The sequence below is a fragment of the Streptomyces sp. R302 genome (assembly GCF_012927245.1).
Classification (GTDB): Bacteria; Actinomycetota; Actinomycetes; order Streptomycetales; family Streptomycetaceae; genus Streptomyces.
Genome location: NZ_JABBGE010000005.1, coordinates 391,728 through 449,398 on the forward strand (window position 1 = coordinate 391,728; position 57,671 = coordinate 449,398).

Genomic DNA, 57,671 nt, shown 5'->3' on the forward strand with positions numbered 1-57,671 from the left:
CGAGGTCGCCCCACTGCTGGACCTGACCGGGGCGCACCCAGAACCAGGAGCCGGGGCCGAGCGCGTACGCGGTGAAGTCGACCGTGCGCCGCAGGGATCCGCCGGTGAGGGTGATCAGGTGGTGGAAGTCCGGCCTCTGCGGGACCGCGAGCCGCTCCGCGGGCACCCGGCCGCGCAGGTCGGCCGGATCGAGCACCCCGACGCCGGCCGCGATCCCGGCCGGCGCGACGAACGAGACCCCTGGGATGCCGCCGAGCCGATCTTCGGCATCGTGTCGGTCGGAAACCGGCAAGCACGGCGGCAGCGGGGCACCGCGCCCGAAGCAACGAGAATGGTCATGAGCAACGCCAAGAACACCGTCCTCACCGAGACCGGCGAACTGTCCGGGAAGAAGGACCCGAGCGCCGTGGACCGCTGGGTCGCCGCCGGCTACCGCCGGCACAGCGCCCTGGCCGCCGACGGCCCCGAGGCCCTGCGCCGACTGGTCGCCGGCCTGCCGGAGGGCTTCCGCTGCGAGGGTGCCCGGGTGCTCGCCGACGGCGACCTGGTGGCTCTGCACGGCACGTACCACGGCTTCGGCCCCGACCCGCTGGTCGGCTTCGACATCTTCCGCGTCGACGCCGACGGCAGGCTCGCCGAGCACGGGGACGCCCTGACCCCGCTGGTCGAGAACACCGCCTCCGGCCGCTCCCGGACCGACGGCCCCACCGAGCCCTCCGACCGGGACAGGACCGAGGCCAACCGCGCCCTGGTCCTGGAATTCGCCGAGAAGGTCCTCAAGGGCGCCGACTGCTCCGTCCTGACCGACTACGTCTCGACCGAGACCTACCACCAGCACAACCCGGACGCCGCCGACGGCCTGGACGGCTTCGGCGCCGCCGCCGCGCGGTGGGCCGGGCAGGGAAAGCACCTCGTCTGCCGGACCGTCGAGCACGGGGACGTCATCGCCCCCGTGCGGCGCAGTCCCTCGGCCGTTCGCGCGTCCGAGGGCGTCCGGCGCGTCCGCCGGACCTACGGTGGCCCCATGAGCGACCCGGAGAAGAACAAGGCCACGGCCAAGGCGTTCTACGACCTGATGTTCAACGAGTGCCGCCCCGCCGAGGCCATCGACCAGTACGCGGGGGACACCTACATCCAGCACAACCCGCACGTCGGCGACGGCAAGCAGGCGTTCATCGACTACTTCGAGCGCATGGCCGCCGAGTACCCGGGCAAGCGCGTCGAGTACAAGCGCGCCTTCGCCGAGGGCGACCACGTCGTCCTGCACTGCCGGCAGACCTGGCCGGGCGACGAGGAGTACGCCGGCATCGACATCTTCCGCTTCGACGCCGACGGCAGGATCGTCGAGCACTGGGACGTCCTTCAGGTCGTCCCGCCCACCTCCGAGAACGACAACACGATGTTCTGAACGGGGATACGGAACCGACCCGCTCGACACGGAGGGGACCGGCCCGGCGATCCGCCCGCACGCCCGCGCCATCGGCGTTTCGGCCACGCCGGGTCTCCGCCCCGACCCGTGCCCCGCACGGATCGATGTACAGGGAACGAACTCCCTTTCGCCTGCCCACGGGGTTCGAACGCCGTCCGAATCGGATGTGCACGACCCGGGATGTCACCTCGTTGAGCTGTCCGACACCCCGACCCGCAGGCATGGAGGACGTGTTGCACCCCCATCTCGCCGCTTCTCCCCTTCTCCCCGACCCACCCTCCCGCACCGCCGCCCCACCCCGCACGCCGACGCTCGGCCCGCCTCGGCCCCCCGGACCCGCCGGCGGGGACGGCGCGGACATCACCGAGGGGATGGAGGAGGCCTACTGGTCCGTCCACGACGGAGCCGCGGCGACGGCGACCGTCCGGCAGATCCTCGGCGGGCTGCCGCGGACCACCCGCCGGATCGGTCTCCTCGCCTGGCGGGCGGACCCGCGTGCCACCCTCGCCGCGGTCGCCTGCCAGCTCGCCTCCGCCGCCATGACCGCCTTCGGGCTCCTCGCCTCCGTGGGCGTGCTGCAGGAGGTGTTCGCGGACGGGCCGACACCCGAGCGCGTCCGGGCCGCCGGCCTCCAGGTCCTCGTCGTCGCCGGTCTGCTCGCCCTGAGGGCCCTCCTGGAGGCCGGCGTCGGGATGGCGCAGGCGCGGGTGACCCCGAAGATCCGGACCGCGCTGGAGAAGGAGTTCCTCCGGCTGACGGCACACGTACGCCTTGAGGCGGTGGAGGACGCCGACTGGCACGACGAGGTGTTCCGGGCGTACGACCGCGGCCTGTTCTACGCCCGCGAGCTCATCGGGCAGGTCGTCGCGCTCGCCTCGGCCGCGCTCGCCCTGGCCGGCACCATCGGCGTCCTCGGACTCCTGCATCCGGCCCTGCTGCCGCTGATGCTGCTGTCCGTGCTGCCCGTCGGCGTCGCGGCGATCCGCAGCGCACGGGCCCGGTACCACTCCTTCAAGCGGTGGAACGCCCTGCAGCGCCGCGTCCGCGTCTTCACCTGGCTCCTGCTCGACCAGGACGCCGCAGCCGAGGTGCGCTCCGACACCGTGCAGCCGGCCCTCCTCGACGAGCACGACCGGCTCATCACCCGCATCGCCGAGGAGGACACGCGCCTCCGGGCCCAGGCGGCCTGGCTGCACCTGACGGGCCGCGGCGTCGGCGGACTGGGCACCGCCGTCACATACGGCGCGCTCACCGCCATGCTGATCGCCGGCTGGCTCCCCCTCGCCGCCGGCGCGAGCGCGGTCCTGGCCGTGCAGAGCGGCCAGGCCGCGCTGACCCGCCTCGTCGAGGTGGCCCACCTGGTGTACGAACACGCCCTGTGGGTCACGGACCTCGAAGCCGTACTCGAACGCTGCCGCGGCCTGCAGATGCGCGGCGGCACCCTGAAGGCTCCCGGGCGCGTGGCGGCGATCGAGCTGGACGACGTGTCGTTCACGTACGCGGGGAAGCCCGAACCCGCCCTCTCCGGAGTGTCGATGACGCTCAAGGCGGGCGAGACCGTCGCCTTCGTCGGCTCCAACGGCGGCGGCAAGACCACGGCCTCCAAGCTCCTGGCCGGACTCCACGAGCCGCAGAGCGGCACGATCCGCTGGGACGGCGTCGACGTCCGGGACATGGACGCCCGGTCGCTCCAGCAGCAGGTCGCCTTCGTCCTCCAGGAGCCCGTACGGTTCCCCTTCAGCGCCCTCGCCAACATCACCGCCTCGACCGGCAGCCTCACCGAGGCCGACCCGGACCGCGCCCTGGCCGCCGCACGCGCCTCCGGCGCCGACCAGGTCATCGCCCGCCTGCCCGAACAGTGGAACACGCTGCTCTCCAAGCGGTTCCGCGGCGGCCAGGACCTCTCCGGCGGCCAGTGGGCCAAGATGGCCGTGGCCCGGGGCCTCTACAACGACGCCCCGCTGCTCCTCCTCGACGAACCGACCGCGAGCATGGACCCGCCGTCCGAACACGCCGTGTACGAGGCGGTCCTCCGCGGCCGCCTGCGCGAGGACCAGATCACCGTCCTCATCTCCCACCGCCTCGCCAGCGTCGTCGAATGCGACCGGATCTACGTCTTCGACGCCGGAAAGATCGTGGAGGAGGGCACCCACGGCGAACTCATGGCACACGACGGCCTCTACGCCCACATGTTCACCCTCCAGGCCGCCGCGTACCAGGCCTGCACGCCGCCCGACACCGACGGAGGACCCCGCCAGGTGCCGACGACATGAAGGAGAGGAGCCGGCCGGCCTCGGCAGCCGAGGCCGGCCGGCTCGGGGCACGCCCTCCGTCGCCGCTCGCGAAACACCGCTGCGTGTCCGGTGATCACGGAGCTAGGGTGCTGGCATGGACACCGTAACCCTGCGTGACGTCACCCTTCACTACGACGACTTCGGTCCGTCGACCGGAGTGCCGGTCCTCCTGATCCACGGCCACCCCTTCGACCACACCATGTGGACACCCCAGGTCACGGCGCTCACCGAGGCCGGCTACCGGGTCGTCACCCCCGACCTGCGCGGATACGGCCGCAGCGGCGTCACCCCCGGGCAGGTGCTCCTCTCCGACTTCGCCGACGACCTCGCCGCTCTCCTCGACCATCTCGGCATCGGGCGGGCGGTGGTCGGCGGCGTCTCCATGGGCGGTCAGATCGCCATGGAGTTCCACCACGGCCACCCGCGACGGGTGCGCGCGCTCGTCCTGTCCGACACCTCGGCACCCGCCGAGACCGACGAGGGCAGGGACGTCCGCAACCGCCTCGCCGACAGGCTCCTCGCCGAGGGGATGGCCGGCTACGCGGACGAGGTGATCGACAAGATGCTCGCCGCGTACAACGTGACCGCGATGCCGGAGGTCGCCGACCGGGTCCTGGCGATGATGCGCGCCACCGACCCCCGAGGCGCCGCCGCGGCGCTGCGCGGACGGGCCGAACGCCGCGACTACCGTGACACGCTGCCCGCCGTCCGGGAGCCGGTGCTGATCATCGTCGGAGCGGACGACGTCTACACCCCCGTCGAGGCCGCCGAGACGATCCACCGCCTCGTCCCCCACGCCGCCCTGACGGTCGTCGACGGCGCCGGCCACCTCCCGGGCGCCGAGCAGCCCGACCGCTTCAACAGGGCGCTGCTGGACTTCCTCGACACGCAGGTGAAGGCCCAGGACTGAACCACGCGCGCACCGGCGTCCGGGATCCCTACCCGATCGGGCGACTGTGCTCCGGCCCACCAGAGGCCAAGATCAACTGGTGAGTTCCTCCCTGACGCGCCGCGCGTGCGCCGTAGCCCTGCTTCTGACCTCGACCCTGGCCCCCGCCGTGGCCGCCGCCCAACCGGACGATCCCGGACAGGGGTCGGGGCGTGCCGTACAGGCCCGCCTGCTCGGCGAGAAGACCGTTCCCCACAAGCTCGCCTTCAAGGACACCACGGTCGGCGGCCTGTCCGGTATCGACCGCAACCCCTGCACCGGCGAGTACGTGTTCATCAGCGACGACCGTTCGTACCTCCAGCCCGCCCGCTTCTACACGGCGAAGCTGGACGTGGACGCCGGCGGCGTGCACGCCGTCGACTTCACCGACACCCACCCCTTCCGTCAGCCGGACGGCTCGTTCTACCCGTCCCCGGCCCTGGGCGACGGCAAGGCCGTCGACCCGGAGGAGATCAGGGTCGACCCGCGCGGCTGCGACTACTGGTGGGCACAGGAGGGCGACCGGCCCGGGACCGCCGGCCCGCCGGTCATCCAGCCGTCCATCCAGTACGCCTCCGCCACCGGCGACTACGTCGGACAGCTGCGGCTGCCGGCCGACTACGAGATCACGACGGACGAGCGCGGACCGCGCCGGAACCAGGCGATCGAGGCCATCACCTTCGGCTCCAAGGGCAAGGTCGTGACCAGCGCGATCGAGGGCCCGCTCCTCCAGGACGGCCCGGCGCCGGACCTGGACAACGGCGCGCTGGTCCGCGTCACGCGGCAGAACCGCGCGGGGCGGGTCCTCGGGCAGTTCGCCTACCCGCTGGAGAAGATCTTCGCCGAGAGCGACCCGAACAGCCCCTGGGCCCCCGACACCGGCGTCCCGTCCATCCTCGCCTTCCCGGACCAGCCCCACCGCTACCTCGTGCTCGAACGCACCTGGGTCGCCGGCGCCGGCTACAAGATCCGCGTCTTCGACGCCACCACGCGCGGCGCCACCGACGTCCGGAAGATGGACTCCCTGGCCGGGCAGGCCGTGACGCCGATGCGCAAGCGGCTCGTCGTGGACTTCGACACCCTGGGCCTGACCGCCGTCGACAACACCGAGGGCATGACGTGGGGCCCGGAGCTGCCCTCCGGCGAGCGCCTGCTGATCCTCGTCAGCGACGACAACTTCGCCGACGACGCCATCACCCAGGTCGTCGCCCTCGGCCTCCGCTGACGGACACGAGGCACCCTCCTCCACCCGCGCGCTCGGGTTCATGGGGCGTCGGAGGGTGCCGCTCGGCCGGTGCGCTCGGCCTTCTCGTACTGGTCCAGGAGCATGTGGTACGTGGTGGAGGGGAGCGCCTCGGAACCACTGCGGTCCAGGGCGTCCCGGAACGCCCGGGTGGCCTCGGTGAGGTAGTGGTCGGGGCCCAGGACGCGCTCGCAGTCGTCGAGGAGCAGCTCGCGGCACTCCTCGACCGCCCCCGCCGGGTCGCCCGCCTCCGCCCGGCACTCCAGCAGCCGGGCGCGCACGTCGAGCGTGCGCGGATGGTCGGCGCCCAGGGCGCGCACATGGTCCGCCAGCAGCTCTCGATAGACCGGGATCATCGTGTCCGGCTCCGCGTCGTCGGCGCGGTGGCCGGCGTGGGCCGTGCGCAGCCGGAGGGTGTCCGGGTGGTCCGGGCCCAGCACCCGGCCGTGCACGGCGATCAGGTCCTCGTACGCCATGAGGGCCGCGGCCGTGTCACCGGTCGCGCGCAGCTTCTCGGCGAGCAGCTCACGGGTGCGCAAGGACTCCGGATGGTGCGGGCCCAGGACCCGGGCCATGTCGTCCCGCAGTTCGCGGAGGTCGGCGACCGCCCGGGCGTGGTCGCCCGCCTCGCCGCGCCAGTCGGCGAGTTGCGCGCGGGTCGTCAGCGTCAGCGGGTGCTCGGGGCCCAGGGCCCGTCGGCAGTCGGCGAGCAGCGTGACGAACGCCGCGGCGGTCCGGCCCGGGGCGCCGATCACGCCCTCGATGCTGAGGAGACCGCTGCGGAGGAAGAGCACCTGGGGGTGGTCGGAGCCCCAGAGGGGACTCAGGGCGGCGATCATCTCCTCGAAGCCCCGGGCCGCGGTGACGGGATCGCTCTCCGCCAGACCGTGCTGCCACAGCAGGAGCACGCCGCGGTGACCGATGACGAAGGGATGGTCGGGCCCGAACGTCCGCTCCAGCAAGCGGGCGGACTCGTCGATGCCGACCGGCGCCGCGTTCGCGTCCCCTGCCTTGTCGCGGAGCAGTCCCAGGGAGAAGCGGGCATGGGCGACGTCGATGTGGTGCGCGCCCAGGACCCGCACGGCGTCGTCGATCATGTCCGCCAGCTCGGCGGCGGCCCCGGGCGCGTCTCCGGCGGCGGCGCGCCAGTCCGCCAGCTCGTGCCGCACCACCAGGGTGCGGTGGTCGTCGCGCCCGAACGCCGCCACGTGCTCGTCGAGCAGCTCCCCGAGCCGGTCGCGGGCCCCGGCGGGATCGCCCGCCTCACCCCGCAGCCGCGCGAGCATCCTGCGGATGTCCAGGGTCATGTCGTCCAGGGGCCCGAGGTGCGTCCGGCAGTCGCCGAGCAGCTCCTCGTAGAGGGCGGCGGAGCGCCGCGCGTCCCCCGTGTCGTCGTGCAGCGAGGCGATGTGGGCACGGATCGCGAGGGTGCGGTGGTGGTGCGGGCCGTGGACGCGCCGGTGGTCGAGGAGCAGTTGCTCGTAGTCGGCCAGCGCCCCGGTCGGGTCGCCCCCGATGGCCCGGGTCTTGGCGAGGTCGTCGCGGGCGCGGAAGGTGAAGTAGTCGTCCGGGCCGACGAGGCGGGCGCAGTCCGCGGCGAGCTCCGTGTACGCCGCCACGGCCTCGGCGGGGCTCGCGGTGAACTTCAGGAAGACGAGGGCGTTGCCGCGGCAGGCGAGGGTACGGGGGGAGTCGGCGCCGTACTTGTACGTGGAGGTGGCCGCGAGCTGCCGGTAGTGGTCGTCCGATGCCTGGTACAGCCCCGCGCGGCCGAGGCTCTGGCCCAGCCGGAGCAGTACCTCGTGCACATCGGTGTCCGACCACAGCAGCTCCTCGTCATGGGACCGCAGGGCTTCGGTGTTGGCGCGGAGCCGCTGGCCGGTGGCGAAGTCGGGCTCCGTCTCCGGCCACGCGTCGAGCAGGGCGTCGGCCGCCACGTGGACGGTCTCGGCGAGCAGGTCAGGCGGCAACTGCTCCCGCACGCTGCGCTGCACGAGGCCGTGGACCCGGACCGGCTGGCCCGGTGCGTAGGTGACGAGGCTGAGCCGGTGCAGGGCACGCAGCGCGCCGACGGCGTCCTCCGCTGTCGCAGGAGCGTCGTGGGCGTGGCGCTGGGCGCGGTGCCGGGCGAGGTGGGCGAGGACGGGCCGGCTGGTCAGGACGTCGGCGGGGATGCCGTGGGGGTCGAGCGTCGCGGCGAGCCGGAGCATGGGGCGGGCAAGACCGGCGGGGCGCAGCCGGTCGGCGTGCTCGACGGACAGGGACCAGGTGGCCGTCACGGTGACGGCCTGGTCGTCGGGCAGGGCACCGGGTTCGGGAAGCAGGTCGGCCAGTCTCCTGAGCCGGTCGGCCAGCAGACGGCGGTAGCGGGCGCAGGTGACGTCGGTGTCGATGAGGTACGCGGCGGCCTGGGCCAGGGCGAGCGGCAGGTGGTCCAGGTCGGCGGCGAGGCCGGCGATGTCCTCGGCGGGCTCGTGGCGGTCGTGCGCGGCGAGTACGGCGGTGAGATAGACGGCCGCGTCCTCGGGCGTGAACAGGCCCACGGTCACCAGCCGTCGGCCCGCCCCGGTCAGGGCGGCGTCGCGGCGACGCGTGGTGACCAGGACACGGCCGTGCGGGCTGGCGGGCGGCCACCAGCCTCGTACATCGGCCGGATCCTCGACGTTGTCCAGCACGACCAGCCACCGGCACGGCCTCTGGCCGGCCTTCGGCTCCAACCAGGCCAGGAACGCCCGCGCGCACTGCTCGGGGTCGCCGGGATCGGCGGCGAGCACCTCCGCACCGGCCTGCGCGTAGCCGGCGGTGATCGCCGAACGGCTGCGCGCGCCGATCCACACCAGGACGTCGACCCCGCCGCCGTCCCAGGCGGTACGCGCGTAGTCGGCGGCCAGCTGCGTCTTGCCCACCCCGCCGGTCCCGGTCAGCACCTGGCTGAGGACCGCGGTGCCCCCGCTGTCGACCGCCGCCCGCAACTCGTCGACCTCGGCCCGGTGTTGGAACGAGAGGGCACGGGGCGGGATCACGCCGACCTGGTGCGGCCAGGCGGCCGGTGCGCGGGGCGCGGCGTAGTGGTGGACCTGCCCGGCGTAGCCGACGGCGCTGCTGCCCCGGTCGGCGAAGACGCCGCCGGAGGGGTGGGCCGGCACGGCCGGGACGGAGCCGGGTGCGCTCAGTCCTGGTGCGAACCCGGCTGGGGAGGGTTTCCCAGCGTCACATTCCCCATGATCACGGCGGCAGCGGACGAACCGTCGGCCTGGACGACGAGATTCCCGCCCACGGCCACCCCGCCCTCCCCGGCCGACGCGTCACCGTGGTGTGCAGCCCGCAGGGTCATCAGGTCACGCAGGTCACGCAGGTCACGCAGCTCATCCGCGACCCCGTCCCGCTCGCCGTCCTCCAGCGCTTCGAGCAGAGCCTGGATCCGCCCCTGCCACGCCGCCTCCTGAAGGATCCGCACCCGCTCGACGTCGCTCGGCCGCGCCGCCTCCAGCTCGCCCGCGGTCCGGTCGAGGCGCTCCAGTTCAGCGTGCTCCCGCTCCGGATTCCCCCGCCCGAACCACCGCGCCACCCGCTGGCGCACGCCCGTCCACGCGTCCGTTCCCGCGGCCTGCACGACCGCGGTGCCTCCGGCCGCGGCCAACGCCGTCATCGTCTCCGCCAGCATCCTCGTCCTCCCGAGACAGACCAGCCCGCACCGGGGCCCCCGGCGCCCCGCCATGCCTTCAGCACCTCACTCCACCAGATACGCGCTGCCGCTGTCCCCGGTTCCCCCAAGAGCCGTCCCGCGCCCCCTGGTTGCCGCAGAGGGGGGCGGGGGAAGGCGTGAATGTCGTGGAGGGGATGGGGAGAGGGTTTTGAGAAACCTTGTTGAATAACGCCTCGTCATGGCCTGGGCTTGATTTGCTCCTGCCAATCCGCACAAGGTTCTCTCGAACGTTTGACGCCCCACACGTCAACACGAGGAGAGATCTCTCTACATGGCAACTCACAAGCGATCCCGCGGCCTTCGCAACGCGGCCATAGCCACAGGTGTGGCGGGCTCCGCCGCCGCGGCGCTGTTCGCCGCCAACCTCGCCGGCGCGTCCGCCCCCGCCGAGGGAACCGTGCACGGACTCGGCGCGGCGGGCGCCGTCGACGGCAGCTTCGTCGTGATCCTCGACGCATCCGCGAACAAGGAAGAGCTGGCGAAGAAGTACGGCGGCACGCTCGACCGCGCCTACGGCTCGAAGGTCAACGGCTTCTCCGCCTCCGGTCTGACGGTCCAGGAGGCGAAGCGGCTCGCGGCCGACCCCGCCGTCGGAACGGTCGTCCAGAACAAGCGCTTCACCATCAACGAGACCCAGGAGAAGCCCCCGTCCTGGGGCCTCGACCGGATCGACCAGGCCGACACCGCCGGCGACGAGAAGTACACGTACCCCGACGGCGGCGGGGAGGGCGTGACGGCGTACGTGATCGACACCGGCGTCCGGGTCTCGCACCAGGACTTCGGGGGCCGGGCGACCCACGGTTTCGACGCCGTCGACAACGACGACTCGGCCGACGACGGCAACGGCCACGGCACCCACGTCGCCGGAACCATCGCGGGCGCCTCCCACGGCGTCGCCAAGAAGGCCAAGATCGTGGCCGTCCGCGTCCTGGACGACAACGGCTCCGGCACCACCGCGCAGGTCGTCGCCGGCATCGACTGGGTGACGAAGAACCACACCGGACCCTCCGTCGCCAACATGAGCCTCGGCGGCGGCGCCGACGAAGCGCTCGACGCGGCCGTCCAGCGCGCCATCGCCGCCGGCATCACCTTCGCCGTCGCCGCCGGCAACGAGTCCTCCGACGCCGGCCAGGGCTCGCCCTCCAGGGTCCCCGAAGCCCTCACCGTCGCGTCCAGCACCAAGGGCGACGAGCAGTCGGAATTCTCGAACTTCGGCGCGGTGGTGGACATCTACGCCCCCGGATCCGAGATCACCTCGGCGTGGAACGGCAGCGACACCGAGGTCAAGACGATCTCCGGCACGTCCATGGCCGCACCCCACGTCGCCGGCGCCGCGGCCCTGTACCTGGCCGCCCATCCGACGGCGACCCCCGCCGACACGGCCACCGCCCTCACCGGGGCGGCCACGGACGGAGCCATCAAGAACCCCTCCGCCGGCACCACCAACAAGCTCCTGAAGATCGCCCCCTGATCCACCCCGCTCCCGCCGCGTGACGAACGGCCCCCTTCTCCCGAAGGGGGCCGTTCCGCCGTCTCCCGAAGGAGCGCGGGCCCTTTGTCCCGTGAGAGGAAGAAGTCGTGACCGATTCCTGCTCACCGCAGCGCGCTCCGGCCGGTCGGCGCGGCTCGCCGCGCGGCTGGAGAATGCCGGGGAGCTGACCGCCGCGGACGTCTCGGCCGCCGCGGCGGCGGGGGACACCGTGGCCCTGGAGCTGATCCGCGAGGGCGGACAGCGCCTCGGCCAGGTCATCGCCGGGCTCGTCAGCTTCTTCAACCCGGGACTCGTCGTCATCGGCGGCGTCACCGGACTCGGCCCCACCCTGCTGGCCAGCGTCCGTACCCAGGTCTCCCGCCAGTCGCTGCCGCTCGCGACCCGCAACCTCCCCATCGTTCTCGACGAGTTGGGACCCACCGCCGGCGTGATCGGCGCGGCCCGCCTCATCAGCGACCACGTCTTCTCTCCGGCCTGACCGAACTGCCCGGCCCGACCGGGCCGGGCCCCGTATCACCGCACCACCGCAACGGTCCCGTGGCTGTCAGCCACGCCCGCTCACCCCACCCGCGTCGGCACGTCCGGCACGGCGCTCAGGACGGCACCGCCAGACGCGGCTCCCGCCCGTTCCTCGGGCCAGTCCCAGCCGAGACCCCCGCGGAACCCGGCACGGAACGCGTCGCCCACAGCCGGTGCGCTCACGCAGCGGGGCGGACTCGTATGCGTTGGTGAACAGCAGATGCGCGCGATCCACCAACCGACGCGCCTGGGCGCGGTCCAGACGGGCGAGCTGCTGCGAGGGATCGGCCGCCAACCGAATACCGGCGCGCCGAGCGGCGTCGGTGTGCCGCAGCATGGCCTCCGGGGGCCTCGGCCCCGACGAGCACCAGGTCGGAACCACCACGGCGCTCCGGCGCGACGGCGAGGTCGATCTTCCCCGCCGCCGGCCACGACGTCGACGTCCGGAGACCGCCGGATCGACCAGCCCGCGACGAGGCACAGTACCCACGTGAACGGACGACGGACGGACGCCCCCCCGCGACGGCGCCAAGCCGATACACCCTGACCGGCGCCGACGGGCAGCCCTACCTCAGCGACGCCCCCGGTCGGTACGGCGGGTGGCTACCGCCGCCGACGGATCTACGGGCGGCTGGACTGCCCCTCCGCCCTCCGGCACATCGCCCGCGGACACCATGTGCGCCACCGCGTCTTCTTCGCGGACGAGACCACCGCCACAGCCGCCGGATACCGGCCGTGCGCCGTCTGCCTCCCCACCCGTCACCGGGCGTGGCGCGCCGAGGAGCCGGCATGAACGAACCGTCTCCCCGTCTCCTGGCCCGCTCACCGCCCGCACACCGCCCCCGAACTGGCCCAGCTGCTGGCGCTGCTGGAGGGCGAGGGTCATCGCGGCGGCAGCGTAGCGCTGGGCCACAGCCGGTATCCCGCCTTGTTGCAGGCCGCCGTGGTCGACTGGCCGGAGGGTGCCGCGTCCTGGCTACGCCAGGCCCATCGGCTGCCCCGCCCCGGACCCGACGCCTGGGTGGTGGCCGCGGCCCGGGTCGGCTGGGCCCGGATGAGCCGCCGCCTCCACCACAGCACCGACGGGATCCGCACCGCACCTTCGGCTTCGCGTCCGTGGGCGACGCGCGCGTGCCGGCCGCAGTGGGCCCCGGCGTGCTGGACGGGATGTGCGGGACGACGGCGGACGGCAGGGTGTGGACGGTCCGCCGGGGCTGCATCGTCGGATCCGCCGACGAGTGACGACCACCGGGAGCGGGACAGTCCAGTGGCGGGCGGTGGGCGAAACGGGCCTCTGGCGTACGGCATGTGACGTGCCGTCGTCGCATCGAAGCGAGAGGCTCCCGCCGCACGGAGGCGCCGGCCGGAGGCGCGCGGGATACTGGAGGGACTCGCCCGGTTCCCTGGGGACGACGAGGCGGCTGGAGTGGAAAGTTGAGCGGGAAACAGATGGGGGCTGCGGGCCTTCGGCTGGCGCGCCAAGGGGTCGGCGCGACGGCGAGTGTCGTCGCGTACGTCGGGATCCGCGTGCTCATCCGGGCCGCCGCACTCCTGCCGGTCCGCCGGATTCCGGCGGCGGAACGAGCGGTTGCGCGGCCCCACCGAGTCGGTACAGTTGTGATCGTCTGGTTTGTCAAGGTGTACCAGGAGTCCTTCCTCCGCGACCGTCTGAAGCGGGACGGAAGAACCTGCGTCTATCTCCCCACCTGTACGGACTACGCACAGCGGGCGGTCCACACCTACGGTCTCCTCCGTGGTCTGCTGATCACGGGCGACCGATTCCGACGCTGCTCCGAGGGAGGCGGGGGCAGTTACGTCGATTTCCCCTAGGGGGGTTCCCCGAGGAGGCAATCGTGGCCGGCACATCCGAGAACGGCTTCGGTCCCCGAGAGTTCGGCGAGCGCGTGGAGCGCGCCGCGGCGGACGCGGATGTCAGGACACTCACGGGTTTCGCGCTCGGGCGCGGCACGGACGAGGGCCGCTGGCGGCTCTACCTCAACGCGGAGCTCACCCATTTCGTGGAGTGCGACGCGGCGGACGTCGTGCACGCGGAGGAGACGCGGCCCGGCCACACGATCGCGTGGGTCCGCCGCGACGCCCGGATCACCGAGTCCACCTCGCGCACCCTCCCCGTGGAGTTCCTGCAGGGCGAGGTCCGCACCGGCTTCCTGCGCGGGCTGGCGGGGCTGACCGGTGTCAGGGCCCTGGCCGCGGAGGGCTGCCCCTGCTCCGGCTGCGCACACTGCACCCAGTCGTGCTCGTCGCTGCCTGGCGGCGATTCCGTGGGACTGTCCTGCGGGTGCTGACATGGCCCTCGTCGCCGCGCCGCCGGCGGTCGCCCGGCCGAGCCGTGCCCCCACCGGCGGACGGGACCCGCTGGACGCGCGGGGGGCCGTCGGTCTGCTGCGTGAACTCGGCCTTCTGACAGCCGCCCACGTCGTCGGCGGACTCGTCGTGACCGACGTGTCGCGCCGCAACCGCAACCACCGCGTGACCACCACCGACGGCCCCTCGTTCCTCGTCAAGCAGGCGGGCGACCCGGACACGGTACGGACCCTCGGCAACGAGGCCCGTACCTACGACGCCCTCGCCCTGCGCGGATCCGCCGAACTGCGGGCCGCGCTCCCGCCGACCGTGCGCCACCTGCCGGAGCGGGCCGTCCTCGTGCTCGGCATCGACTCCGAGGCGATCACCCTGGCGGCGTACCACCGCCGGACGCGCCGGTTCCCGCCGGGCGTGGCGGAGGCGCTCGGCCGCCGGCTCGCGGCGCTGCACGCCCTGCGCGACGACGAGGCGCGGGAATCGCTCCCGGTGACCACCGGACTGCCGCTGGTGTTCTCGTTCGACCGCCCCGACGTCACCGTCTACTACGGAGCGAGCTCCGCCACCCTGCGGCTCCTCACCGCCGTGCACGCCACGGGCGACTTCGCCGACCTCCTCGGCCGGTTGCGCGCGGAGTGGCGGCCGGGCTGCGTCGTCCACGGAGACCTGCGCCTCGACAACGTCATCGTGCGTCCCTCGGTGCCGGCCCGGGCCGGGAAGGGCCTGCGTCTGGCCGACTGGGAGATGGCGATGTGGGGCGACCCGGCGTGGGACGTCGCCACGGTGCTGTCCGAGTACCTGTCCCTGTGGCTCGACCACGCGCCGGTGAGCGCGGAGACGCCTCCCGAACGGTTCCTCGATCACGGCCCGTTCCCCCTCCCGCGCTGGCAGCCGGCCGTCCAGCGGTTCTGGACGGCCTACGCCACCGCCGCCGGCGACCGGGCCGAGGCACGCGCCGTGTGGGCACGCGCGGTGCCGTTCGCGGCCGCACGGCTCGTGCAGACGGCGTACGAGAGCGCCCAGTTCCTCGCGGAACTGCCGGGGCAGGTGGTGCTCAAGCTGCAGCTCGCCCACAACCTCCTCAGGGATCCGGCCGGCGGAGGCCGCTCGTTGCTCGGGATCGCGCCGTGACCGCCCGGGAGCACATCGCCTCCGCCGTCGCCGCCACCACCTTCGTGGGCGACCACGGCTTCGCCTGGTTCGGGAAGCGGCCGCCCCGGCTGCCCGCGACGCTCACCCGGTCGCTGGACGCCCAGGTACGCCGGGACTACCTCGCCCAGGCGCTCGCCGAGCACCTCTACGGCTATTTCTACGTCAAGGGCCACGCCTCCCCGATGCACTGGGAGGCCCCCACCGCGGCCGCCGGCGGTTCCGGGCCGTTCGTCGCGGCGCTGCGCGCCCGCAACACGGGCGCCGGAGGCTGGGAGAACGGATGGCGGATCACCGCCGGGCCGCAGCCCGCCGATCCGGAGCCGGCCGGTCTCCATCCCGCCGATCCGCAGCCCGCCGATCCCCATCCCGCCGATCCGCAGCCCGCCGGTCCGCCGTCGCCGGATCCACGGCCCGAGACACGGCTGGAACGGGAAGGCGTGCGGATCAGCGTCCTGGACGGGCGGCTCCTGCGGCGGGGCGGGCCGGGCTCGGCGGAGCTGCGCATGCCCGGCGAACTGCTCCACCGATCCCCCGGCCACTACCTCGCGCTGTCCGACGCACCGGTTCCCGCCGGCGCGGCCGTCGTCCGCGTCTACTGGAACTGCACGGCGCGCGGCGCGCTCGACCTCATGGGCGAGCTGACCCGCAGTCTCAACGGCGAGGGCATCCCGTACCAGCTCAAGGTCCTGGACGACCCCGCCGCGTACGACCGCTGCGACGCCGCGGTCCTCTACCTCACGGCCGACACGGTCGCCGCCGCCCGCCCCCACCTGGCACGGGCCCACCGGCTGCTCACCGACGCCCGGCTGGTCCGGAGCGCCTGGATCCCCGTGTTCACCAAGGAACTCGGACCCGGCGTGGGCCTCGCCGAGGACACCGACCACGGGCGCTCGTTCGGCATGCACCGCTGCCGCCTGCTCGCCGAGGGACTCGTCGCGGCCTCGGCGGCGACAAGCGGCACACGTCGCGCACGTCGCACACCTCGTACACGTCGCGCGGAGCTCGTCGGCGACTACCTCCGGGAGCACGGGGTCTCGCTCGACACGCCGTACCTCCGGCCCGGTTCGGCCGACGGATACCGGGCGTTCGGCCGTACCCCCGCATCGCCCTCCCCACGGCCCGCGCCGGTCACGGAACCGACCGGGAGCGAGCTGGGCGACGAGGCACGGAGGCTCTGCGAGCGGCTCGTCGCGGACGCCTTCCACGACGGCGACGCCTGCACCTGGCTCGGCTCGCTCGTCCCGGACGGCACCGATCGCGTGCTCGCCTCCCTCGGGCCCACCCTGTACGACGGCCTCGCGGGCGTCGCCCTCGTCCTCGCCCAGCTCGACGGCCCCGGCTGCGCCGACACCGCGCGTGCCGCGCTGCGGCAGGCGGAACGCCGTCGCGGCGACCTCGCGCCGGACCGCCGCCCCGGACTCTTCGACGGCTGGACGGGGCTGGCCCTCGCCCAGGCGTACGCCGCCCGCCGGCTCGACGACCCGGCCCTGCGCGCCGCCGCCCGGGCCACCGGGCGCGAGGCCCTGGCGCCGCCGTGCACCGAGCACGACCTCATCAGCGGCGCCGCCGGAGCCGTCCTGGGCGCGCTGGCGCTCGTGGAACTCACCGGAGACCGCTCCCTGCTCGACGAGGCGGTGAGGCTCGGGGACCTGCTCGTCGAGCACGCCACGCCCGCCGGCGGCGGACTGGCCTGGAGCACCATCAACCGCAAGGGCGAGTTCCACCTCACCGGACTGTCGCACGGCACCGCGGGCATCGCGCTCGCCCTGGCCGAACTCGCCGCGGCGACGGGCGAGCCCCGCTTCCTGGCCACCGCCGAAGCCGGCTTCGGCCACGAGCGGGCGTGGTTCGACCCCGGCGTGGGCAACTGGCCGGACCTCCGCGAGACCCGGGCCACCCGGGGCGCGGCCCGAGGCGCGCTGGCCTACTCCACGTACTGGTGCCACGGAGCGCCCGGCATCGCGGTGTCCCGCGCGCGGGCCTGGCAGCTGACCGGCGACCCGGTCTACCGCGACGAGGCCCTCAGGGCCCTGGCGACGACCCGTTCGTTCGTGCGGGACACACACCCCGCGGGTGACCACTCGCTCTGTCACGGGCTGCTCGGCAACGCGATCGTGCTGACCTTCGCCGGCCGGGCCGTCGGAGACCGGGAGAGCGCGGGCGTGGCGCGGGACGCGGTGGCACGGGCCCTGGCCGCCCACGCCGGCGGCCCCTGGCCGCTCGGCACCCCCGCCGAGAGCCCGGGACTGATGCTCGGGAGCTCCGGAATCGCTCACGCGCTGCTGTGGCTGCGCGACCCCGCCGAGCCCATGGTCCTGCTGCCTGGGCTCATCTGAGACACCGGAGGGACCATGCCCGGAATCGCCACCCACCTCACCGTGCTGAACCAGACGGTCGCCCGGCTCACGGCGTCGGGCGACGCGGAGCTGACGGCGGTCGCGGACGCGCTCCGCGCACAACCGGCGTACGCGCACCTCGGCGCGATCGGACCGGCGCTGGCGGACTTCATGCCCAACGGGCGCGTCGAGGGCGACGTCACCGACGACCCGAACCCGTACGCCTACGTCTGGAAGCAGATCTTCGCCCTGCTCGGCGGCGACGAGTCCCGCTTCCCGGGCAGCGGCGTGGGGCTGCACGCCGTCCTCGTCCGCATGCGACGCATCCTCGACGAACTCACCACGGTGGCCGACGCGGAGGACTGCGACCGGCTGAAGGACATCCGGGACGGCAACGTGCCGGGCGTCGGTCTGAGCGACATCGAGACGACCGCCAACGACTTCGCGAAGATCATCGGCGCCCTCGATCCGGCCACGAGCCCGATCATCGGAGAGATCGCCGCCACCATCACCGACCGGCTGAAGCCGGTCGTCGACACGGCCGCGCCGACCGATCCGGTGCCACCACCCGAGGAGTGGCACGCGCGCGACTTCCTGCACTGGCGCGGCACCGGCGCGTTCGTCGACGCGCTCCTGGCCGAGGCCGCGGCCACCGGCGACGACCGGCTGCGGGCCTACGCCTACGGCTATCTGATCGGCTACGCGGCGAACGTCTGCGGCAGCCCGTTCGTCAACTCCTGCGTCGGCGGCCCGCACCGCACCCAGTGGTGGCGGCGCCGGTTCACCGACAACTTCATCGACGCCTGGGTGCACGGCCACTACGCGCAGGGCCCGCGGCCGGCCCCGGTGGACGCCCCGACACCGCCCTACCCGCAATGGCCCTCGCTGTGCTCGGCGAACCTCCAGAAGCTCATCGAACTCCAGCCGATGGACCCGGCCGCCCTCCTCGTCGACATCAAGCGGAACCGCGACCTGCCCGCCGGGGTGATACCCGACGACTTCGCCCAGTCGTGGTTCAAGGCCCTGACCACCGCCCACCCGGGGCCGCTGCCCGCCGGACTCGCCGCCGAGGAGCTCAACGGCGCCTACCAGATGACGTGGCTGATGCTCTGGGTCCAGACCAGCGGCGAGATCATCGGCTGCAACTTCGGCGCCCCCGTCGAACCCCCCGAAGGCTGCGGCGCCGCTCTGGGCGAGCTCGACCCCTTCGTACCGGCACCCGGCGGCGGCCCGAGCCTGCCGCCCGCCTTCGACACCGACCTGGAGGACACCACGGCGGTGGTGTGCGGCATCCTCCTCGCGATCCTCGGCGGACTGCTGCTCCTCGGCGGCTCCCTCGTGGCCGGCGCAGCGGCCGTCGCCGGGGCCGCCGCGCTGCTCGACTGCTCCAACGTCGTCGAGTGGCAGAAGCTGCGCTGCCAGTTGTTCTGGTACCGGATGTACCTCTACAACGGGCTCAAGGGCATGAACGAACTGCTCGCGCTCGCGGCCTTCGGCTACCCCTACGCCGAGATGCTGGCCGAGGACGAGATCGTCTCCGCGACGCTCTCGGGGCTGCCGTTCGAGTCCGGACGCAACCTGGTCAAGTCGCGCGTCACCGACAGGGAGTTCCCCTCCAAGCCGTGGGACGGCAACATCCTGACCTTCAACCAGCGTCCGACGGCGGCCAACCCCGGCTTCGAGAAGCCCAGGAGCACGGCCTACCGGGCCACCGCCTATCCGTCGCACTTCATCGACGACGACGTCGACAACCCGCTGTCCAACGGCGGCATCGGCACCGCCGGTGCCTTCCCCGTACGCCTCGGCCCCGACGGGCAGCCCCTGCCGTTCGGCAATGCCGTCGCCAACGCGGTGGACCTGCTGTCCCGCATCAGCGAACCGCGTCCGGGCTGGAACCTGGACGGCGACCGCGGACTCGCCCACCTGACATGGGAGTTCGACGGCGGCTACGACCCCGACGCGGTCACGATCCGGCCGGCCCCGTGAGCACGGCGCGCCAGGAGGCAACCATGAGCACCCACCGTCGGCGTCCCCCGCTCGATCCCGGCATCGGGCTGGAAGGCGTACAGGAGGCCGGGACCGAACAGCACGAGAAACTGCGCGAGGCATGGGCCCGGCTGGCGAAGGAGGGCCGGACCTGGACGCCGTTCCTGGTGGTGCCGTACAAGCCGGTCGTGCCGGTGCTGCCCGGACAGACCCCCGACCTCGGCCGGATCCGTCCCGTCCCGGCCGGGGAGGCATTCTGGGCCTCGCCGTACATCGTCGTCGAGAACAGCGGCGGCATCGGCCTGACCGCGCGCGCCGGGGAGGACAACTTCGTGCACGCACGGGTGTTCAACTTCGGCAGGGCCACCTCCGCCCCCACCCAGGTCGACTTCTACTGGGCCGACCCCTCGCTCGGCGTGAGCGCCGGCACGTGCCGTCACATCGGCACCGAGTGGGCCGAGATCCGCCACGGCGCCTCGCTCGACGTCCGCTGCCGCACCCCCTGGATCCCGGAGTTCCTCAACGGCGGTCACGAGTGCCTCGTGGTCAACACCTCCAACCCCACGGCGACGGCGTCCCCCGGCTCGGTCTTCGGCCCCTTCGACCCGATCCAGGTCCCCTTCGGACCCCGGCTCGACCGGCACGTCGGCCAGCGCAACCTGACCGTCGAACCGGCCCAGGGCGGCTCCACGGCGATGACGCTGACCCTGACCAACCCGCTGCCCTTCTCGGCGCGGATGCTCGTCACGCTCCGGGCCGACATGTTCGAGATCGATGCGGAACACCTCGCGAAGACCGGCGAGACCGAGGTGCTGACGGGGCTCGCCGCGCTCGCGGGGGACCCGGACGCCCCGAAGGAGGGGCCCGTACGCCGGGTCGGCCGGCCGCCCGCCGTCAAGGTCTCCGTCGGCGAGGTCGTGGGGACGGTCCCCACCGACGCCACCCGCGACTACGCCGCCGCACTGGTCCAGCACGTCGGAAGGGGAGCGGACCCGGCGGCCGGAGAGGTCGTCGCCACCGCCCGGATGCGGGCCGGCGAGCAGCGCGGCGTCGAGATCGTGGCCGACGCCGTCGAGCCGAAGGCGGGGTGGTTCACCGTCGTCACGCTCGGGCAGCTGTGGGAGGACCTGCCGCTCGGCGGCTACACCCTCGTCGGGGTCGTCGCATGACGGCCGCCGCACTGCCCGCCACCGCGGGCGACGACCTCACCCGCGCCCTCGACGCGGCCAACCGCGTCGTCCTCGCCGCCGCGGACACCGCCCTGCCCGGAGTGGACGCCATCCTGCGGCACCTGCCGTCCCAGGCCGGCAAGGGCGTACGACCCCGCCTGGCACTGCTCGCCTCGGCCGCCTCGGCCCCCGGCGCGCCCCCGCCCGTCGAGGTCGCCGCGGGCGTCGAGCTCATGCACCTCGGCACCCTGCACCACGACGACGTCGTCGACGAGGCACCCGTACGCCGGGGACAGCCCACGGTCGCCGCCCTGTGGGGCAACCGCGCGGCCGTCTTCGCGGGCACCTTCCTCCTGTCGAGGGGGACGGAGCTGGTCGCGGGCGCCGGCGAGGCGGCCGCGCGGGCCGCCGCACGGTGCACGGCCGACCTGTGGCGCGGGCAGACCCGCGAACTCGTCTCCGCGTTCCGCGTCGACCGCACGGAGGACGACTACCTCGACGTGATCGCCCTCAAGACCGGCGCGCTGTTCGGACTCGCGGGCCTGGCCGGTGCCCTCGCCTCGCACGCCCCGGCCGGAACGGTGGACGCGCTGGAGCGGTTCGGCAGGACCTGGGGCACGGCCTTCCAACTCGCCGACGACCTCGCGGACCTCACGAGCACGGCGCTCCGGCTCGGCAAGCCCGTCACCGCCGACGTCCGCGCCGGGATCTACACCCTTCCGGTCATCGTCGCCCTCGGCAGGGGCGGCGCGCCCGCCGCCCGCCTGCGCGGCCTGCTCGGTGTACCGGGCCTGGACGGGCCCGGCGCCGAGGAGGTCCGCACGCTGGTGGCCGACGCCGGGGGAGTGGACCGCTCGCTGACCGTCCTGCGGGGTCTGCTCGGCCGCGCGCACGCCGAACTCGGCCGCCTCCCCGCCACAACGGCGAGGGCACGGCTGCACCAGCTGGTCGAGGAGGTGGGTGATGGCGTCTGACGTCGACGTCGTCGTCGTGGGCGCAGGACCCGCCGGCTGCGCCGCGGCCACGTCTCTGGCCCGGCGCGGCAGGACCGTCCTGCTCCTCGACCGGTCCCCGATCCCCCGGGAGAAGGCCTGCGGCGACGGCCTGACCCGAGCCTCGCTCGCCCAGCTCGACCTCCTCGGCTGCCGGCCCGAACTCGCCCCGTTCCAGTCGGTGCGGGGGACGCGGCTGTCCTTCGCCTCGGGGGCGGAGTTCACCCGGGCGACCCCGGGCGGGCGGGGCCGCGTGGTGCCCCGCGCCGTCCTCGACGCGCTGCTCGCGGACCGCGCCCGGTCGGCGGGCGTGACCGTGGCCCCTTCGTGCCGGGCCACGGGCCTGCTCCGCGAGGCCGGCCGCACCGTCGGCGTCCGGTACGTCGACGGCGCCGACGACCGCCAGGTGACCAGCCGTTTCGTCGTCGCGGCCGACGGAGCGACCTCGGCCCTGGCACGGGCGGGCGGCCTGGCACGGCCCACCGACCGCACGGGCTTCGCCGTACGGGCGTACGTCGGCGGGCTGCGCGGGCTCACCGACGAGTTCCGCGTCCTCGTGCCGCTCGTCGACCCGGCCACCGGACGGACCCTGCCGGGATACGGCTGGGTGTTCCCCGTGTCGGCCGACGTCGCCAACGTGGGAGTGGGCTGCCTGCGGATCAGACCGCAGGACGCCGGGGTCAACCTCCGCACCGTGTTCCGGGACTTCCTCGGAACCCTGGAATCCGACGGGTCCCCTCGGCCCGGACCGCTGCGGGGCGCGCCGCTGCCCTGCGACTTCGACCCCGAACGCTGCAGCGCCGGCGCCCTGGTCCTGGTCGGCGACGCGGCGCGGCTCGTCGACCCCCTGTCGGGCGAGGGCATCGACACGGCCCTGGAGTCCGGCGCGCTCGCCGCCGACATGATCGAACGCGCGCTCGCCGCCGGGAGGTACGAGGTCCCCGGCTACGGCGCGGAGCTGCGGCGACGCTTCGGCCGCCGGATGGACGCCGCGTGGTCCCTGGTGGAGCACCACGAGTTCGTGTGGAACGTCGTCAGCGGCGCGGCGAGCGTCGAACGACCGCTCCACCGCGGAGCCCGGCGAGCCGTCAGCGCCTACGACCGCGGGGCGCCCGAACCGGCGGAGGCGGAAGGACCGGCCGCGCTGCGCCTCTGGCTGGCGCGGCACGGACTCCTTGACGAGGTGCGGGCGGCCCGCCGGGCGGTGCGCGAGGAGGCGGGGGACGAACTGCCCCTCCTGGCCGGCGCGGTGACGGAACTGCGCGACGCCATGGCGGAGCAGACCCGGATCGCGTCCCTCCTCGTGTGCGCGGGGATCCTCGCGGCGCCCGCCCGGCGACGGGACGCGCGCCGCCTGGCCGTCGCCTCCGAACTCGCCTGCCTCGCGCTCGCCGCGCACGAGGACGTCCTGGACGCGCTCCCGGACGGCGGTCCCCGCGCCGCGAACCTCTTCGCGGTCTCCGCGGGCGACGCGCTGCTGTGCCGGTCCCTGGAACGCGCCGCCGACGTCGGGGCCTGGGCCGTACGCCTGATGAGCCGGGCGAGCGCGGACGTGTGCGCGGGCACCCTGCTCGGAGGACCCGGCGCCGTGGCCCTGACCACGGGCACGGTGTTCGCCCTGCCCGTACGCCTCGGCGCCCACCTCGCCCACGCCGACCCCGCGACCGTCACCCGGCTGACCGCCGAGGGCCGCTCGCTCGGCACCACGTGGGCGTCCTGGGAGGGGTCGCGCCGTTCGGACACGCCCGAAGAGCCAGGTACCGCGGCTGAGGAACGGCGCGCTCGGTGCGCCGTGCGCGCCCTCGACCGTCTCACCCGCATGTCGCTGCCCCGGAGCGGCCCGGCCCCCGCCGGACGGCTCGCGGCGTGAGGTCGTCTTCCGCCCGTCGTATCGGCGTCGGGTGCGGTCCTCGACGCCGTCGTCGAGCTGGTGGCGGAGCACGGGCTCGCGGAGCTCACCATGGCGGCCGTCGCCGCCCGGGCGCGGGTGAGCAAGCCGGCCGTCCACCGGCGGTGGCCCACCAAGCAGGACCTGGTGATCGCGGCGGCCGCGTCCCGGGTCGGCGCCCTGGCCGTGCCGGATCTGGGGAGCTTCCGGACGAACTCCGGGAGGTGCTCACCGGAGAGGTGCTCGCGAGCGCACTCGCCGTCGTCCGCCTGCCGGGCGCCGACCCGGGGGCCTTCCTCGAGGAAGCCGTCGCCTTCGCCGACGACGTCCTCCCCGGCACCCTCGGCGCCACCCTCCTCGTCCACCCCAGGACCGAGAAGAGCCATGCCCGGCAGGTGACCGAGGCCATCGCGCCCTCCGCTACGGAACCCTCGGCGTCAACTGCTGGTCCGCGATCGGCTTCCTGCTCGGCCACACCCCCTGAGGCGCCCACCCCGGCCACACCCGCCGCGCCGTCGGCTCCGGCATCGGCTCCGGCATCGGATTCGTCCACAACGCCTTCATGCTGGAGGACGTGGAGAAGACCGTACTGAGGGCCCCGTTCGCCCCCGCGCCGCGCGGCCTGTTCACCGGATCGCCCTCGATCTCCCCGCGCCCGCCGTTCTACGTCACCAACAGGACGGCCCTCATCACGATCCGCCGCGTCACCGCCTTCACCGCGGCACCCTCCCTCGCCGGACTCCCGGGTATCTTCACGTCCGCGCTGCGCGGCTGACCGGCCCGCTCCCTTCACCACCCCTGATCACCCCTCATCACCCCTCATCACCCCTTCGAGAGGACCACCGATGAACCTTGCCGACCTCGTCGGCCGCAGTGCGGCCGAGCACGGCGACCGCACCGCCGTCGAACTGGGCACCACCCGGATCTCCTACGCCGAGCTCGACGCGACCGTCGGCCGCGTCGCCGCCATGCTCGGCGCCCGCGGTGTGCGCCGCGGCGACCGGGTCGGCGTGATGCTGCCCAACATGACGGAGTTCCCCGCCCTGTACTACGGCGTGCTGCGGGCCGGCGCCGTCGTGGTGCCGATGAATCCGCTCCTGAAGGCCCGCGAGATCGCCCACTACCTCCAGGACTCCGGCGCCAAGCTGCTGTTCGTCTTCGACGCCGTCGCGGCCGAGGCCGCCAAGGGCCGCGCCACCGAACTCGTCCCCGTGGCACCCGGCGCCCTCACCGGCCTCCTCGCCGACCACCCCGACCCGCTCGCGGGATCGGTGGGCGGCGGCCGGGACACCGCCGTGATCCTCTACACCTCCGGCACCACCGGCAAGCCCAAGGGCGCCGAACTCTCCCACGACAACATCGCCCGCAATACCGAACTGTGCGCCCGCGACCTCTTCGACCTCCAGCCCCAGGACGTCGTCCTCGGCTGCCTGCCGCTCTTCCACACCTTCGGGCAGACCTGCGGGATGAACACGGCCCTCTCCGTCGGCGCCCGCCTCACCCTGCTGACCCGCTTCGAACCCCGAGCCGCGCTCGACACCCTCGCCGCCGACGGGGTCACCGTGTTCCTCGGGGTGCCGACCATGTTCTCCGCGCTCCTCGCCGCCCGCCACCGCGCCCCCGGGACCCACGACGTCTCCGCCCTGCGCCTGTGCGCCTCCGGCGGCGCGTCCCTCCCGGTGGAGGTGCTCCACGGCTTCGAGAAGGCCTTCGACAGCCCCGTCCTCGAAGGCTACGGAATGTCGGAGACCTCGCCGGTCATCACCTTCAACCACCCCGACCGCCCCCGGAAGGCCGGCACCGTCGGCACCCCGCTCCAGGGCGTCGAGGTCCGTCTGGACGCCGTGAAGGACGGCATCGGCGAGGTCTGCGTGCGCGGCCACAACGTCATGAAGGGCTACTGGAACCGCCCCGACGCCACCGCCGAGACCCTCGTGGACGGCTGGCTGCACACCGGCGACCTCGGCCGCGTCGACGAGGACGGCTACCTCTCCATCGTCGACCGGAAGAAGGACCTGATCATTCGCGGCGGCTACAACGTCTACCCGCGCGAGATCGAAGAGGTCCTCTACGAGCACCCCGGCGTCGCCGAGGCGGCCGTCATAGGCCTGCCCCACGGCGAACTCGGCGAAGAGGTCGGCGCCGCCGTCGCCCTCCACGAAGGCGCCACCGCCACCCCCGACGACCTCCGCGAGTTCGTGCGCGCCCAGGTCGCCCCGTACAAGTACCCCCGGGTGGTCTGGCTCCTCGACGAACTCCCCAAGGGGGCCACCGGAAAGATCCTCAAGCGGGAGATCGCCCCGCCGCACCCGACCGCCTGACACGGGGGCCCCTAGGGCTCCCACCGGGTGTCGCGGCCGACCTTCTCCCAGGCCGCGAGATCGCCGCGTACCTGCTCCAGGTGTGCGTAGATGGTGTCGATCGAGTCGTCGCCCAGGGCGAGCCGCAGCGGCTTCTCGTCCGCGTTCAGGGCGGCCAGGACCGCCGCCGCGGCCTTCGCCGGGTCGCCGGCCTGGCCGCCGTCGCCGCCCTCCACGAAGGCACGGGTGGCGCCGACCGTGTCCGCGTAGTCGGCGATCGTGTCCAGGCTGAGGCTGCCGTTGCCGAACAGGCTGGTGCGGAAGGCGCCGGGCTCGACGATCAGGACGTGGATGCCGAGCGGCCCGACCTCCGCGGCCAGCGCCTCCGACATGCCCTCCAGGGCGAACTTCGTCGCGCTGTACGCGCCGAAGCCCGCCATCGACATCTGCCCGCCGACGCTGCTCAGCTGCACGATCGCCCCGGAGCGGCGCTCGCGCATGTACGGCAGGACGGCGCGGGTCAGCGCGGCGGGGCCGAAGACGTGCACGTCGAAGAGCGAGCGCAGCTCGGCGTCGTCGGTCTCCTCGACCGAACCGACGTGGGTACGGCCCGCGTTGTTGACCAGGACATCGATGCGGCCGTGGCGCTCGGCGACCTCGCGCACCACCCGGTCGACCGCGGCGTGGTCGGTGACGTCGAGGGTGACGGCCTCGACCTGGTCGGGGTGGGCGGCGACCAGCTCGTCCAGCGCGCCCGCGCGGCGGGCCGCGGCGACCACGACGTCGCCGGCGCCGACCGCGGCCTCGGTGAAGGCACGTCCGAAGCCGCTGTTGGCTCCGGTGATCAGCCAGACCTTGCTCATGACGGTGTTCCCCTCGTGACGCGTATGCGGGACGTCCCGCCCGCCGACGGCTCGGCGGGCGGCGACACGACGAGCATGCGGGCGCGGGGCGTTGCCCGTCCAAGATCCGTCGTGATAACCCATGGCTATGACCACGGACGTGCACGGGCGGGATCTGCGGTACTTCCTCGCGGTCGCGGAGGAACTGCACTTCACACGGGCGGCGGAGCGGCTGTACGTCTCGCAGCCCGCGCTCAGCAAGCAGATCCGGGCCCTGGAACGGCAGCTCGGCGCCCCGCTCTTCGACCGCGACCGGCAGGGCGTCCGCCTCACCGAGGTCGGTACGGCCCTGCTGCCGCACGCCCGGGCGGTGCTCGCCGCATGGGACGAAGCGGAGCACGCGGTCCGGACGGCCCGGGAGGAGGCGAGCGGCACCCTGGTCGTCGGGATGAGCACCAGCCCCGGCCGGGGCGGGCTGCTGCCCGCGATCCGCTCCCGCTTCACCGAGGCCCATCCGCGGGCCGCGCCCCGGCTGCGGCAGATCGGCTGGGAGGACCCGACGGCCGGGCTCGCCGACGGCAGCAGCGACGTGGCCTTCGTCTGGCTGCCGCTGGCCGGCCCGGAGCGCTTCCGCTGGGTCGTCGTCGCCACCGAACCGCGCCTCGTCGCCCTGCCGGAAGGCCATCCGCTGGCCGCCCGCGCACGGATCGACTTCGCCGAACTCCTCGACGAGCCCTTCCTCGCCCTGCCGGACACCGGCCCCGAACTCCGCGACTACTGGCTGGCCGTGGACGCGCGGCACGGCCGGCCGCCGGTCGTCGGCGCCGAGATAGCCAGTGCCGACGAGACGTACGAGGCCCTGGTCGGCGGCCTCGGCATCTGCCTGGTCGCCACCGGCAACGCCCCGCTGCTCACCCGCGGCGGCGTCGTCACCCGCCCCGTCGACGGCGTCTCGGAGTCCCGCTTCGCCCTCGCCTGGCGCGCCGACGACACCCGCCCCCTGGTCCGCGACTACGCACGCGCGGCGGCCGACGTCGCCGCGTCCACACGAACCTGACCTCGCGGTCGTGGCGATAGGCGGTGGCCAGTTCGTGCGGGCGGGTTTCCCGGTGAGTGCTCCGGCCGACTCCGTCGTCACGGGATCGAGCGCGGGCCCGCGTCCCGGATCGGTCGAGGCGGGCGTCTACAGGATCAGGGCGGTCGGCTCCGGGCTGTGCCTGGGGGAGTCGACCTCCCGGGACGGCGGGGGCGCCGTGGAGCAGTACGCCTGCCCCGCGAGCATCCCCGTCTACCTCCTGGAACCGGCCGGCGGCGACCGGTACACGATCCGCTCCCTGCACCCCGTCCTGGGACACGGCTGCCTCGGCGTCGACGCCGGGCTGAGGACCGAAGGCGCCCGACTGATGAACGACTGCTGCGGCCGTCGGGGCACCGCCGAGCGGTTCAGCATCCGCGCCGCAGCCGGGGCGCACTCCGGTACGTACCGGATCCTGCCGGTCCACACCGGAGCCTGCGTCACGATCGCCGGCGGCAACCGCACCCCGGGTGTTGCCGTCGTCCAACTCCCGTGTGCACGGACGCAGTCGGGGCAGCTCTTCGCCTTCGACCCGGTTCCGGCCCCCACAGCCATCCCCGACATCAGATCCAACTGACACCAGAGCGGCAGAGTTTCAACGGGTCGGGTGACCGCCGCCGTCGCGTGGGTCGATCGGCGCGAGGACGCCGAGCCGGTCCTCGATCGCCTGGGCCGCGTCGAGGCACAGGTCCTCGCGGAACGCGCGCCCGACGACCTGCACCCCGGTGGGGAGCCCGTCGGCCGTCCCGGTCGGTACGGCGACGCCCGGTACGCCGACGAAGCTGGTCGCGGTGCACAGGCGCATGCCGGAGGCGACCCGGTTCCGGCCTGCCCTGTCCCGCGATTCCAGCCCCGGCTCGACCGGCGGCTCGGTGAAGACAGGCCCCAGCACCAGCGGGTACGCGTCGAGGAATTCGGCCCAGGAGCGGCGGATGTTCATCCAGACGCCCATCAGCTTCATGAACTCGGCCGCGTCGGCGGCCGGGGCCTGCTCCATCGCCATCGCGATGTAACGGTCCCCGCCCTCGCCGAGCAGCGCGCGCACCGCCGGCCACGTCGGGGCGAACTCGGTCGCCGTGATCCGGCCGTACGCGTCGAGGGCCTCGTCCAGCCGCGGCACGTCCCGCTCCTCCCGTACGTCGTACCCGGCGTCGCGGAGCGCGTCGGCCGCGGCGGCGACGGCCGTGCGCACCGTGGGGTGGACGCCATGCCCGCCGGGGTCCGCGACGACCGCCACCTTCACCCGTCCGGGGAGGGGTTCGCCGTACGCGGGCACCGGCACGGCACGCGGGTCGCGCGGATCGGTCCCGGCGAGCACCTCGTACGCCAGGCGGAGGTCGCCCACACCGCGGGCCAGCGGGCCGTCCGTGACCAGCATCTGGGAAGCCGGGCCCGGATCGTCCGGGCCGAGGAAGCGATGGTCGGCGGGGAACCGCCCCGTGGTCGGCTTCAGCGCGGCCACGCCGCAGAACTGGGCCGGGATGCGCACCGATCCGCCGGAGTCGTTGCCGAGCCCGATCGCCGCCATGCCGGTGGCGACGGCCACGGCGTCGCCGCCGCTGGTGCCACCCGGGGTCCGTCCGCTGTCCCACGGATTGACCGTGTCGCCGAACAGCTCGCTGCGCGTGTGCATCCCCGCCAGGATCAGGGTGGGGAGGTTGCTGTGCCCGATGGGGATGGCCCCCGCCGCGCGCAGCCGTGCCACCGGGGGCGCGTCGGCAGCCGCCACGAGATCGCGGAAGCGCTCCGACCCGAACGTGGTCGGCACGCCTTCGATGGCCGTGGACTCCTTCACCGTGAAGGGCACCCCCGCGAGAGGTCCCAGCGTTTCGCCGCCGGCCCGCCGGCGGTCCGTCCGCGCCGCGTCCTCGCGTGCGCGCTCGGCGAGGAGCTGCGTGACCGCGTTCACGCGAGGGTTGACCTCGGCGATGCGCTCCAGGTGGCTGTCGACCAGTTCGAGGGCCGAGACCTCCCCGCCACGTACGGCCTCCGCCTGCGCGGCGGCCGGCATCCTCCACAGGGCATCCCGCATGACTGTCTCCACCGTCCTCTCCATACCGATGCGCCCGCATCGGAACCGTGGCGGAGACCCTACCCCGTAACCGATACGACTGCATCGGATAAAGTCGGTCGACGAAGCGAAGCGAAGCGCCGCGGACGAAGAGGAGGGTCACCGGACATGCCCAGACAGGTGGATCACGCGAGCCGGCGCCGCCTCATCGCCGAGGCGGTCTGCCATCTTGCCGACGAACGCGGCCTGGAGGGCGTGACCCTGCGCGACGTCGCCGCCCGGGCGCAGGTGTCGATGGGCGCGGTGCAGCGGTGCTTCCGCACCAAGGACGAGATGCTCGTCTTCGCTCTGGAGCACATCGGCGAACGGATCGGCGAGCGCGTACAGGCCCGCCTCGTCAGGAGCCCGGCCCAGTCGGCCGGCACGGCCCTGGGGCACGCGGCCACCGAACTCTCGCTGCTGCGGGAGGAACACCGCGCCGAGGCCAGAGTCTGGCTCGCCTTCGTCGCGCAGGCGGCCGTCAGCGAGGCGCTCGCCAGCACGCTGCGGGCGAACTACGCACCCCTGGAAGAGGCCTTCACCCGCCTGATCGAGGAAGCCGCCGAAGGTACCGCCCGCACCGCTCCCCTCGACCCGAGGCGCGAGGCCCGCACCCTCCTGGCCCTCGCCGACGGCCTCACCGCCCACGTCCTCATCGGCCACCTCGCCCCCCAGGACGCAGAGGACGTCCTCCACGCACACCTCACCCGCCTCTGGGGGTAACCACCGCTCCCCGTCGGCGGCACTCGCGCCCGGTGGCGATGGAGGAGGCCTCGCAGGCGCCGAGGAAGGCCACGGCGGCAGCGGCTCGGCCGGCGTGGCCGACGGTGCCGCCGGTGTCGTACCAGGGGCTGAGCCTGGACGCGGCCGACCCCCGCCCGCTCCCGGGGCCAGCCCCGGCGCCGATGCCGCCGGTCACCGCAGCAGGCCGAAGGCCAGGTCGGCGTCGGCCACGGCCTCGGGGTGGACATCGTGGGCGGTGCGTCCGTCGGCGATCCTCTGCCAGTTGGTCCGTGCGAGCACCCGCCGGACCGCGAGCGCCTGTGCGGCCCGCAGCTGTGCCTGGATCCCTTCGCCGAGGGCCTCCGCCAAGGCCTCCTCGTCCTCCAGCTGGTACTGCGTGAGCCGAGCCGCCAGGCTCGGTGTGGTGAACACCAGCCGGTGGAACGCCACCACCTCGGGATGATCGGCGAGGCCGGTGACGGGATCGAAGCGGTTGAGGCCGGCCCGGAAGTGCCGGTGCAACGCCGCCATCGGCTCGGTGCCGGGCGTGCGGTCGCGTACGACGCGCGCCGCCTCGCCCTGGTGGTCGGCGAACCGGTGCAGCACCAGGTCTTCCTTGGTGGGGAAGTACCGGAAGAGGGTCGGCTTGGAGATCTCGGCCGCCGCGGCGATCTCGTTGACCGAGACGCTGTCGAAGCCGCGCTCCAGGAACAGTGAGACGGCCGCGTCGCCGATGGCCTCGCGCGTCCGCTGCTTCTTGCGGGTCCGCAGCCCCGTCGACTCGCTCATCCGGCCACAGTAACATTTATTACCAGGTTGCTTTTTTAACCGAGTAACGTTTCGATGGGCGATGTGCCTCACACAAACAGTTCTCCCGTGCTCGTCACCGGCGCGACGGGCCGGGTCGGCCGCGTCGTCGTCGACCGACTCCTCGACGTGGGCGTGCCGGTTCGCGCCCTCGTCCGTCGCGCCGAGGCGGCGGCGACGCTGCCGTCGACCGTCGAGGTCTTCACCGGCGACCTCACCGACCCCGAGTCCCTCGATCCGGCGCTGAAGGGCGCCGATGCGGTCTTCCTCGTCTGGACCGCGCCGCCTCCGACCGCCGAGCCGGTCATCGAGCGGCTGGCGGCGGCCCAGGTGCGGCGGGCCGTTTTCCTCTCCTCCCCCCACCAGACGCCGCACCCCTTCTTCCAGCAGCCCAATCCCATGGCGGCACTGCATGCCCACATCGAGCGGCTCCTCGCGGCCACCACGCTCGACACGACGGTCATCCGTCCCGGGATGTTCGCGTCGAACGCGCTCGCCTGGTGGGCGCCCGCGATCCGGAACGGCGATGTCGTCCGGTGGCCCTACGGTGCCGCCGAGTCGGCCCCGGTCGACGACCGCGACATCGCGGCCGTGGCGGCACGCACGCTCTGCGAGGACGGACACCTCGGAGGCGACTACGTCCTGACGGGCCCCGAGTCCCTGACGCACGCCGCGCAGCTGGACGTCATCGGTGACGCCCTGGGGCGCCGGATCGCCTACGAGGAGATCACGCCGGACGAGTTCCGAAACCTGTGGGAGGGGACGGCGCCCAGCTCGGCCGTCGACATGCTGCTCGCCGCGTGGCGCGCCGCCGTGGGACGGCCCGCGTACCTCACCACCGCGGTCACCGACATCCTCGGGACACCCGCACGGACCTTCCACCAATGGGCGGCCGACCATGCCGCCGCGTTCACCCGAAGTACGTGACCTCGTCGCCGGTGAGCCCGTACCGACGAATCCCGGTGTTAAAGTATCGTCCGATCGATCTCGATCGCAGGATTGTTACTTCCCGAGGCCTCCGCCTTCGTCGCCCACGCGACGCCATGGCGGTGTGCCGCCCGAGGGAAGGCAAGGCCTGGGTAGCGCCGTGTGCGCGACCCGGGCCTTTTTTGTTGCCCGGATCCGGGCGTGAGAGATCGCGGACAGAAGCAGGACGGCAGCAGCCCGAGGATGCAAGGAAGCATCATGAACACACCCGCAACCGGTCACGGCACGCCGGCGGAGCGCATCCTCCGCGGCGTCGGCGGAGCCGAGAACGTCGAGAGCCTCACGCACTGCGCGACGAGGCTCCGCTTCCAGCTCCACGACGGGGCGAAGGCCGACACGGCCGCGCTCGACGCCCTCGACGGCGTCATGGCCACCGTGCCGCAGTCCGGCGACCGCCTCCAGATCGTGATCGGCGGAGCCGTCGCACGGGTCTACTCCGAGATCATGAACCTGCCGTCGATGACGGACGGCGGCACGGCCCCGCCGAAGTCGGACGCGGACGTCAAGGCCGAGGCGCGGGCCAGGAGCCGCGGCCGCTACCTCTGGCTCGACAACTTCTTCGAGTACCTCTCGGACTCCTTCCGCCCGCTCATGGGCGTGCTGCTCGGCTCCTCGCTGATCATCGCGATCGCCTCCGTCCTCGACGCCCTCGGCGTGGTCGACTTCCGTGCCGCGGACAAGTCCGCGACCTGGGTGTTCGTCGACGCCATGTGGCGCTCGGTGCTCTACTTCCTGCCGATCTTCGTCGCCTACAACGCGGCGAAGAAGCTGAAGATCGACCCATGGGTGGGCGCCACCGTGATGGCCGCCGTGATGACCCCGAACTTCACGGGCCTGATCAACTCCAAGATCCCCGGCGTCACGACCACCACCAACGAGACGCTCGGCACCACGGAGTCCGTGGCGCACGTCTTCGGCCTGCCGATGCAGCTGAACGACTACGGCGGCCAGGTGTTCGTACCGCTGCTGATGGTCGCCCTGCTCGCCCTCGTCTACAAGGGCCTGCAGCGCGTCTTCCCCGAGAGCGTGCACATGGTCTTCGTGCCGTTCTTCAGCATGCTGATCATGATCCCGGTGACCGCCTTCCTCATCGGCCCGCTGGGCATCTGGGCCGGCAACGGCCTCGGCGAGGGGCTGTCCTGGCTGAACGGCAACGCGCCGCTCGTCTTCGCGATCATGATCCCGCTGCTCTACCCCTTCCTGGTGCCGCTGGGCCTGCACTGGCCGCTGAACGCGCTCATGCTGCAGAACATCAACACCCTCGGCTACGACTTCATCCAGGGCCCCATGGGCGCCTGGAACTTCGCCTGCTTCGGCGCCACCGCCGGTGTCCTGCTCCTCTCGGTGCGCCACCGCGAGAAGGAGATGCGCCAGACCGCGACCGGCGCCCTCGCCGCCGGCCTCTTCGGCGGCATCTCCGAACCCTCGCTGTACGGCATCCACCTGCGCTTCAAGCGGATCTACCCGCGCATGCTGGTCGGCTGCCTCGTCGGCGGCGTCATCGTGGGCGTCCTGGGCGGCGTCGACACCAACGCCTTCGCCTTCACCTCGCTGCTGACCATCCCGGTCTTCGACCCGATGCCGGTCTACGTCATCGCGATCACGGCGTCCTTCTTCACCGCCATGGCACTCGTGTACTTCTCCGATTTCCGCACCCCGCAGGACCGCGCCCGGGCCAACGCCGAGCGCGACGCCGCCGAGGCGGCCTCCCGGGAGAGCGAGACGGCCGACGCCCGCGAGCTCGTCACCGTCGGCGCTCCCGCGAGCGCCGCGGTCGGCTCGCCCGCGGCACCCGCCACCCCCACCCCCACCCCCACCCCCACCCCCACCCCCACCCCCAACCCCATCTCCACCTCCGCCGAGGAGGCCACCGCAGGGAAGGGCATCCAGCTCGCCGCGCCGGTCGCGGGCCGTGTGGTCGACCTCGACGAGGTCGGGGACCCGGTCTTCGCCTCCCGCGCGCTCGGCGAGGGCGTGGGCATCGAGCCGGCCGACGGCCGGGTCGTCGCCCCGGTCGACGGAGACCTGATGGTCGTCGCCGACACCGGCCACGCCTTCGGCATCCGTACCCCCGACGGCGTCGAGGTCCTCATCCACGTCGGCATCGACACGGTGCAGATGCAGGGGGAGGGCTTCGACGTCCGGGCCGAGGCCGGCCGGCAGGTCCGGGCCGGAGACCTGCTCGTCGAGGTCGACCTCGACGCGGTCCGCGCGGCGGAGCACCCGACCGTCACCCTCATGACCGTCACCAACACCGCGGAGCTCGCCTCGGTCGAGCCGCACACCGGGCAGGACGTCGCCGTCGGCGCGCCCGTGGTGACCGTACGGCGGTGACGGGCGGCCACCGACCCGTCGCGGGTACGCGCACCCCGCGGAGCGCGTACCCGCACGGCCTCGGCGAGGCTCCCGCGGAGCATGCGGGATCATTGGGGGAGAAACGGACCGCGGACGACAAGGAGAGCAGGCTGTGAAGGCGCTGCGTGTCCTCAACAACAACGTGGTCCTCGCGCGCGACGACCAGGGCCAGGAGGTCATCCTCACCGGGCGCGGCATCGGCTTCAGCTCCCGTCAGGGCAAGCCGGTCGACCCGGCGCTGATCGTCCGCGTCTTCGTCCCGGCGGACGGCCGTGACCCCGACCACCTGAGCGAGGTCCTCTCCCTCATCGACGAGGAGATCCTGCGGGCCGTCGTGATCGCCCTGGACGAGTCCGGCATCGAGGGCCGCGAGTCCACCCGGCCGACCCTCGCCATCGCCGTCGCCGACCACGTCGCCGGCGCGCTGGACCGCGCCGCGCGGGGCATCGCCGTCGAGTACCCGCTGCGCGCCGAGGTCCAGGCCCTGTACGCCACCGAGTACGCCCAGGCCCAGCGCCTGCTCGCCGCCATCAACGAACGCGTGGACCCGCGACTGGAGCCGCCCGAGGCGATCGCGCTCGCCCTGCACCTGGTGAACGCGGGCTTCGCCACGGGTGACCTGTCCTTCACGTACACGATGACCGGCGTCATCCACCAGATGCTCGCCGTCGTCAGGGAACGGCACGGACTGTCGGTCTCCCAGGAGTCGATGAGCGCGGCGCGGTTCATCACCCACGTGCGCTACCTCTTCGTCCGGATCCAGCAGCACCGGCAGCTGAAGGGACACGAGTCCACGATCGGCCAGGGCATCCGCCGCCACTACCCGGAGGCGACCCGCACCGCGCAGCAGCTGGCCACGATCGTCGAGCTGCGCCTGGGCACGCACCTGAGCGAGGACGAGGTCTCCTACCTGGCGCTCCACGTCGCCCGCATGACCACGGAGACGGAGCCGGACGGCAGCGCGGCATGAGGCGCCCGGCGCTCCCGCCACGAGCGCCGGCCCCGGCTTCCGGCACTCACGGACGGGGCTCGGAGGGGAGGAAGGTCACCTGGGGCGCGCCGGTGCGCGGATGGACGGTGATCTCGCTCTCCACCCCGTACACCTCGGACAGCAGCCGGGGCGTGAGGACCTCCACCGGTGGGCCCGACGCGGTGACCCTGCCGTCCCGCAGGACGTAGAGGCGGTCGCAGTAGTACGCGGCGAGGTTGAGGTCGTGCAGGGCGACCAGGACCGTGGCCGGCAGCTTCCGCAGGGTGCCCAGGACGTCCAGCTGGTGGCGGATGTCCAGGTGGTTCGTCGGCTCGTCCAGGACGAGGAGGGACGGTCGCTGGGCGAGGGCGCGGGCGATGAGGACGCGTTGGCGTTCGCCGCCGGAGAGCCGGTCGAAGGGGCGGTGGGCGAGGTCGGTGGCGTCCACCGCGTCCAGGGCCGCACCGACCAGTTCGGCGTCCTCGCGGGTGTCTCCGTCGAGGAGCCGCTTGTGCGGGGTGCGGCCCATGGCGACGACCTCACGCACGGAGAGGTCGAAGTCGGCGCCCGGCTCCTGCACCACGGCCGCGACGGTGCGGGCCAGGTGCCGTACGGGCAGCGCCCAGGCGTCGGCGCCGTCGACGCCGACCCGGCCCGCGGCGGGGCGCAGGACGCGGTAGACGGCGCGCAGCAGGCTGGACTTGCCGCTCCCGTTGGGACCGACGAGGCCGATGACCTCGCCGGGGCGCGCGGTCAGGGACACGTCCTCGACGAGGCGGTGGGCGCCGACGGTCAGGGTGACGCCGTCGACGACGAGTTCGGTGGCGGTCACGCCCCTCCTCGGTCGGTGCCCCTGCGGGCGTCGCGGCGCATCAGCCACAGGAAGAACGGTCCGCCGCACAGGGCCGTGAGCACGCCGACGGGTATCTCCATGGGCGCGGCGACGACACGCGCGGCGATGTCGGCCCAGACGAGGAAGACCGCGCCGCCGAGCGCGGCGGCCGGCAGGACGCGGCGGTGGTCGCCGCCGACGGCGAGGCGGACGATGTGCGGCAGCATCAGGCCGACGAAGCCGATCGGTCCGCACGCCGCGACGAGGACGCCGGTGACGAGGGACAGCAGGACGAACATGCGGGCGCGGAAGCGGGCCACGTCCAGGCCCATCGTGGTGGCCGCCTCCTCACCGGCGAGCAGAAGGTTCAGGTTGCGCGCCTGCACGAGGAGGACGGAGACGCCGAGCAGCAGGGCGGCGCCGGGCAGCCACAGTGTTCCCCAGTTGACGCCGCCGAGGCCGCCGAGGGTCCAGGCGAGGACCGCGCGGGCCTCGTTGCCCCGGTCGGTGGTGAGCAGCAGCAGGTCCAGTACGGCGGTGAGCACCGCGGCGACGGCCACACCGGACAGGACCAGCCGAGCCGAGGTGATCCTGCCACCGGTGCGCGCCGTGGTGTAGACGAGGAGCAGGGCCCCGAGCGCGCCCGCGAACGCGGCGACCGACAGCGACACCGGCCCGAACAGGGTGACCCCGAACACGATCACCGTCACGGCGCCCAGGGACGCCCCGGAGGAGACCCCGAGCAGGTAGGGCTCGGCGAGCGGGTTGCGGATCAGGGCCTGCAGGGCGGTCCCCACGACCGCGAGTCCGGCGCCGGCCACGGCTCCGAGCAGGACGCGGGGCGCGCGGACGTCCAGCACGATGGTCTCGCGCGCCCGCGACCAGTCCCGTTCCACCCAGTCGGCGCCCAGCGCGTGCGTCACGATGCCCCACACCTGGCCGGGCGGCACCCGCACCGAACCGATCGCCAGGCCGGCCGTGACGGAGACCACCAGCACGACGGCCAGGACCACGAGGACGACGGCGAGACGGGCCATGCCGGGATCGTCACCGCCCGGGCGGCCCGGCCCGGCCCGCCTGTCGTCCTGCCTCCCCGGTCGCGCGGCCCGCCCGGGGGCGGCGTCGGTGACCGGGGCCGTCACCGGAAGCTCTCCGGCCGGATGCCACGGGCCAGATCGTCCACCGCGTACGCGGCCCGTACGCCGACGAGGGTGGCGGTCAACGGCAGAACGACGAACCGCTTGTTCCTGATGGCGGGCACGTCCTTCAGCGCGGGCTGGCCGAGCAGGAACTCCTTCTTCTGTTCGACGCTTCCGGAGCCCGCGTAGTCGTAGATCGCGATGACCTCCGGCCCGCGGTCGACGACCTGCTCCCAGGAGACGTCGCCGAAGACGTCGTCGAGGTCGGCGAAGACGTTCGTGCCGCCGGCCAGCCGGATCAGTTCGGTGCCGAGGCTCTTGCCGCCCGCGGTGAAGGCGGCCTTGTCACCGCTGTCGTACACGAAGACGGTCACCGGGGGCTCGCCCCTGACGGCGGCGGAGGCCTTCTCGACCCTCGCCCGCAGGTCGGAGACCAGCTTGTCCGCGCGGTCGGACACGCCGAAGATCGTGCCGACGGTACGGATCTCCTCGTACGCGTCCTCCATCGTCACCCGCTCCTTCCCGCAGTACTCGCGGTTCAGATGGGTGTCGATGCCCGCGTCCCGGAACGCCTCGCGGGAGCGGCCCTCCTTCTCGGCGAAGGCGCTGCCGTAGCCGCCGTACACCAGGTCCGGTTCGGCGTCCAGAACGGTCTCGAAGGACGGTTCCCGCTCTGCCAGTTCCGGGATCGACGCGTAGTCCTTCCGCAGTTCGGGCAGGACGGCGGAGTCGGGGAAGGCGGTGCCGACCATGCGGTCCTTCAGCCCCAGGGCGAGCATCAGCTCCGCCGGATGCTGGTGGATGGTGACGACGCGGGCGGGCGCCTCGTCGTACGTCGTCCTCACGCCGCAGTTGTCGATGGTGACGGGAAAGTTCCCGTCGGACGCGGACGCGGACGTGGCCTTCGTGTCCTGGGCGGTGTCCTGCGGCGAGCCGCAGCCGGCGGTCAGCAGGGCCGCCGACAGGGCGAGGGCCGAGGCCGTGGCGCGCAGGGCGCGGCGTCGGCGGGCAGGGGTGAACAGCTGGGAACGGTCGTACAAGTGAAGCCTCCTGGGGAGTCCGCGCTCCTCGGATCGGGCCCGCGACAGGCCAGTGTCCTGACTCCCGGATCGACGCTCCCCTTGCCTTCCCACGCACGGCGCAGTGGCATGCCGAAGGGTGCACTCCCCGGTCACAGTGGCGGGACCGTGCCGGAATCGCACCGGCTTCCTGTCTCCCGTCGCGGTGATGACCCGTTGATCCTACGATCCGCCGCGCCCCCGTCAAAAGGGCGCGAGCACCGCGCGCACGCCCCGCGGCACGCGTCAGGACGGGCGACCGCTGACCGGCGAGCGCGTGCGCCACGCGGTCCGGACGTCCTGGGAGTCGTGGATGAGCTGGACGCGCGTGAGAGGTGCTCCCCCGGGGACCGGTCCGGCGGGAAGGCCGTAGGTGCGGCGGATGCGTTCGAGGACTTCGCGTGCGAGCGATTCCGCGGCCCGCTCGGCCTGCGGCTCGGTGCCGAACTCCAGCGCCACGTCCACGGCCACCAGCGCGTTCCCCATGCGGCCGCGGGCCCAGCCGACGGGGATGCGCTCATCGGACGGGCCCGACCGACCGGAGCGGGTGAAGCTCCGCTCCGTACCGGTGGCCAGGGACCAGTCGGCGCCCGAATGCCGCTGCCGGGTGACGAGCAACCCCGGGTGGTCCACTTCGTACTGTGCGCGCCGGGCGCTCTTCGTCATCCCCGCTCCGGCCGCGAGGGCCACGGTCAGCGTGACCTCCGTCGTGGGCCGCAGCGGGGACTGCTCCGTCATCACGCAGGAGCTGCGCGCACGGGCGCGGTTGTCGTCGGCGCGCCTCGGCTGCCTGAAGCCGTCGTCGAGGAAGCCCCTCGCGTCCGAGAAGATGTCGATGCGCGGCGCTCCGCCCACCGCCGGGCGCTCCATGAGGGGGCGTACGGACGGGAGCGGGAGCAGCTCGCAGGCCGGGGCGAGGGTGTGGAGCGGTCCCATGGCGCCGGGGGCCGTGAACAGCGAGCCGGCCAGGAGGACCAGGGCGGTCAGGCCCGCCGCCGCGGCCACGACTCTGACGCCGGCACGCCGCGCCCGGCCCGTACCGTGTCCCGCGTCGCCCTCCGGATCCGCTTCCGCCGCGAGCATGCGCCGCAGCTCGACGTGCCGGAACCGGTAGACACCGCCGGTCTGGCGCAGCACCCCGCGACGGTGCGCGTCCGCGAGGAACTCGGCGAGCCGCAGGGGGAGGCGCCCCGTCGAGGCGAGCCACCACCGTGCCACCGTGTAGTGGCCCCACGCCGACATGACCAGGCTCCACAGACACCACCACAGGGCCAACGCGCCCCACACGGTGGCCCAGCGCCAGGAGGTGACGGCGTCCTCCCCGCGCCCGAAGCCCCAGAACAGGATGGTGGCGACCACCGGGAAGGGCAGCACCTTCTGCGCGGAGGGCATGGACGGCGTGTAGGGAAAGGAGAGAGGCGCCAGAACCAGTGCGGTACGACGGTCCTGGCGCAGCAGGGTGACGGGGTCGCCTCGCTGGACGTCGGCGGGCCCGCGGACGACGGTGAGGGCCCGCGAGACCACCGTGAGCGGGATGAGCAGCAGGAAGGAGGCGAAGAGGACGGCGAGACCGTTGCCGCGTACGACGGCCCAGATCCAGACGGCGAGCCCACCCACCGGTATCAGCACGGAGAGCACGGTTCCCGCCGGCCGCTCTCGCAGGGACTGGAACACCCTCCCGCGGGGTGACAGCAGCCGCTGCGGGTAGGGGGCGGCACCCCCGCGCTCGGCGATCCAGTCGAGCGCTCCGGCGCACACGGCCGCGATCAGGACGAGAACGGCCGCCCGGAGTCCGAGACCGGGGACCCCCGGATCTCCCGGCACGGGCAGGGAGGTGGAGGCGACCGTCGCGGCGAGGACCAGACCCAGGGGAAGGGAGACGAACAGGGTGCGGAACGTCCACGGCACCTCGGCTGCGAGGCCCCACCAGGCGATGTCCTGCCCGGGGCCGCGGGCGAGCCGGGCCAGGTACCGATGGGCGCGACCGGACGTCATGGGGGCACGACGTCCCGGCACCGCTGCCGGGTCCACCTGATAGGCGGCATCGACGAAAGCACTCAGCAGATGCCGCTCCACCGCGCTCCGGGTGGTGAGGTCGCTCCGTTCGAGGAGGTCGTCGGGGCGGGCGGTGGTGTCGCTGTAGACGGCTCTGGCGAGGCTGACCATGAGCGGGGTGCGCAGCACCTCGCGCAGGTGCCGCGCCGCCTGGCCGTCCGGGTCGGCGTCGGCCGCGGCGAGCCGGTCCAGGACCGGGTCCCACTTCGTCGTGGAGTCGGCCAGCTCGCGGGTGGTGCGCGGCAGGTAGGCACGCACGTCGGCCATGTCGAGCGACCGGAGCTGGACGGCGGCCGTCCGGGGCAGGCGAAGCCCCGAGTCGTTCAACGCGTCGGTGAACTCGGTGGTGCGACTGGTGAGGACGAAGCGGCCGTCGGGCAACAGGCTCCGGGAGAGCTGGGAGAGGGCCTTCCGGCGCGAGGCGGCGGGGAGTTCGTCGAAGCCGTCGAGGATGGGCAGGACGTATCCGGACGTGATGAGCCGGTGAGCGGTGCTCTGGGCCGAGGAGCCGGAGCCGTCCTCGCCGAGGATCCTCGGATGCGTCCGAGCCAGCCGTCCGGCCGCCCACCACCACAGTGGCGTTCCTTCCAAGGGGTCCCACGACGCGAGCGGGAACACGACCGGCACCGGATCGCGTTCCCCACGCCGTGCCAGCAGTTCGGCGGCCAGGTGGAGGACGAGGACCGACTTTCCGGCACCCGCGTCGCCGAGGACCACGAGGCGGCCGTGCGGCAGCCCCTCGTACGTCGCGAGGATGCCGGAGAAGGAGCCGTCGAGCCGGGGCGCCTCCCGCCCGGGGCCCGCGAGGTTCGCCGCGTGGTCCCCGATGCCGCGCGGTGCCGCCGTCCAGCGCACCGGCAGCGGACCGGGGTCGTGCAGGCGGACACCGGCCTCGTCCCACGCGTACTGCGCCGCGAGGGCGCGCGCCAGTGACGAGGACGCTCTGCGCAGCTCTCTGGGCGACGGGTGCCCGTCTGCGGGCCGGCGTCGGCGTCGCCCCCGTACGAGGGCGACACCGGCTGCGGCTGCCAGCACCAGGCAGGCCGCGGCCGCGGACCAGTCCGCGGTCCGCGAACCCGGCTGCGTACCGTTCCAGGCGAAGACGACGGCGAGGACGACTCCCAGGAGGAAGACGAGTGCGGGCTCCCGATCCGAGCGCGACGGGCCGGCCTGCTGATAGATGATGTCGCCGGCCACCTCGTAGGCGTGCACCACCACGTCGGGTGGGTCCCCGTCCGCGGTGGGGGCGTGGAGATGCACATCCTCGGCTCGGCCGACGGCCACGCTGCCATGGGCGGCATGGACATGGACGCCGCCGCCTCGGTGACCCGCGTGCGCGTCGCCCGCGGCGGTGTGGGGTGGGCTCGTGTCAGCGGCTGCCGGTCCGTTCAGCCCTGGATCGGATCCGGCACGGGAGGGAAGGAAGCCGTCACATTCCCGTTCACGACGCCGGCCGCGATCGACGTCTGCTCGGCATGGATCCACAGGCTTTCCTGTACCGCGATCCCGCCCGTGCCCGACTCGTTCGCGTAGTGCGGTGCGTGGTGTCGCAGCAGTTCGCGCAGCTCCTCCGCCGCGCGCCGCCGTTCGTGCTCCGGCAGTTCCTTGAGCAGCCGCTCGATGCGGGACCTCCACACCCGGTCGCCATCGGCGCGCGCATGTGCCGCGTCCGCCGCGCCACCCTCCTGCGCTCCCAGGAGCTCCGCGGCGGTACGGTCCAGGAGCTCCAGCTCAGTGCGGTGACGCTGCTCGTCCCCCCGCCCGAACCACCGCGCCAGCGCCTCCCGCAGCCCGGCCCACGCATCCGTGCCCGCAGCCCGCACGACAGCGGCTCCACCCGCACGGGCGAGCTCCACCCATGTCTGCTCCGACATCCGCGCCCGCCCTCTCCTCACCTGCCGTCCCCGGACTCGTACCGTATCGCCCGACTCGGCGGCCCCAGGTCGTTCAGGAATCGTCCGGTTCGGCTGTCCGCTCGGTGCGGGCCAGGCTTTCCCGCAGGGCGGCGTTCTCGGCCTCCAGGAGGGTGATGCGTTTGCGGGCGAAGTACAGCTCCATCACGGCGTCCTGGAACTCGGCCACGAGCTGCTGGGGGGTCAGTTCCATGGTCAGGCCGATCCGATCTCGGTCACGGCACCGGAGGGGCCGCGCCACTTGAGCGCGCCGCCCTCGGCGTAGAGGACGCCGCCGTTGGCCGGGTCGGAGGTCGGGACGGTCGTGGCGTTGCGGATGCCGATCACGCCGTCGCCGCCACCGTACGATTCGCCGCTCGTGACGCCGAACATGGCGTTCTGGGCGGCCAGCGCGCCGCTGTTCAGCACCCGCAGCTTCGCGGTGCCCGTCCGGTCGCGTATCTCGATCAGGCGGCTGGCGCTGTCCTCGTTGGCCTGCATCAGCAGACCGATGGGGGAGGTGCGCTGGGCGATCTCCACCCGGCCGCGCGGGGTGGCGCCGATCGCGACACCGATGCCGACGGCGCCGGAGCCCTTGACCACGAGGTCGTCCACGCCGTTGTTCCGCAGCGTGAGGAGATTTCCCCTGGTGGGGCCGGTGGAGTGGGTGACGAAGATGCCCTGGGCGGCGGTGCCGCCCGACTCGTCGGTGACGCCGTCGGTGTCGAGATAGACGGAGATGGCCGCGGCTCCCGCGTCGGAGGCGTCCGCGTGGCCCCGGTGCAGGATCTTCAGCGTGCCCCTGCTCTTCTCCGTCCCGGACAGGTACATCGCCGAGTCGTTCGGGTTGTGGGAGACGACGTTCAGCGCGACACCGTTGCCCGCCACACCGGCCTGGTGGACGGTCAGGGCGTGGAGCTTCGACGTCGCGGTCGTGGACACGGTCCGGAACGTCGACGTCGTACCGCCCTCGGTGCGGAAGTTGCGGGCCAGCACTTCGCCCGGGTACGTCACGTCCCCCTCGGCCTGCTCGGCGGCGGACGCGGTTCCCGCACCGGTGGCCACCGTCACGGCCCCCGCCGTGAACGCCCCCAGGAACAGCCTGCGCGTACTGGTCACTCTCACTCCTCGTCCCGCCGTGATCGACAGTCCGGCAGGCTACGCCCGGGCGACGGCCCGCGCCAGAGCGAACGGACGCCGCCGCCCGGCTGACGGCTGGCCGCGAGCTCAGGAGCTCAGGAGCTCAGGGAGCTCAGGCAGTCAGGCCCTCAGGTCCACTTCGTGCACGAGACCGTGACGTTCGACCAGTACATGTACGGGCTGATCTGCCGCGTGTACGGGATGCCGGACTGGCGGCACGTGTAACGGGCGTAACCGGCGAACGACGCCTTCGTGTAGGCGTCGTTGTATGCGGAGGATTCGGCCGTCCACACGCTCGACCCGGTGCCGAAGCCGCTGAAGTACTGGGTCGTCGCGACCGCCGTGCCGGCCGCCGATGCCGTGCCCACGCTGCCCAGGCCCATCAGGCCGAGCACTGCGGTGAACGCGAGAGCCAGACGTAAGAAGGATCTCTTCATTCTCGTTTCGTCTCCCTGGTCATGGAGCGTGTCTCGATCCGGAGGAGAAGCTAACAGCGCGTCGGAGTCCCCGAAGACGAGTCCCACAAGAACGCCGAAGAAACCTGAAAGTGCCCAACTTCGTTGCGGGGAACGTTATTTGGCCGGATCGAAGGGGTGTCGGGTGTCGCGCGAGGCGGTCGAAGCGGGGCTCCACGCGCCGCCCGCGGCACGCTTCGGTGCGCGAACGCGTTCGTTACGATCGGTGTATGACCACGAAGCGAGAACCCGTCAGCCGACGAGAACGACCCGCGAAGCCCGCCCTCACGCAGCGGGGGATCGTCGACGCGGCGGTGCGGGTCATGCGGTCCGAGGGGCTGAACAAGGTGACCATGCGGCGCCTGGCGCAGGAGCTGGACACCGGCCCCGCCTCGCTCTACGTCTACGTGGCCAACACCGCCGAGCTGCACGCCGCCGTCCTGGACGCCCTCCTCGGCGAGGTGGACCTGCCCGCCGACGAGGGCGGGACCGGCTGGCGTGACGACCTCGTCGCCGTCCTGACCTCCTACGCCCGCCTGCTCTTCGAGCACCCGCAGCTGGCCCGCTCCGCGCTCGTGGCCCGCCCGAGCGGGGCGAACTACCTCGACCTGGTCGAACGCCTCCTGCTGCTGCTCTCCCGCAGCGGCGCCCCGCGCGAGCAGGTCGCCTGGGGCGTGGACAACCTCCTGCAGTACGCGACCGCCACCGCGGCGGAACACGGCACCCAGGAACGCGACCCGAGGAGCCAGGACGACTGGGACGCGCTTACCCGCGCCGCGCACGGGGCGGACGAGACCCGGCACCCGATGATCAAGGCGCACCTGCCGGCGCTGCTGTCCGGCACCCAGGACGCCCGGCTGGCCTGGGGCTTCGACCTCGTGATCAACGGCATCGTCCACACCCCCGTCCCGGATCCCACCGGCTGATCGCATGAGGCCCTGAGGGCTGCGCGTCCCCGCTTCGGGCGGCCGGTCCAGGTCGCGCCAGGCCCGGACGTCGTGCGACCCGGAGCACGGCGTACCCCTCGACGAACTTGTTCGCTACGAACATGTTCGTTACTTTGGAAGGGCAGGCCGTGCACGTCGTCCGCAGCGTCAACCCCTTCACCGCCCCCAGGAGGACCTCATGAACACCCACCACCCCATCGCGATCATCGGCGGAGGTCTCGGCGGCCTCACCGCCGCCCGTGTCCTCCACGTCAACGGCATCGAGGCGGCCGTCTTCGAACTGGAGGCCTCACGCGAGGCCCGCACCCAGGGCGGCATGCTCGACATCCACGAGGAGAACGGCCAGAAGGCCCTGCGCGCCGCCGGCCTCTACGACGGGTTCCTCGACATCATCCACGAGGGCGGCCAGGCCATGCGCCTGCTCGGTCCCGACGGCACCGTCCACGTCGCGGAGGAGGACGACGGCACCGGCGGACGCCCCGAGGTCGACCGCGGCGACCTGCGCGACCTGCTCCTCGACTCCCTTCCCGACGGCACGGTCCACTGGGGCGCCAAGGTCACCGGTGTGCGCGCCCTGGACGGTGGACGCCACGAGGTGGCCTTCGCCGACGGCTCCGCCCTCACCACCGACCTGCTGATCGGCGCCGACGGCGCCTGGTCGCGCGTGCGGCCCCTGCTCTCCGACGCCGAGCCCGCCTACACCGGGATCTCCTTCGTCGAGACCGACCTGCTGGAGGCCGACACCCGCCACCCGCGCAGCGCGGCCGTCGTCGGCGGCGGCTTCTTCATCTGCCTCGGCGGCGAGCGCGGCGTCCTCGCCCACAAGGAGACCGACGGCAGCCTGCACGTCTACACCGCCCTCAAGGTGGACGAGGGCTGGCTGGACACGGTCGACTTCACCGACCTGCCGGCGGCCAAGCGGGCCGTGCTCGCCCGCTTCGACGGATGGGACGAGACCCTGCGCGGCCTGATCGCCGACGCGGACACCATGACCCCGCGCCGCATCCACGCCCTACCGGTGGGTCACCGCTGGGACCGCGTGCCGGGCGTGACCCTGCTCGGCGACGCCGCCCACGTGATGTCCCCCTTCGCCGGCGAAGGCGCGAACCTCGCCATGTTCGACGGCGCCGAACTCGCCACGGCCATCGCCGCCCACCCCGGCGACACCGAGGCGGCCCTGACCGCCTACGAGGAAGCCCTCTTCCCGCGCAGCGAGGCCTCCGCCGCCGACTCCGCCCGGAGCCTGGACACCATGTTCGCTCCCCGGGGGCTGGAGCGGATGGCGGCGTTCTTCACCACCGGCCCGGCGGCCCCGTAACCCCCGCGGGTGGGTTCACGTCCGGCTGGTGGAGGTCAGACGCGTGAGGGCGCGGTCGTGGACGCGGCTGAGGAGGAGCAGGGAACAGACGGCGCCGATCAGAGCGCAGAACATGTCCCACTGGGTGTCCCACACGTCTCCCTGCGTGCCCAGGAAGGCATCGGCGGCCTGGCCTCCGGTCACGGCCGCCAGCCACTCCAGGATCTCGAAGGTCGCGCTGAAGGCGAGGCAGGCGCAGACGGTGAGCGGCGCGAGCCATCGGCTGCCGCGGAGCGGGGACGTCCGGAGGAGGAGCTCGCGTACCAGGAGGGCCGGGACGAAGCCCTGCATGAGGTGGCCGAGCCGGTCGTACGGGTTGCGTTCCAGGCCGAGCAGGTCGCGCACCCAGTCACCGGCGGGGACGTCCGCGTAGGTGTAGTGCCCGCCCACGATGAGCACCAGCGCGTGTACCGCCAGGAGTCCGCAGAGCAGGTCGCTGAGCGGGAACCGCTTGCGCAGGAGCACGATCACCGGCAGGCCCAGCATCACCCACACCGTTTCCAGCAGCCAGGTGAGGGGGTCGGCCGCACCGAACGCCGAGACCACGAGCGTCGTGGCGACGGCGAGCGCGAGCGCGGCCGGCAGCCGGCGGCGGGAGGCCGACCGCTCGCCGGGGGAGAGGTCTGCTGCCGGACGGAACGCGGACATCGATGACTCCTTGGGTGCGGGGTGTGCGCACATCCTCATGCCGCCACGAACGCTCGGCATGAGTGCACCTACTCAACTGATGTGCCTGAGTAGCTCGTTGACTGCCGATCGCACGGGCGGCCGCCGGACTGTCCGGGGAGGTGGCGGCAGGCCGCCACATGCCCGGACCGGGGCCTCGGCCGCCGACGCGCATCTCCCTCCCTTCGGCGATGGTCTGGTCCCTGCCGGCCGGCATCATGGCGAACGCCACCGGCAGTTGCGCGGCGAGGCGGTCGCGCAATCTGCTCGTAGGACAGACGGTGGTGGAGCACGGGCCGCCCCGTGACGTCGCTGATGATCGCGGCGATGTCGTCGTAGCCGAGCGCCTCGGGTCCGGTGAGGACGAGATCGGTGTCGGGCGCCTGCTCGTCCGTCAGCGCGCGTACGGCGACGGCCGCGACGTCCTCGGCGTCGACGAAGCCGACCCGGACGCTCGCGGTGGCGGTCCGGATGGCGCCCTCGTCGCGCACGCTGCGAGCGTGCGCGTGCTCGCCGCTGAGGTTCTGCATGAATCACGAAGGCCTCAGCACCGCCCACTGTTCGAACAGCCCGGGCAGGGCTCGGTGGACCGCTCCCACCGCCGGGCCGCCCTGGGGGATGGCCGAGGAACTCAGCAGCACCACGCGGTGCACGCCGGCGGCGCGGGCCCGGTGGAGGAACGGCAGCATGGTCGCCGCGGGGTCGGAGTCACCGAGCGGCGGTATCAGGTAGACGCGGTCGACTCCGTCGAGGGCGGCCGCGTGGGTGGCGGGTTCGTACCAGTCGAAGGGGACCGCCTCGGTGCCGGCGACCGGGGTGGCCCGGCGGCACTAGGCTGCGCCCGCGACCAACCGACCGGAACGAGGAGGCGGCACCGTTGCGAGAGAGCGTGGAGGAGCGACACGGCAGGATCCTGCGGCTCGTCCGCGAACGGGAGAGCGTACGCGTCAGCGAACTCGCCGCCGGTCTCGGCGTCTCGGTGGAGACCGCCCGACGCGACGTGGCCGCGCTGGCCGCGGTGGGACGCGTACGGCGGCTGCACGGCACCGTCACCTGGCCGACCGCGCCGCTCAACGCCCGCGACGCCCGCCTCGCCCGCCGTACCCCGCCGAACGCGCGGGGCGGCCTCGTCCTGGGCATGGTCGTGCCCGTCTCCGACTACTACTTCCGGTCGGTCATCCAGGGAGCCCGCCGGGCCGCCGCCGACGTGGGGGTCCGACTGCTCGTCGGCGTCACCGACTACACCTCGGCACGGGACCATCAACACGTCGCCACGCTGCTCGACGCCGGTGTCGACGGTCTGCTGCTCGCGCCGAGCTGGGCGGCCGACGGTCCCGACGAGGCGGAGGCGGCGCCGTTCGCCGAACCCCCGGTCCCCGCCGTTCTCGTCGAGCGGCGGATCCCCCTCGGCGTGCCCGGATCCCACCTCGACCGCGTGGTGTCGGACCACGCGGGCGGAGCGGCGCTCGCCGTCCGGCACCTCGCCCGGCTCGGGCACCGGCGCGTCGCGCTACTGGCCCGCCGCACCCACACCAGGCCCGCGGTACGGGAGGGCTATCTCTCGGCGATCCGGGCGCTCGGCCTTCCCGAGGACGACCTCTCGCCCGATCCGGACGGCCCCGGCGGTCACCCCGACGACATCGGCGGGGACCGCCTGTTGGCCGGCATCGATGCCGGGGAGATCCGCGCCGGGCTCGTCCACACCGACATCGACGCGGTCAACCTCCTGCACCGGCTCCGCGCCCACGGCGTGCGCGTGCCGGAGGACTTCGCGCTCGTGTGCCACAACGACGAGCTGGCCGCGCTCGCGGACGTGCCCCTGACCTCCGTGAGCCCGGCCACCTTCGCGGTCGGCGAGGCGGCGGTCCGGTTGCTGGTGCGCCGCCTGGAGGACCCCGACGCCGCGCACTCCGCGGTCGAGTGGCTGCCGCGACTGGTGGTCCGGGACTCCTGCGGCGCCGGCCGGGTGTCCGAGAGCCACGAGGCGCCCGAAGGATGCCCGCGGTAGACGTCCCTCCGTCCCTCCGTCCCTCCGCCTCTCTGTCCGTCCGTCCCTCCGTCTTCCGCCCGTCCGCCCGTACGACGCGGGCGCCGACCGGCGCGTCCACGCGGAGTGACCGAATACTGCCCGAGTCGCCCTCGTCCCTTGACGGCTAGAAAGCGCTTGCGCAGGCTGCGTGCGGAAGGCCCCGAGCCCCGAGCCGAACTCCACCGCTCCCGCCCCGACTTCCCGCAAAGGCTGGTCCGCCATGTCCTCATCCTTGCGCCGCCGCACCCTTCTCCAGATGACCGCAGGCACCGCTCTGGGCCTCGGCGCCGGCACCGCCGTCGCCACGGCCGGGGCGACCCCGGCCGCAGCGACGACCGGAGGCCCCCAGGACTTCGCCGCACTGCGCGCCAGATGGCGCGAACTCCTCCTCGGTACCGGCTTCAGCCCCACCGCCGAGCCCTTCAGGAGCCTCCTCGCCGACCTGGGGAGGACCGCCCGGACGTACCTGTCGACCATGGCCCCCGCCGACGGATCGCTGTGGCCGGACGCGGTGTGGCGGGACCCGGAGCCGGACACGGACGCGGAGTCGTACGCCTACTCCGCCAAGATGAAAGACAGTTACCACCGCATCGGGACCCTCGCCCAGGCGTGGGCCCAGCCCGGCACCGGGCTCACCGGCGACCCCGCCGTCCTGCGAGCGGTCCTCGACGGCCTCGACCACCTCCACGCCCAGGTCTACAACGAGACGACCGTCCGCTACGGCAACTGGTGGAACTGGCAGATCGGTGCCCCGCAGGCGCTGATGGACACCTGCGTCCTTGTCCACGACCACCTGACGGCCCAGCAGATCGCCGCGTACTGCCGGGCCGTCGACCACTTCGTGCCCGACTCGGTCTTCGACGCGTACACCGGCACCTCCACCGGCGCCAACCGCGTCGACCTGTGCCGCAGCGTGATCCTGCGCGCGATCGTCGGCGAGGACGGCGGCCGGATCGCCCGCGCGGTCGCCGCCCTCGACCCCGTGTTCCCGTACGTGACCACCGGCGACGGCTTCTACGCCGACGGCTCGTTCATCCAGCACCGCAACGTCCCCTACATCGGCGGATACGGCTCCGTCCTCCACGACGGCGTCGGACGGCTCATGGCGCTGCTGCGCACGTCGCCGTGGCCGGTGGCCTCCCCGGACGCACAGCTCTTCCTGGACACCGTCGACAACGCCATCGCGCCGTTCGTCCACAACGGACTGATCATGGACAACGTGTCCTCCCGCGGCATCAGCCGCGCCGGCACCTCCGACCACACCAGGGCACACGCCCTGCTCGCCACCATCGTGCTCGTCGGACAAGGCGCGAGCGAGGCCGAGAACGCCCGGTGGCGCGCCATGGTCAAGGGCTGGATGCGGCGCGACTACCACGCCCCGCCGCTGAGCAACCCGAAGCTGAGCCTGGCACGCGCCGCCCTGCTGCAGTCCCTGCTGGACGACACCTCGACCGGGCCCGCGCCCGAGCCCGTCCAGCACCGGCTGTTCCACCACATGGACCGGGCCACCCACCGCCGCCGAGGGTGGTGCGCCTCGGTCTCCATGGCCTCGAAGCGCGTCGCCCACTACGAGTACGGCAACGGCGAGCACGCTCGCGGCTACCACACGGGCGCCGGCTGGCTCTCCTGGTGGGGCGACGACTTCGGCCTGGAGCAGTACTCGGACGCGTACTGGCCGACGGTCGACCCGTACCGCCTCCCCGGCATCACCGCCTCCCGCAAGCCGCTCGCCGACGGCGAGGGCGGCAACTGGGGCCAGCCCATGCCGGACGCGGCCTGGGTGGGCGGCACGACCGACGGCGAGTTCGGTGCCACCGGGCAGCACCTCATGGGCCTGTCCTCCACGATGAACGCGAAGAAGTCGTGGTTCTGGCTGGACGACTCCGTCGTCTGCCTGGGCGCGGGCATCTCGTCCACCGACGGCCACGCGGTGGAGACCACGGTGGACAACCGTGCCCTGAAGGCGGCGGAGACCCCGGCACTCACCGTCGACGGACGGGTGCAGCCCGACGGGCAGGGCGTGCGGCGCACCTTCGAGAACGCCGGCTGGGCGCACATCGAAGGGCACGCCGGCTACGTCTTCCCCCGGGGACTGAGCCTCGCCGCCCTACGCGAGGAACGCACCGGCGCCTGGCGGGACATCAACACCGGTGGACCCGCCGACCCGCTCACCCGCCGCTACCTCACCCTCTACACCGACCACGGCACCGATCCGACGGACGCCGACTACGCGTACGTACTGATGCCCGGCGCGAGCCTCCCCGCGACGGCCCGGCGAGCCGCCGACAGGGGGTGGCTGCACCTCCTCGCCAACACCGGCTCGCAGCAGGGCGTCCGCGTACCCCGTCTCGGTCTCACCGCGGTCAACTTCTGGACCGCGGGCGCCGTCGGCGGGCTCTCCGCCGACGCGCCCGCCTCCGTCCTCGTCCGCGAACACCGCGACGGCACGGCGACCGTCGTCGTCTCCGACCCGGCCCGCCAGGCGGCCACCTTGCGGATCACCTGGAGCAAGCGGATCGCGGCCGTGATCTCCACTCCGCCCACCGTCACCGCAGTCACCACCACCGGCTCGGCTCTGACGCTCACCTTCACCGGCCTGGACCGAACCGCCGGAGCCCCCCAGCGTGTCCGGGTACGCCTCGCCTGAGGCGACACGACCGGTGACACGTTGCTCTGCTCGTGGTGCGGCGACACCAGCTGACGGGATGGGTCACGGACGGGGTCAGCCGCCGGAGCGGGCCGCGCGGAAGCCCGTACAACCGAAGCGTTTCCACGTGGTCCGGTCGTCGGTCTCGGTACGGTAGACGACCACCGTCCAGTCGCCCGACCTCGACGTCACGGGCGGAGTTCCGGGGAAGTCCCGGGGATACTCCAGGGTCCTCCCTGCCGGGCCGACCCGCAGCGGGCGCGTGGTGTGGCCGAATCCCGTTCCGCCGGGCGGCTTCACGCCGGTCACCATGCGAGGGGTCCCCTCGCTCGTGAAGGGCAAGCCCACCTCGGCCGAGGAGTCGCCGGAGCGGTACGGGACCGAGGTCGAGGTGGAACCGGCGGACGGGCCGCCCTCGGCGGGCCGGTCGCACTCCAGGACGCCCAACCGCGCCTGCTTCGGGTCCTTCGAGAGGGCCCAGCGGACCTCGGCGGCGGACTCCGCCCGTGGGGCGGGACCGGCGGCCTCGGTGTGCTCGGGGGACGGGGAGGGAGCGCCCCGTCCGGGTGTGCCCGACGGCGTCGGCCCGCCGCTGACACCCCTGCGGGTGCCGTCGCTCCCTTCGCCCTCCTTCCATACCTGCCAGGCGGCGGTGCCCGCCACACCCGCCACGCCCGCCAGCACCAGGACCAGGGCCACCGCGCCCCATCCGCCGCGTCGGCGGTGCCCCGGCTCCCGGTGCGGGCTTCGGTCCGGGTCGTCGGTGGCGTCCGGGGCGACGAGGGTCGGCGCGGGTCGGCGGAAGGGGCGGGTCCGCCGGTGCGGCGCAGCGCGCGACGACCTCCGACACGGCCGGGCGGTCGGCGGGATCCTTCGCCACGCAGTCCCGGATCAGCGCGAGCGGCCCGGGGTCCGAGTCCGCCGCCCCGGCCAGGTCGATGTCCTCGTACACCGCCCGGTAGGAGACGGCCTCGGCCGGGCCGTCGCCGAAGGGAGGCCGGCCCGTCGTCACGTACGCCATGGTGGCGTCCGGCGCGAAGACGTCCGCGGCGGCGGAGGTCTCGTTGCGCGGCAGTACCTCCGGGGCGGTGAAGCCGGGGGTGCCGGGCGCGGCGCCCGTCCGCGTCAGGGCCGTGTCGTCGAGGCCGCGCGCGATCCCGAAGTCGATGAGCCGGGTCCCCTCGGCCGCCAGGATCACGTTCTGCGGCTTGAGGTCCCGGTGGGTCACCCCGTACGCGTGGACGTCCGCCAGGGCAACCGCGAACGCCTCGAACAGGCCGCGGCACGCCGTCGGCGTGAACGCCCCCTCCTGGGACACTGCCTGACGGAGCGTCGGACCGGGGACGTACTCGGTGGCCGGCCAGTACGGCGGTTCGCGCAGCGACGCGTCCACCAGTTGCGCGGTGTGCGGGCTGCTGCGGACGGCGCGCACCGTCGCGACCTCCCGCCGGAACCGGGCCGGCGCCTCCCGGTGCCCGGTGATCTCCTCCCGAATCACCTTCGGCGCGACCATCCCGCCGCCCGGCGACCGCGCCAGGTACACCTGCCCCATGCCGCCGACGCCGAGCCGGCCGAGCAGGCCGGCCGAGCAGGCCGGCCGAGCAGGATGTGGTCGCCTGTGCGCGCGGGGGGTCACGGATCCCGCTGCCCGCCGCGCGGGGCCGCCCCGCTCCCGGCGGTGCCGGGCGGATCCGGCGGGGGATCGCCCGCCGCGAGGTGCTCCAGGACCTCCGCCAGTTCCTGGCAGGCGCGGCGTACCGACCGGCGGGTCGCGCGCTGCTCGGTGATGACGGCGGCGAGGAGCAGGGCGGTCAGGGCGGCGGAGCCGTTGAAGGCCTGGAGCTTGACCATGATCTCGACGTCCGACAGGTGGAGGAACGCGCCCCGTCCGGAGGTCGCCTCGAAGGTGGTGAGCACGGAGGCGAAGAGGGCGCACAGCATGCTTCCGACGAGCTGGAAGCGGAGCGCTGCCCAGATCAGCAGGGGGAAGACGAGGAACAGCACGCTCATCGGGCTGAGCACGGCCAGGGGCACGAGGACCACGGTCGCCAGCGTCAGGAAGGCCGCCTCCTTCCAGCGCTCCAGCCGGAACCGGCCGGCCGGCCGCCCGAGGACGAGCAGGAGCGGGGCGACGAGCAGCACGCCCATCGTGTCGCCCACCCACCAGGCCAGCCAGACGGCCCAGAACTCGCTCCTGTGCAGGGACCCCGTCGCCACCTGCAGTCCGACCCCCGCCGTCGCGCTGATCAGCATGGCGCCGAACCCGCCGAGGAAGACCAGGGCGACTCCGTCCCGCAGCCGCGCCATGTCGAGCCGGAAGCCGACCCGTCTCAGCAGCAGGAAGGAGCAGAGCGGCGCGACGGTGTTGCTCGCCACGGTCACCAGCGTGGTGGGGCCGGGGGTGGTGAGGGAGGCGATGACGAGGAAGGAGCCGAGGGCGAGCCCGGGCCAGACCCGCGCGCCGAGCAGCAGCAGGGCGGCGACGGCGACGCCGGTGGGCGGCCAGATGGGGGTGACCACCACGCTCTCGACGACGAGGCGGCCCAGCAGGCCGAGCCGCCCGGCCGCGTAGTAGCAAGCCGCCACGGCCAGCGACGCCAGGGCCGTCTCTGTAAGACTTCGGAACTGCCGAGTGACCAACACGCCAGCCATAAGACACCGGCCGGGCCGCCACGACCGGACAAGGACGCCTGCGTGTCGGGCGCCACCGTAGGTCACGAGCCCGGACCGTCCCGGTGCGCCAGGACGCCGGGACGCCGGGACGCCGACGGACCCCGGCCGCTCTCGTCCGATCCGGCCGGATCATGCCCCGTGGGCGGAGAGTCGCCCCTCCAGGGACAAGGCCCCGACCAGGGACCCGACACCCTCCGCCTTCACCGCTCGACCGGCGACCGGTCCGATCCGCCGTCATGGCCGACGACCAGGACGGCCGCGTCGTCCTCGTGCCCCACCGTGGCCGCCAGCCTCATGACGGAGGTGGCGAGCGCGTCGACGCCCAGGCCGGCGACGGCGGTGATCCCGGCGAGCCGCATCACCTGGTCCAGGCCGTCGTCGAGGTGGAGCGAGGGTCCCTCCACCACCCCGTCGGTCAGCAGGACGAAGACGCCGCCGGCGGTGAGCCGGTGGAGCGTGGTGGGGTAGTCGACGCCGGGGAGCACACCGAGCGGAGGCCCGCCCTCGCCGTCGTCGATGCCGGAGTGGCCGTCGGCGGTGGCCCAGATGTGGGGAATGTGGCCGGCCCGGGCGCACTCCAGGGTGCCGGCGACGGGGTCGAGCCGAAGGAAGGTGCAGGTGGCGAAGAGGTCGGCGCCCAGCGAGAGCAACAGGTCGTTGGTGCGACCGAGCAGCTCACCCGGCTCGTCGGTGACGGAGGCCAGCGCGCGCAACCCCACGCGGACCTGCCCCATGAAGGCGGCTGCCTCGATGTTGTGCCCCTGGACGTCACCGATGGACATGCCGATCCGCCCGCCGGGCAGGGGGAAGGCGTCGTACCAGTCACCGCCGACGTTGAGGCCGTGGTTGGCGGGCTCGTAGCGGACGGCGAGCCGGGCGCCCGGAAAGCGGGGGAGGTCCGAGGGCAGCATGCCTCGCTGCAGGGCCACCGCGAGCTCGACACGGGAACGCTGCGTCTCGGCCAGCTCCCGAGCCCTGGCGGTCAGCGACCCGAGCCGGGCCAGCAGGTCCTCGCTGCTGTCGGCCGGCCGTCTGCGGAACATCGATCACTCCGACGTGACGAGAGCCCTCGTATCAGTTCGTCCCATCTCCAGCGCGCAGGACCAAACGGACCACCTCGGTAGGAAAGGTCCACCCCCACTCTGCCCGGAGGCGCCGACGTCCGCATCTCATCGACCCCGCAGCCCACCCCACCTCACGAAAATGCGGCGGCCCGCTCCCGACGGCCCCGGCCGGTCAGAAGCCCCGCGGGGACGGCAGCGGGAGCCGCAGGTCCTGGCGTGCCTGCTGCGGTGTCGCCCGGCAGGTCACGTCGGCGGCGGGCAGCCGGCCCGTCGTCAGGTAGGCGGTGGCGGTCGCGTCGGCGCAGGAGCCGGAGCCGTACACGCCGTGGCCCTGGCCGCCGAGGACGGTGGCCAGGCGGGCGCCCTTCAGGGCCCGGCGCAGGCCCTGCCCGCTGACCAGCGGCGTCTGGGAGGCCCACTCGTTCTGCAGGATCAGCGCGCCGGAGGAGTTGTTCACCCGGGTGGCGGGCTCGGAGCCGGCGGGCCAGAACGCGCACGGCTTGATGTGCGAGGCGATGTCGCCGTACAGCGGGTACGCCGCCCTGTCGCGGATCGCGTCCCGGCGGTACCGCTCCGGGTCACGGGGCCAGGCGCGGGTGTCGGCGCAGACGACGGACCAGAAGCTCGCGTCCGTGTTGTCGTCGGGGACGTCGGCGCCGGCCCGCGCCGCGGCGCCCGAGGCGAACGACGGCGGGGCGGGCCGCTCCGGCGCGGTCCGCCGGGACGGCGCCGGCGGGGTGCCGCCCGCGGCGGCGGCCCTCAGCCGGACCACCAGTTCGGCGGCGGCCCGCGGGTCGAAGAAGGAGGCGCGGGTGCCGGACCTGATGTCGTCGCCGGTCAGCCGCATGCCGTCGAGTTCGACCGGGGTGCGGTCGGCGTCCGCGACCAGCTTCCAGAAGGCCGCGCGGACCTCGCCGGGGGTGTCACCGAGCCGGTACGTGGCGTCCCGCCGTGCGGCCCAGTCGGCCCAGCGGGTGAACGCCGGTTCGGCGCCCTCCGCCCACACCTGGATCATGCCGCGCCAGACCCGCGCCGGGTCGACGGCGCTGTCCAGCACGAACCGGTCCGCACGGCGCGGGAACATCTGGGTGTAGACGGCGCCGAGATAGGTGCCGTAGGAGTAGCCCAGGTACGAGATCTTCCTCTCGCCGAGCACGGCACGGACGACGTCCATGTCGCGGGCGGTGTTGCGGGTGGTGAGGTGGGGCAGGACGGCGCCGTTCCGCGCGCGGCACTTCTCGGCCACGGTCCGCGCCCAGCGCACGTCCCGGTCGAACGAGGCCGCCTTGTACGGGCGTTGCCAGGCGAGCTCGTCGCCGGTGAGGCCGCAGCTCACCGGCGAGCTGCGGCCGACGCCCCGCGGGTCGAAACCGATGAGGTCGTACCGCTTCTTCACGGCGTCGGGCAGCTGGGGTGCCATCCACAGCGGCATGTCGAGGCCTGCCGCGCCGGGGCCACCGGGATTGAGGAGGAGGACCCCGCGCCGCTCCCGGGGGCTGGTGGCCCTCGCCCGGGAGATCGCGAGGTCGAGTGTCCGGCCGGCCGGGGCGCCGTAGTCGAGGGGAACCTTGATGGTCGCGCATTCGAGGTCGGCGGGCGCCTGCGGATCGCAGGGCGCCCAGCGCGGCTTCTGCCGGGTGTACCACCCCAACGCGCCGGCGGAGGCAGGGGCGGTGACGGAGACGGTGACGGTGACGGAGACGGCCGCGGCCCGCGGCGAGGCGGCGGCGACGGCGGGGGTCAGGGCGGGCAGGAGCGCCGCGGCGGCGGTGACCGCCACGACGGAGGCTATCCGGGTGCGCACAGGGCGTCAGTTCCTCGTGGGTGCGGAGGGATCGGTCCGCAGCACCCTTTCGCGGATCGAGGCGGTGCGGAATCCCGCGCGAGGTGCGGATCGTCTACGCCTCGGGGAGGAGACGGGCCCGGCGAAATGGTCCCTGGGGAGGCGAACGCACCGGGCCGCTTTTCCGTCCCGGCCGCGGTCGACGGCATGTCCCGGCACGTCCCGGCACGTCCCGGCACGTCCCGGCGCGTCCGGTGCGTCCGGTGCGTCAACCGGTCCCGGGACGCCCCGGATTGTTTGCCCGGCGCGTCAGTGGTCAGGCGGAGGACATGGAGAACTCACCGCGGCTGTTGATCGCCCTGTGCGGCT

Annotated in this window: 45 protein-coding genes, 5 pseudogenes and 1 riboswitch (2 of these 51 cut by a window edge); of the genes and pseudogenes, 28 read left to right on the top strand and 22 right to left on the bottom strand. The window is 73.4% G+C overall.

Annotation, left to right across the window (positions count from 1 at the left end):
* Positions 1-247, bottom strand: a pseudogene (locus HHL19_RS18090) (helix-turn-helix transcriptional regulator) (it extends 639 nt beyond the left edge of the window).
* A 90-nt stretch (positions 248-337) separates the two neighbouring features.
* Between HHL19_RS18090 and HHL19_RS37345 the strand changes: the two are divergent.
* The 4 genes from HHL19_RS37345 to HHL19_RS18115 all read left to right on the top strand — a co-directional run bounded on the left by HHL19_RS37345 (position 338) and on the right by HHL19_RS18115 (position 5,876).
* Positions 338-1,408 carry a nuclear transport factor 2 family protein gene (locus HHL19_RS37345; RefSeq protein ID WP_240981658.1) on the top strand — a complete coding sequence of 357 codons (1,071 nt, stop codon included), beginning with the start codon at positions 338-340 and terminating at the stop codon, positions 1,406-1,408.
* 392 nt (positions 1,409-1,800) lie between these two features.
* Complete coding sequence (locus tag HHL19_RS18105; protein ID WP_240981659.1) at positions 1,801-3,702, top strand: ABC transporter ATP-binding protein; 1,902 nt, start codon at positions 1,801-1,803, stop codon at positions 3,700-3,702.
* A gap of 115 nt (positions 3,703-3,817) precedes the next feature.
* A complete protein-coding gene (locus HHL19_RS18110) occupies positions 3,818-4,633 on the top strand; it encodes an alpha/beta fold hydrolase (RefSeq protein ID WP_169090798.1) in 816 nt (271 codons plus the stop codon).
* A gap of 79 nt (positions 4,634-4,712) precedes the next feature.
* Positions 4,713-5,876 (top strand): esterase-like activity of phytase family protein, encoded by a 1,164-nt coding sequence (locus HHL19_RS18115; protein ID WP_169090800.1) that lies wholly within the window; start codon positions 4,713-4,715, stop codon positions 5,874-5,876.
* 38 nt (positions 5,877-5,914) lie between these two features.
* On the opposite strand, the gene HHL19_RS38535 is transcribed toward HHL19_RS18115, so the two are convergent.
* Both HHL19_RS38535 and HHL19_RS18125 read right to left on the bottom strand, forming a co-directional pair.
* Positions 5,915-9,040 carry a tetratricopeptide repeat protein gene (locus tag HHL19_RS38535; protein ID WP_206325266.1) on the bottom strand — a complete coding sequence of 1,042 codons (3,126 nt, stop codon included), beginning with the start codon at positions 9,038-9,040 and terminating at the stop codon, positions 5,915-5,917.
* 23 nt (positions 9,041-9,063) lie between these two features.
* Positions 9,064-9,558 carry a hypothetical protein gene (locus HHL19_RS18125; protein WP_169090802.1) on the bottom strand — a complete coding sequence of 165 codons (495 nt, stop codon included), beginning with the start codon at positions 9,556-9,558 and terminating at the stop codon, positions 9,064-9,066.
* A 313-nt stretch (positions 9,559-9,871) separates the two neighbouring features.
* Here HHL19_RS18125 and HHL19_RS18130 point away from each other — a divergent pair, with 313 nt between their 5' ends.
* On the top strand, positions 9,872-11,071 hold the full coding sequence (locus tag HHL19_RS18130) for a S8 family peptidase (RefSeq protein WP_169090804.1): 1,200 nt from the start codon (positions 9,872-9,874) through the stop codon (positions 11,069-11,071).
* Between the two features lie 127 nt (positions 11,072-11,198).
* Positions 11,199-11,570 (top strand): annotated as a pseudogene (locus tag HHL19_RS18135) (ROK family protein); the annotation flags it as partial.
* 143 nt (positions 11,571-11,713) lie between these two features.
* Here the strand turns inward: HHL19_RS18135 and HHL19_RS37350 are convergent.
* Positions 11,714-12,003, bottom strand: a pseudogene (locus HHL19_RS37350) (carbohydrate kinase family protein); the annotation flags it as partial.
* 266 nt (positions 12,004-12,269) lie between these two features.
* On the opposite strand from HHL19_RS37350, the gene HHL19_RS37355 reads away from it, so the two are divergent.
* The 11 genes from HHL19_RS37355 (at position 12,270) to HHL19_RS18195 (ending at position 25,777) form a co-directional block, all read left to right on the top strand.
* The gene (locus HHL19_RS37355) at positions 12,270-12,404 is read left to right on the top strand and encodes an Ada metal-binding domain-containing protein (protein ID WP_346770287.1); all 135 of its coding nucleotides are present in this window, start codon (positions 12,270-12,272) and stop codon (positions 12,402-12,404) included.
* Between the two features lie 1,060 nt (positions 12,405-13,464).
* Positions 13,465-13,917 (top strand): hypothetical protein, encoded by a 453-nt coding sequence (locus tag HHL19_RS18150; RefSeq protein ID WP_169090808.1) that lies wholly within the window; start codon positions 13,465-13,467, stop codon positions 13,915-13,917.
* A 1-nt stretch (position 13,918) separates the two neighbouring features.
* Positions 13,919-15,064, top strand: coding sequence for a phosphotransferase (locus HHL19_RS18155; RefSeq protein WP_169090810.1), 1,146 nt, complete (start codon positions 13,919-13,921; stop codon positions 15,062-15,064).
* The gene (locus HHL19_RS18160) at positions 15,061-17,421 is read left to right on the top strand and encodes a lanthionine synthetase LanC family protein (RefSeq protein ID WP_169090812.1); all 2,361 of its coding nucleotides are present in this window, start codon (positions 15,061-15,063) and stop codon (positions 17,419-17,421) included. Before HHL19_RS18155 ends, HHL19_RS18160 begins: the two co-directional genes overlap by 4 nt.
* 15 nt (positions 17,422-17,436) lie before the next feature.
* Complete coding sequence (locus tag HHL19_RS18165; RefSeq protein ID WP_169090814.1) at positions 17,437-19,407, top strand: hypothetical protein; 1,971 nt, start codon at positions 17,437-17,439, stop codon at positions 19,405-19,407.
* A 23-nt stretch (positions 19,408-19,430) separates the two neighbouring features.
* Positions 19,431-20,576 (top strand): hypothetical protein, encoded by a 1,146-nt coding sequence (locus tag HHL19_RS18170; protein WP_169090816.1) that lies wholly within the window; start codon positions 19,431-19,433, stop codon positions 20,574-20,576.
* Positions 20,573-21,550 (top strand): polyprenyl synthetase family protein, encoded by a 978-nt coding sequence (locus HHL19_RS18175; RefSeq protein ID WP_169090818.1) that lies wholly within the window; start codon positions 20,573-20,575, stop codon positions 21,548-21,550. The genes HHL19_RS18170 and HHL19_RS18175 overlap by 4 nt, the downstream gene beginning before the upstream one ends.
* On the top strand, positions 21,540-23,438 hold the full coding sequence (locus HHL19_RS18180) for a geranylgeranyl reductase family protein (protein WP_169090820.1): 1,899 nt from the start codon (positions 21,540-21,542) through the stop codon (positions 23,436-23,438). The genes HHL19_RS18175 and HHL19_RS18180 overlap by 11 nt, the downstream gene beginning before the upstream one ends.
* A 90-nt stretch (positions 23,439-23,528) precedes the next feature.
* Positions 23,529-23,855 (top strand): TetR family transcriptional regulator, encoded by a 327-nt coding sequence (locus tag HHL19_RS37360; RefSeq protein ID WP_240981704.1) that lies wholly within the window; start codon positions 23,529-23,531, stop codon positions 23,853-23,855.
* 163 nt (positions 23,856-24,018) lie between these two features.
* Positions 24,019-24,231 carry a hypothetical protein gene (locus HHL19_RS18190; RefSeq protein WP_169090822.1) on the top strand — a complete coding sequence of 71 codons (213 nt, stop codon included), beginning with the start codon at positions 24,019-24,021 and terminating at the stop codon, positions 24,229-24,231.
* Positions 24,232-24,301: 70 nt separating this feature from the next.
* The gene (locus tag HHL19_RS18195) at positions 24,302-25,777 is read left to right on the top strand and encodes a long-chain fatty acid--CoA ligase (RefSeq protein ID WP_169090824.1); all 1,476 of its coding nucleotides are present in this window, start codon (positions 24,302-24,304) and stop codon (positions 25,775-25,777) included.
* Between the two features lie 11 nt (positions 25,778-25,788).
* On the opposite strand, the gene HHL19_RS18200 is transcribed toward HHL19_RS18195, so the two are convergent.
* Positions 25,789-26,619, bottom strand: a complete 831-nt coding sequence (locus HHL19_RS18200) for an oxidoreductase (protein WP_169090826.1) — start codon at positions 26,617-26,619, stop codon at positions 25,789-25,791.
* 127 nt (positions 26,620-26,746) lie between these two features.
* On the opposite strand from HHL19_RS18200, the gene HHL19_RS18205 reads away from it, so the two are divergent.
* On the top strand, positions 26,747-27,655 hold the full coding sequence (locus tag HHL19_RS18205) for a LysR family transcriptional regulator (protein WP_169090828.1): 909 nt from the start codon (positions 26,747-26,749) through the stop codon (positions 27,653-27,655).
* 52 nt (positions 27,656-27,707) lie between these two features.
* Positions 27,708-28,250 carry an RICIN domain-containing protein gene (locus HHL19_RS37365; protein WP_169090830.1) on the top strand — a complete coding sequence of 181 codons (543 nt, stop codon included), beginning with the start codon at positions 27,708-27,710 and terminating at the stop codon, positions 28,248-28,250.
* A gap of 18 nt (positions 28,251-28,268) precedes the next feature.
* Here the strand turns inward: HHL19_RS37365 and HHL19_RS18215 are convergent, their stop codons facing one another.
* Complete coding sequence (locus tag HHL19_RS18215; RefSeq protein WP_169090832.1) at positions 28,269-29,705, bottom strand: amidase; 1,437 nt, start codon at positions 29,703-29,705, stop codon at positions 28,269-28,271.
* Positions 29,706-29,852: 147 nt separating this feature from the next.
* Here HHL19_RS18215 and HHL19_RS18220 point away from each other — a divergent pair, with 147 nt between their 5' ends.
* Positions 29,853-30,446: a TetR family transcriptional regulator C-terminal domain-containing protein gene (locus HHL19_RS18220; protein ID WP_169090834.1), complete on the top strand. Its 594-nt coding sequence runs from the start codon at positions 29,853-29,855 to the stop codon at positions 30,444-30,446.
* A gap of 192 nt (positions 30,447-30,638) precedes the next feature.
* Here HHL19_RS18220 and HHL19_RS18225 read toward each other — a convergent pair whose 3' ends face one another.
* Positions 30,639-31,235, bottom strand: coding sequence for a TetR family transcriptional regulator (locus tag HHL19_RS18225; protein WP_169090836.1), 597 nt, complete (start codon positions 31,233-31,235; stop codon positions 30,639-30,641).
* Between the two features lie 87 nt (positions 31,236-31,322).
* On the opposite strand from HHL19_RS18225, the gene HHL19_RS18230 reads away from it, so the two are divergent.
* The 3 genes from HHL19_RS18230 to HHL19_RS18240 all read left to right on the top strand — a co-directional run bounded on the left by HHL19_RS18230 (position 31,323) and on the right by HHL19_RS18240 (position 35,565).
* On the top strand, positions 31,323-32,180 hold the full coding sequence (locus HHL19_RS18230; protein WP_169090838.1) for an NAD(P)H-binding protein: 858 nt from the start codon (positions 31,323-31,325) through the stop codon (positions 32,178-32,180).
* Positions 32,181-32,438: 258 nt separating this feature from the next.
* A complete protein-coding gene (locus tag HHL19_RS38135; RefSeq protein ID WP_169090840.1) occupies positions 32,439-34,574 on the top strand; it encodes a glucose PTS transporter subunit IIA in 2,136 nt (711 codons plus the stop codon).
* A gap of 133 nt (positions 34,575-34,707) precedes the next feature.
* Complete coding sequence (locus HHL19_RS18240; RefSeq protein ID WP_169090842.1) at positions 34,708-35,565, top strand: PRD domain-containing protein; 858 nt, start codon at positions 34,708-34,710, stop codon at positions 35,563-35,565.
* A 46-nt stretch (positions 35,566-35,611) separates the two neighbouring features.
* On the opposite strand, the gene HHL19_RS18245 is transcribed toward HHL19_RS18240, so the two are convergent.
* The 8 genes from HHL19_RS18245 to HHL19_RS18280 all read right to left on the bottom strand — a co-directional run bounded on the left by HHL19_RS18245 (position 35,612) and on the right by HHL19_RS18280 (position 44,118).
* On the bottom strand, positions 35,612-36,397 hold the full coding sequence (locus HHL19_RS18245; RefSeq protein ID WP_169090844.1) for an ABC transporter ATP-binding protein: 786 nt from the start codon (positions 36,395-36,397) through the stop codon (positions 35,612-35,614).
* A complete protein-coding gene (locus HHL19_RS18250) occupies positions 36,394-37,434 on the bottom strand; it encodes an iron ABC transporter permease (protein ID WP_240981660.1) in 1,041 nt (346 codons plus the stop codon). The genes HHL19_RS18245 and HHL19_RS18250 overlap by 4 nt, the downstream gene beginning before the upstream one ends.
* 101 nt (positions 37,435-37,535) lie before the next feature.
* Complete coding sequence (locus HHL19_RS18255; RefSeq protein WP_169090848.1) at positions 37,536-38,576, bottom strand: ABC transporter substrate-binding protein; 1,041 nt, start codon at positions 38,574-38,576, stop codon at positions 37,536-37,538.
* Between the two features lie 29 nt (positions 38,577-38,605).
* A riboswitch (cobalamin riboswitch) is annotated at positions 38,606-38,787 on the bottom strand.
* A 53-nt stretch (positions 38,788-38,840) separates the two neighbouring features.
* Positions 38,841-41,933 carry an NACHT domain-containing protein gene (locus tag HHL19_RS18260; protein ID WP_169090850.1) on the bottom strand — a complete coding sequence of 1,031 codons (3,093 nt, stop codon included), beginning with the start codon at positions 41,931-41,933 and terminating at the stop codon, positions 38,841-38,843.
* A gap of 104 nt (positions 41,934-42,037) precedes the next feature.
* A complete protein-coding gene (locus HHL19_RS18265) occupies positions 42,038-42,523 on the bottom strand; it encodes a hypothetical protein (protein WP_169090852.1) in 486 nt (161 codons plus the stop codon).
* A gap of 73 nt (positions 42,524-42,596) precedes the next feature.
* A complete protein-coding gene (locus HHL19_RS18270; RefSeq protein WP_169090854.1) occupies positions 42,597-42,755 on the bottom strand; it encodes a hypothetical protein in 159 nt (52 codons plus the stop codon).
* A 2-nt stretch (positions 42,756-42,757) separates the two neighbouring features.
* Positions 42,758-43,660, bottom strand: a complete 903-nt coding sequence (locus HHL19_RS18275; RefSeq protein WP_169090856.1) for a hyaluronoglucosaminidase — start codon at positions 43,658-43,660, stop codon at positions 42,758-42,760.
* Between the two features lie 149 nt (positions 43,661-43,809).
* Positions 43,810-44,118, bottom strand: a complete 309-nt coding sequence (locus tag HHL19_RS18280) for a hypothetical protein (RefSeq protein WP_169090858.1) — start codon at positions 44,116-44,118, stop codon at positions 43,810-43,812.
* A 248-nt stretch (positions 44,119-44,366) separates the two neighbouring features.
* Between HHL19_RS18280 and HHL19_RS18285 the strand changes: the two genes are divergently transcribed.
* Together HHL19_RS18285 and HHL19_RS18290 are read left to right on the top strand one after the other, a co-directional pair.
* Complete coding sequence (locus HHL19_RS18285; protein WP_169090860.1) at positions 44,367-45,062, top strand: TetR/AcrR family transcriptional regulator; 696 nt, start codon at positions 44,367-44,369, stop codon at positions 45,060-45,062.
* 199 nt (positions 45,063-45,261) lie between these two features.
* Positions 45,262-46,401: an NAD(P)/FAD-dependent oxidoreductase gene (locus HHL19_RS18290; protein ID WP_169090861.1), complete on the top strand. Its 1,140-nt coding sequence runs from the start codon at positions 45,262-45,264 to the stop codon at positions 46,399-46,401.
* Positions 46,402-46,416: 15 nt separating this feature from the next.
* Here HHL19_RS18290 and HHL19_RS18295 read toward each other — a convergent pair whose 3' ends face one another.
* Together HHL19_RS18295 and HHL19_RS18300 are read right to left on the bottom strand one after the other, a co-directional pair.
* A complete protein-coding gene (locus tag HHL19_RS18295; RefSeq protein WP_169090863.1) occupies positions 46,417-47,088 on the bottom strand; it encodes a DUF2238 domain-containing protein in 672 nt (223 codons plus the stop codon).
* 184 nt (positions 47,089-47,272) lie between these two features.
* Positions 47,273-47,945: pseudogene (locus HHL19_RS18300) on the bottom strand (ergot alkaloid biosynthesis protein); the annotation flags it as partial.
* Positions 47,946-47,983: 38 nt separating this feature from the next.
* Between HHL19_RS18300 and HHL19_RS18305 the strand changes: the two are divergent.
* Entirely contained in the window at positions 47,984-49,114 is a 1,131-nt protein-coding gene (locus tag HHL19_RS18305; RefSeq protein ID WP_169090865.1) for a substrate-binding domain-containing protein, read from the top strand.
* Between the two features lie 241 nt (positions 49,115-49,355).
* Positions 49,356-51,782 carry a polysaccharide lyase 8 family protein gene (locus HHL19_RS18310; RefSeq protein ID WP_169090868.1) on the top strand — a complete coding sequence of 809 codons (2,427 nt, stop codon included), beginning with the start codon at positions 49,356-49,358 and terminating at the stop codon, positions 51,780-51,782.
* A gap of 75 nt (positions 51,783-51,857) precedes the next feature.
* Here HHL19_RS18310 and HHL19_RS36800 read toward each other — a convergent pair whose 3' ends face one another.
* From HHL19_RS36800 to HHL19_RS18330, 5 genes and pseudogenes are all read right to left on the bottom strand, one after another.
* On the bottom strand, positions 51,858-52,481 hold the full coding sequence (locus HHL19_RS36800) for a hypothetical protein (protein ID WP_206325337.1): 624 nt from the start codon (positions 52,479-52,481) through the stop codon (positions 51,858-51,860).
* 145 nt (positions 52,482-52,626) lie between these two features.
* Positions 52,627-53,418 (bottom strand): annotated as a pseudogene (locus tag HHL19_RS36805) (serine/threonine-protein kinase); the annotation flags it as partial.
* Positions 53,415-54,434 (bottom strand): MASE1 domain-containing protein, encoded by a 1,020-nt coding sequence (locus HHL19_RS18320; protein ID WP_169090872.1) that lies wholly within the window; start codon positions 54,432-54,434, stop codon positions 53,415-53,417. The pseudogene HHL19_RS36805 and the gene HHL19_RS18320, both read right to left, overlap by 4 nt.
* Positions 54,435-54,655: 221 nt before the next feature.
* Positions 54,656-55,498 carry a PP2C family protein-serine/threonine phosphatase gene (locus tag HHL19_RS18325; protein WP_169090874.1) on the bottom strand — a complete coding sequence of 281 codons (843 nt, stop codon included), beginning with the start codon at positions 55,496-55,498 and terminating at the stop codon, positions 54,656-54,658.
* A gap of 193 nt (positions 55,499-55,691) precedes the next feature.
* Positions 55,692-57,323, bottom strand: a complete 1,632-nt coding sequence (locus HHL19_RS18330; protein WP_169090876.1) for an alpha/beta fold hydrolase — start codon at positions 57,321-57,323, stop codon at positions 55,692-55,694.
* Between the two features lie 308 nt (positions 57,324-57,631).
* On the opposite strand from HHL19_RS18330, the gene HHL19_RS18335 reads away from it, so the two are divergent.
* On the top strand, positions 57,632-57,671 hold the 5' portion of the coding sequence (locus tag HHL19_RS18335; protein ID WP_169090878.1) for a mechanosensitive ion channel domain-containing protein. 1,025 nt of this gene lie beyond the right edge of the window; 40 of the gene's 1,065 nt are visible here — the first part of the coding sequence; it begins with the start codon at positions 57,632-57,634; its stop codon lies beyond the right edge, outside the window.

Coding starts and splice junctions, on each gene's coding strand:
- HHL19_RS18195 (WP_169090824.1), top strand. CDS start 24,302: ATGAACCTTGCCGACCTCGTCGGCCGCAGTGCGGCCGAGCACGGCGAC.
- HHL19_RS18190 (WP_169090822.1), top strand. CDS start 24,019: ATGCTGGAGGACGTGGAGAAGACCGTACTGAGGGCCCCGTTCGCCCCC.
- HHL19_RS18325 (WP_169090874.1), bottom strand. CDS start 55,498: ATGTTCCGCAGACGGCCGGCCGACAGCAGCGAGGACCTGCTGGCCCGG.
- HHL19_RS18180 (WP_169090820.1), top strand. CDS start 21,540: ATGGCGTCTGACGTCGACGTCGTCGTCGTGGGCGCAGGACCCGCCGGC.
- HHL19_RS18280 (WP_169090858.1), bottom strand. CDS start 44,118: ATGAAGAGATCCTTCTTACGTCTGGCTCTCGCGTTCACCGCAGTGCTC.
- HHL19_RS37345 (WP_240981658.1), top strand. CDS start 338: ATGAGCAACGCCAAGAACACCGTCCTCACCGAGACCGGCGAACTGTCC.
- HHL19_RS18265 (WP_169090852.1), bottom strand. CDS start 42,523: ATGTCGGAGCAGACATGGGTGGAGCTCGCCCGTGCGGGTGGAGCCGCT.
- HHL19_RS18250 (WP_240981660.1), bottom strand. CDS start 37,434: ATGGCCCGTCTCGCCGTCGTCCTCGTGGTCCTGGCCGTCGTGCTGGTG.
- HHL19_RS18220 (WP_169090834.1), top strand. CDS start 29,853: ATGCCCAGACAGGTGGATCACGCGAGCCGGCGCCGCCTCATCGCCGAG.
- HHL19_RS18310 (WP_169090868.1), top strand. CDS start 49,356: ATGTCCTCATCCTTGCGCCGCCGCACCCTTCTCCAGATGACCGCAGGC.
- HHL19_RS18290 (WP_169090861.1), top strand. CDS start 45,262: ATGAACACCCACCACCCCATCGCGATCATCGGCGGAGGTCTCGGCGGC.
- HHL19_RS18170 (WP_169090816.1), top strand. CDS start 19,431: ATGAGCACCCACCGTCGGCGTCCCCCGCTCGATCCCGGCATCGGGCTG.
- HHL19_RS18130 (WP_169090804.1), top strand. CDS start 9,872: ATGGCAACTCACAAGCGATCCCGCGGCCTTCGCAACGCGGCCATAGCC.
- HHL19_RS18125 (WP_169090802.1), bottom strand. CDS start 9,558: ATGCTGGCGGAGACGATGACGGCGTTGGCCGCGGCCGGAGGCACCGCG.
- HHL19_RS18320 (WP_169090872.1), bottom strand. CDS start 54,434: ATGGCTGGCGTGTTGGTCACTCGGCAGTTCCGAAGTCTTACAGAGACG.
- HHL19_RS18215 (WP_169090832.1), bottom strand. CDS start 29,705: ATGCGGGATGCCCTGTGGAGGATGCCGGCCGCCGCGCAGGCGGAGGCC.
- HHL19_RS38135 (WP_169090840.1), top strand. CDS start 32,439: ATGAACACACCCGCAACCGGTCACGGCACGCCGGCGGAGCGCATCCTC.
- HHL19_RS18225 (WP_169090836.1), bottom strand. CDS start 31,235: ATGAGCGAGTCGACGGGGCTGCGGACCCGCAAGAAGCAGCGGACGCGC.
- HHL19_RS18295 (WP_169090863.1), bottom strand. CDS start 47,088: ATGTCCGCGTTCCGTCCGGCAGCAGACCTCTCCCCCGGCGAGCGGTCG.
- HHL19_RS18165 (WP_169090814.1), top strand. CDS start 17,437: ATGCCCGGAATCGCCACCCACCTCACCGTGCTGAACCAGACGGTCGCC.
- HHL19_RS18105 (WP_240981659.1), top strand. CDS start 1,801: ATGGAGGAGGCCTACTGGTCCGTCCACGACGGAGCCGCGGCGACGGCG.
- HHL19_RS18175 (WP_169090818.1), top strand. CDS start 20,573: ATGACGGCCGCCGCACTGCCCGCCACCGCGGGCGACGACCTCACCCGC.
- HHL19_RS18285 (WP_169090860.1), top strand. CDS start 44,367: ATGACCACGAAGCGAGAACCCGTCAGCCGACGAGAACGACCCGCGAAG.
- HHL19_RS18270 (WP_169090854.1), bottom strand. CDS start 42,755: ATGGAACTGACCCCCCAGCAGCTCGTGGCCGAGTTCCAGGACGCCGTG.
- HHL19_RS37360 (WP_240981704.1), top strand. CDS start 23,529: ATGGCGGCCGTCGCCGCCCGGGCGCGGGTGAGCAAGCCGGCCGTCCAC.
- HHL19_RS18155 (WP_169090810.1), top strand. CDS start 13,919: ATGGCCCTCGTCGCCGCGCCGCCGGCGGTCGCCCGGCCGAGCCGTGCC.
- HHL19_RS18110 (WP_169090798.1), top strand. CDS start 3,818: ATGGACACCGTAACCCTGCGTGACGTCACCCTTCACTACGACGACTTC.
- HHL19_RS18200 (WP_169090826.1), bottom strand. CDS start 26,619: ATGAGCAAGGTCTGGCTGATCACCGGAGCCAACAGCGGCTTCGGACGT.
- HHL19_RS18205 (WP_169090828.1), top strand. CDS start 26,747: ATGACCACGGACGTGCACGGGCGGGATCTGCGGTACTTCCTCGCGGTC.